This window comes from Sphingomonas sp. GC_Shp_5 (genome assembly GCF_026540855.1).
Lineage (GTDB): Bacteria > Pseudomonadota > Alphaproteobacteria > Sphingomonadales > Sphingomonadaceae > Sphingomonas.
Genome location: NZ_JALNUP010000003.1, coordinates 115,343 through 173,013 on the forward strand (window position 1 = coordinate 115,343; position 57,671 = coordinate 173,013).

A 57,671-nucleotide genomic window follows, 5' to 3' on the forward strand; every position below is an offset into this window, starting at 1 on the left:
TGATCGAACCGGCGGCATGATCTTCATGCCGCCGGCAAAGATGATCTAGATTAGTCGGCGAACGGATCGCGAACCAAGATGGTGTCGGCCCGTTCGGGACTGGTCGATACCAGGGTCACCGGGCAGCGGATCAATTCCTCGACACGGCGGATATACTTGATCGCCTGGGCCGGCAATTCGGCCCAGCTGCGCGCGCCGGCGGTGGAATCCTGCCAGCCTTCCATCGTTTCGTAGATCGGCTCCACCGCGGCCTGGTCGGCGGCGTGCGAGGGAAAATAGTCCAGCGTCTCGCCGCGCAGGCGATAGCCGGTGCAGATCGAGATCGTCTCGAAGCCGTCGAGCACGTCGAGCTTGGTCAGCGCGATGCCGGTGATCCCGGACACGGCGGCAGACTGGCGCACCAGCACCGCATCGAACCAGCCGCAGCGGCGCTTGCGCCCGGTGACGGTGCCGAACTCATGGCCGCGGGTGCCGAGGCGCTCGCCGATCTCGTCCTCGAGTTCGGTCGGGAACGGCCCCGAGCCGACGCGGGTGGTATAGGCCTTGGCGATGCCGAGCACGAAGCCGACCGCCCCCGGCCCCAGGCCCGAGCCACCCGCGGCGCTGCCGGCGATGGTGTTGGACGAGGTGACGAACGGATAGGTGCCGTGATCGACGTCGAGCAGCACGCCCTGCGCGCCTTCGAACAGGATGCGCTTGCCCGCCGCACGCGCCTCGTTGAGGTCGCGCCACACCGGCTTGGCGAAGGACAGCACGAAATCGGCGATATCGCGCAGTTCGGCGATCAGCGCCGCGCGGTCGATCGGCGGCTGGCCGAAGCCGGCGCGCAGCGCGTCGTGATGCGCGGTGAGCCGATCGAGCTGGGTATCGAGCTGGTCGAGATGGGCCAAGTCGCAGACGCGGATCGCGCGACGGCCGACCTTGTCCTCATAGGCCGGGCCGATGCCGCGACGCGTGGTGCCGATCTTGCCGGCGCCGCTCGCATCCTCGCGCAGACCATCGAGATCGCGGTGGAACGGCAGGATCAGCGCGCAATTGTCGGCGATGCGCAGCGTCTCCGGGGTCGCGACCACGCCCTGTGCTGCGAGCCGCTCGATCTCGGCCTTGAGCGCCCAGGGGTCGAGCACCACGCCATTGCCGATCACCGACGGCGTGCCGCGGACGATGCCCGACGGCAGCAGCGACAATTTGTAGACGTTCTCGCCCACCACCAGCGTGTGGCCGGCGTTGTGCCCGCCCTGGAAGCGGACCACCATGTCGGCGCGTTCGGCGAGCCAGTCGACGATCTTGCCCTTGCCCTCGTCGCCCCACTGGGCGCCGATCACGGCTACATTGGCCATGGATACAATTCTCCGCCTGCCTGGCGAATCCGCGCGCCCTTCGACAGGGCTCGGCGCGCGGACGGTTCCGATTGTTCGGTGGCGCGCCTAGCCTCGGGGGCCGGACGCGTCAACCAAACCCTGCTACCCGTTCGCCCTGAGCCTGTCGAAGGGCAAGGGACTCACCGTGCTTCGACAAGCTCAGCACGAACGGGATCGTGGTTCTAATCCCGCAGCAGCCGCGCCTCGCCCATCGCCCAGAAATGCGTGCACAATTGCGCCTCTGGCGTGTCGCCGGCCTCCAGCGCCGCCACCGTCACCCAGCCGGCGGCGCGCATCGCCGCGCCATCCGCCGGCGCGGTGCCCATCGGCAGGAACAGCCGCCGCCGCTCGGCCGGCGCGGCGGTGGCGACGATCGCATCGGCGAAGATCGAGAACCCGGTCGCCGCTTCCTCGGCGCCGCCATCGTGCATCACCGTGTAGGTGCCGCCGCGGCCGACCTCGCGCGTCGCACCGGCGACGAATAGCGAGAAGCCGAGCCACGATTGATATTCGAAGCCATGGCGCTCGGTGGGATCGAGCGTCAGCCCGACGCGACCACCCACGGCGTGCGCCAGCGCCGCCAGCCCATCCAGGCGGCTGGTCAGCGCGCCGCTGGCATCGAAGCCGCGCAGCCGCGCCAGCGCCGCCTCGAACGGCCCGGCCGCCTCGATCAGCGGCAGATAGGCCGGCGCCAGCTCCGCCACCGCGCCGGCATCCTTGGCGTCGAGCCGGTCGCGCAGCGCCTCGACCCGCTCGGGCGGCACCGGCAACGGCCCCGCCGCCAGCGTATCGACCAGATCGGGCAGGGTGAAATCGATCGAGACGCCGCTGGCGCCAGCCGCGGCAAGCGCTTCCACCGCGACGCCGACCACTTCCTGAGCCGCCGCGACCGAATCGAGCCCGATCAGCTCGCAGCCGATCTGGCGCCACTCGCGCGCCGGGGCGAGTTGCTCGGCGCGCAGCTTGAGCACCGGGCCGGCATAGGACAGCCGCACCGGGCGCGGGTGATGCCCCATCCGCGTCGCGGCGATGCGGGCGATCTGCGCGGTGAGATCGGGGCGGATCGCGAGCGTGCGCTGCGACACCGGATCGACGAAGCGCACCGCATCGATCAGCGCGCCGTCCTTGAGCCGCGAGCCGAGGCTGTCGGCATATTCGACGAGCGGCGGATCGGCGCGTTCATAGCCATGCAGCCGCGCTGCCTCGAGCACCCGCGCCTCGATCGCGGCGGCGGTATCGGCATGGGGCGGCAGACGGTCGCGGAAACCTTCGGGAAGCAATGGGGTCATGCCGGCTCCATAGAGCGCCCCTGCCGCAATGGGGAGAGGGGTAGCGCAGGATGACGAGGGAGCCCGTTCGCGCTGAGCCTGTCGAAGCGCGGCGTGTCCCCTGCCCTTCGACAAGCTCAGGGCGAACGGAAGGGAATGTCTTCGCGCTCGGTCAAGCATCGGGGCGTTCGTGCTGAGCCTGTCGAAGCACAGTGGGTCTCATGCCCTTCGGCAGGCTCAGGGCGATCGGCAGGCCATGGCCATCGCACACGGCCGCGGCCGCATCCCGTCCCCGGACGAGGCCGGGGACGGGAAGGTTCAGCCAGGCCTCAGAACGACAGGCCCATCGCGGTCTTGACGCCCGGCAGCGCCTTGACCTTGGCGAGCAGCTCCGCGGTCACCGGCTCGTCGACCGAGAGCAGCAGCACCGCCTCGCCGCCGGCCGAACGGCGGCCGAGATGGAAGGTGCCGATGTTGACCCCTGCCTCGCCGAGCGCGGTACCGAGCCGGCCGATGAAGCCGGGAGCGTCCTCGTTGACGACGTAGAGCATCGGGCCGACCAGATCGGCCTCCACCTTGATGCCGAACAGCTCGACGAGGCGCGGCGCCTGGTCGCCGAACAAGGTACCCGCCACCGACCGCTCGCCATCGGCGGTCTTCACCGCGACGCGCAGCAGCGTGTGATAGTCGCCCTCGCGCTCGGTGCGGATCTCGCGCACCTCCATGCCACGCTCGCGTGCCAGCAGCGGCGCGTTGACCATGTTGACCGTCGCGGTCTGGGTCTGGAGGAAGCCGGCCAGCACGGCGCTGGTGATCGGCTTCTGGTTGAGCTCCGCCGCGGCGCCCTCGGCATGAACCGAGATGCGCGTGATCGCGCCGGTCGCGAGCTGGCCGACCAGGCTGCCGAGCTTCTCGGCGAGCGCCATGTACGGCTTGAGCTTGGGCGCTTCCTCGGCCGAGAGCGAGGGCATGTTGAGCGCGTTGGTGACGCCGCCCGAGACCAGGAAGTCCGCCATCTGCTCGGCGACCTGGATCGCGACATTGACCTGCGCTTCGGTGGTCGAGGCGCCGAGATGCGGAGTCGAGATGAAGTTCGGGGTGCCGAACAGCGGCGATTCCTTGGCCGGCTCGGTCACGAACACGTCGAGCGCGGCGCCGCCGATATGGCCGGAATCGAGCCCTGCCTTGAGCGCCGCCTCGTCGATCAGCCCGCCGCGCGCGCAATTGACGATCCGCACGCCCGGCTTGGTCTTGGCGAGGTTCTCCGCCGACAGGATGTTGCGGGTCTGGTCGGTCAGCGGCGTGTGCAGGGTGATGAAGTCGGCGCGGGCGAGCAGCTCGTCCAGCGTCACCTTCTCGACACCCATCTCCACCGCACGCTCGGGGGTGAGGAAGGGATCATAGGCGACCACCTTCATCTTGAGGCCGCGGGCGCGATCGGCGACGATCGAGCCGATGTTGCCGGCGCCGATCAGGCCGAGCGTCTTGGCCGTCATCTCGACGCCCATGAAGCGGTTCTTCTCCCACTTGCCGGCCTGGGTGGACTTGTCCGCCTCCGGCAGGTCGCGGGCGAGCGCGAACATCAGCGCGATGGCATGTTCGGCGGTGGTGATCGAATTGCCGAACGGGGTGTTCATCACCACCACGCCCCTGGCCGACGCGGCGGGGATATCGACGTTGTCGACGCCGATGCCGGCGCGGCCGACCACCTTGAGGTTGGTCGCGTGCTCGAGGATCTCCTTGGTAACCTTGGTCGAGGAGCGGATCGCGAGCCCGTCATAGTCGCCGATGATCGCCATCAGCTCTGCCGGGGTCTTGCCGGTGATCTCGTCCACCTCGACCCCGCGCTCGCGGAAGATCTTGGCGGCCTGGGGATCCATCTTGTCGGAAATAAGGACTTTGGGCATGACGACGTGTCTTTCTGCAATGCGTCATCCTGACGAAAGTCAGGATCTCGTGCGGCAGGCCTACGCCCGCGGGACGAGATCCCAGCTTTCGCTGGGACGACGATGATTAGTTGGAAGCCTTGGCGGTGGCATAGGCCCAGTCGAGCCACGGCCCGAGCGCCTCGATGTCCGCGGTGTCGACGGTGGCACCGCACCAGATCCTGAGACCCGCCGGCGCGTCGCGATAGCCGGCGACGTCATAGGCCGCGCCCTCCGCCTCGAGCAGCGACGCCATCTTCTTGATCAACGCCTCGTCCGCGCCCTCGACGGTGAGGCACACGCTCGTCGTCGAGCGGTTCGCCTCGTCGGCGGCGAGATTGCCGAGCCACGCCCGCTCGGCGACGATGGTCTGCAGCGCCGCGGCGTTGGCATCCGAGCGCGCGATCAGGCCATCGAGGCCGCCGAGCGACTTGCCCCATTCGAGCGCAAAGATCGCGTCTTCCACCGCGAGCATCGACGGCGTGTTGATCGTCTCGCCCTTGAACACGCCCTCGGCGAGCTTGCCCTTGGACACCAGGCGGAACACCTTGGGCAGCGGCCAGGCGGGGGTGTAGCTCTCCAGCCGCTCGACCGCGCGGGGCCCAAGGATGATCACGCCATGCGCGCCCTCGCCGCCCAGCACCTTCTGCCACGAGAAGGTGGCGACATCGATCTTGTCCCACGGCAGGTCGTAGGCGAACACGCCCGACGTCGCGTCGGCGAACGACAGGCCCTCGCGACCCTCGGGGATCCAGTCGCCGTTGGGGACGCGGACGCCCGAGGTGGTGCCGTTCCAGGTGAACAGCACGTCGTTCGACCAGTCGACCGCGCCCAGATCAGGCAGCTGGCCATAATCGGCGCGGATCACGGTGGGATCGATCTTGAGCTGCTTGACCGCGTCGGTGACCCAGCCCTCGCCGAAGCTTTCCCAGGCGAGCGTGGTGACAGGCTTGGCGCCGAGCATGGTCCACATCGCCATCTCGAACGCGCCGGTGTCGGATCCGGGGACGATGCCGATGCGGTGGGTATCAGGCAGGCGCAGGCAGTCGCGCATCAGGTCGATGGCATATTGCAGGCGCTGCTTGCCGATCTTGGAGCGGTGCGAGCGGCCGAGGCTGGCGGTGGCGAGCTTGGCGGCGTCCCAGCCCGGCGGCTTGGCGCAGGGGCCGGAAGAAAAATAGGGCCGTGCCGGTTTGGTGGCAGGCTTCTCGAGCGCACCCGTGGCGGGTGCTAGAACAGTATCCGTCAATGTAGTCTCTCCTCACAGAGAGCGCGCGCGGCGTTGGGACCGCGTGGCCCGTCGACGGCGTTAGGGACGTCGGCGCAGGCTGGCAACCGCAAATCGGCCGCGGGCGGATCGGCCACGATTCGTCGCAACCGCGATGCGGATCCATTGCCGGACGACCGCAACCCTCTCTACGAGCCGCGTAAAGGGGAAGTATGTTGCGTCAGCATCGGGGGCACGGACGGGTCGCGGCGACGGCGCTGGCGCTGCTGCTCGCCGGCTGCGGCAGCCGCGAGCGCCCTGCCCAGCAGCGACCGGCGCCGTCGCGCGACACGATTTCGCGGCCGTCGGTGCGCGACACCGCGCAATGCCTCGGCGACCTCCACCGCGAGGCGGTCTCGTTCCGCGTCCTGCCCGACAAGGACCTCGGCAATGGCTGCGGCCTTGCCGGCACCGTGCAGCTGGTCGACATCGGCGTGCCGGTGACCAACCTTGGCGCGGTCCGCTGCGGCGAGGCGCGCGCCTTCACCAGCTGGGTCCGCAACGGCGTCGCGCCGGCGGCCTATCAGATCCTCGGCAGCGAGCTGGCGCGGGTGGAGAGCATGGGCAGCTATGCCTGCCGCAACGTCGTCGGCTCGGCACGCAGCGCGTCGCGGCGCTCGGGCCATGCGATCGCCAATGCGGTCGACATCGGCGGGGTGACGCTCAAGGACGGGCGGCGGATCAGCATCCTCGCCGACTGGAACTCGCCCGACCCGGCGGTGCGTCGCTTCCTCCAGACCATCCACGGCTCGGCGTGCAAGCGGTTCGGCACGGTGTTGTCGCCCGACTATAATGCCGCGCACCACAACCATCTCCACCTCGAGGACGATAACGCGCATCTCTGCCGCTGACGGCCCCTTTCCGCCGCTGGCGGTTTGCTTTACCGGGCTCGGATGACCGATACACACGTTCCGAACCGCGTTTTCCCGCATGCCAAGCAGGACGCGGAAAGCGCCAAGGGCGCGATCTCCACGCCGCAGACCGAGAACCCCGCCTACCGGCTCGCCTTCCAGGACATGGATTTCCTGCTGCGCGAAGACCTGCGACCGGTGCGTTTCCAGCTCGAATTGCTCAAACCCGAACTGCTGCTCGACGAGGCACAGATCGCCTCCACCTTCGTCATGTACGGCTCGGCCCGCATCCCCGAGCCCGCCAAGGCGCAGGCGATGCTCGAGATGGCGAGCGACGACACCGCGCGGGGCATCGCGGAGCGGCTGGTGGCGAAGAGCCGCTATTATGACGTCGCCCGCGAGCTCGCTCAGATCGCCAGCCGGGTGCCGCGCGACCAGGCCGGCAAGCGCCAGTTCGTGGTCTGCTCGGGCGGCGGCCCATCGATCATGGAGGCGGCCAATCGCGGCGCGGCGGACGTCGGCGCCGAATCGGTTGGGCTCAACATCGTGCTCCCGCACGAGCAGGCGCCCAACCCCTATGTGACGCCGTCGCTAAGCTTCCAGTTCCACTATTTCGCGCTGCGCAAGATGCACTTCCTGCTCCGCGCCCGCGCGCTCGCCGCCTTCCCCGGCGGGTTCGGCACCTTCGACGAGCTGTTCGAGCTGCTCACCCTGATCCAGACCGGCAAGATCGCGCCGATCCCGGTGCTGCTGTTCGGCCGCGAATTCTGGGACAAGGTGATCAACTTCCAGGCGCTGGTTGACGAGGGCGTGGTCAGCCAGCGCGATCTTGGCATCTTCACCTTCGTCGAGACCGCCGAAGAGGCGTGGGACGTCGTCCGCCTGTTCTACGAGGAGCGCGCGAAGAAGGACGCAGGCCTCTGATCGCGTCGACCCTGATCCCGTCAGCGTCGCGCGGCTACCACCGGCCGTGCGCGCCGACATGGTCGACGAACGCGCGGAGCGGCGCCGGCAGGTAGCGCCGCCCGGGATAATAGAGGTACGGTCCCGAGAACGGTTGCCACCACGGTTCAAGCACCGGCTCGAGCGCGCCGCTGTCGAGATGCGGGCGCAGCCAGTCCTCGAACAGGAAGACGATGCCGCTGCCGCCGATCGCCGCGGCGATCGCGAGGTCCATCGCGCCCCCTGATTGGACGATCAGCGGCCCCGGGGGATCGAGCTTGACGATCTCGCCGTCGCGCTCGAACTCCCACGGGCCCATCATCCCGCTCGAGAAGCGGCCACGCAGGCAGGCATGGTCGAGCAGGTCGCGCGGATGACCGGGCCGGCCGCGCCGCGCCAGATAGCCCGGCGCCGCCGCGGCCGCGAAGCGCTGCGTGCGCGGACCGATCGGCACCGCGATCATGTCCTGCTCCAGCCGCTCATCATAGCGGATACCGGCATCGCAACCCGCCGCGAGCACGTCGACGAAGCCGTCCTCGGCGATGATCTCCAACCGGATGTCGGGATAGGCGGCCAGGAATCCCGGGATGATCCGCGGCAGCACCAGCCGCGCGGCGCTGACCGGCACGTTGATGCGCAGCGTGCCAGCCGGCGAATCGCGGAAGCCGTTGACCACGTCGAGCGCCGCTTCCACTTCGCCGAGCGCCGGCACCAGCCGGTCGAGCAGCCGCGCGCCCGCCTCGGTCGGCATCACGCTGCGGGTGGTGCGGTTGAGCAGGCGCACGCCGAGCCGCGTCTCCAGCCGCCGCACCGCTTCCGATAGGCCCGAGGCGCTGCTGCCCGCGACCCGCGCCGCGTCGCGAAAGCCCCCGGCCCGCGCCACCGCGACAAAAGCTGCAAGGTCGCCGAGATTCGCTGCCATTGTGCGCCTGTCCGTACAGCCTGTGCCGATCTGCGGTTGTTATCGTTCAGGGCGGCCGTGTCTACATGCAGATCACCAGAGGAGACCCGTCATGACCAGTATCGCCACCGCCGGCACGTTTTCGCTCGGCACCCGCACCGTCAACCGCCTCGGCTATGGCGCCATGCAGCTCGCCGGCCCCGGCGTGTTCGGCCCGCCCAAGGATCATGCCGCGGCGCTGGCGGTGCTGCGCGCCGCCGTCGAAGCCGGGGTCAACCACATCGACACCAGCGACTTCTACGGCCCGCACGTCACCAACAAGCTGATCCGCGAAGCGCTCCACCCCTATCGCGACGATCTCACCATCGTCACCAAGATCGGCGCGCGCCGCGGCGACGATGCCTCATGGATCCCCGCGACGTCGCCGGCCGAGCTCACCGCCGCGGTTCACGACAATCTCCGCAACCTCGGCCTCGACGTGCTCGACGTCGTCAACTTGCGCCTGATGGGTGGCGAGGATCATGGCCCTTCGGAGGGATCGATCGCCGACCGGCTGGAGGTAGTCGCCGAGCTGCAGCAACAGGGCCTTATCCGCCACATCGGCCTCAGCAACGCCACCGCGGCCCAGATCGCCGAAGCCAATGGCATTGCCGAGATCGTCTGCGTGCAGAATCTGTACAATGTCGCGCACCGCGCCGACGATGCGCTGATCGACCAGCTCGCCGCCGACGGCATCGCCTATGTGCCGTTCTTCCCGCTCGGCGGCTTCACCCCGCTGCAATCCACCGCCTTGTCTGATGTCGCCACATCGCTTGGCGCCACGCCGATGCAGGTGGCGCTCGCCTGGCTGCTGCAGCGCGCGCCGAACCTGCTGCTGATCCCGGGGACCTCGTCGGTCGCGCATCTCCACGAAAACCTCGCGGCGGGGTCGCTGGTGCTGTCCGCCGAAGCCGTCGCCACGCTTGACGCGATCGGCACCGCCGCCTGAGCCACGGAACCGATGGGTGATCATCTGGGGGCGATTCCTCAGATGCTCGCCCGTCGGTCGTCGGTGCGGCGCTGTCGGAAGCCAGTGCCGCAGCTTGCCGCAAGCGCGGGGAACCTTCGCCGCCTCGGCGTATTTTCCGGTTAGCGTGCCAGCAACCAATGCGGCGCGCACCCCGAACCGAAGACTGAATGACCCGCATGACATTGAGCCTGTTCGCCGCCTCGCGCGCGACGGGCAAGACCGGCCGGCACGCCGCCGATCTCCCGGACGCTAGCCACGTCGCCGCAGCCGACCATATCGAACGGCGCATGGGCCTCACGCCCGTCGAACTGGCCGCGCTTGACGAATCGTCCACCCCGCGCGCGATGTCGTCGCCGGCCTGACAGCACCGCGCCGACAGATTCTCTGGGCTAGGGTCGGCATCGCTCTGCCGTTTCAAGCATTGATCGGCCGATGACGACCACCTCCCCAGCCCCCACCCTCCTCTGGTTTCGCCAGGATCTCCGGCTTGCCGATCAGGCGGCGGTAACCGCCGCTGCTGCCGAGGGACCGGTGCTCGCGGTCTATGTGCTCGACGATGATGCGCCCGGCGACTGGCGGATCGGCGGCGCGCAACGCTGGTGGCTGCACCATGCGCTGACCAGCCTTGCTGCATCGCTCGACGCGCTGGGTGTGCCGCTGGTGCTGCGCCGTGGCGACACGGTCGCGATCCTCGCCGAGCTCGCCGACGCGGTCGGTGCCGCGCGGGTCCACTGCCTGGCGCATTACGAACCGTGGTGGCGCGATACCGAGGCGCGGCTTGGCGAGCGGCTCGAGCTGGTCCGGCACGACGGCTATCTGCTCGCGGATCCAGACACGGTGCGCACCGGCGCAGGCACCGGCTTCCGCGTGTTTGCGCCCTTCTGGAAAGCCTTGCAGATGCGGATGCCGCCCGCGGCCCCCGTCGAGGCGCCGCAGCAGATCACCGGCGTCGCCCACCCGCCGGCCGGCGACGAACTGGCCGCCTGGGGCCTGCTGCCGACGGCGCCCGACTGGTCGGGCGGGTTCGACGAATGGCAACCCGGCGAGGAAGGCGCGCACGCGGCGCTCGAGGCGTTCGTCGACCATGTCGGCGGCTATGCGCAGGATCGCAATCTGCCCTCGATCGACGGCAGCTCGCGATTGTCACCGCACCTCCACATGGGTGAGATTTCGCCCGCGACGGTATGGCATGCGGTGGCGACCAGCCGCGGCGCCGAACCGTTCCTGCGCGAACTCGCCTGGCGTGATTTCACCTCCAACCTGATCGTGCAACTGCCGCGCTATGCCGACGACAACGGCCGCGCGCGGATGGACGACCTCCGCTGGCGCAGCGGGCCCGAGGCCGATGCGGACTTCGTCGCCTGGACGAAGGGCGAGACCGGCTATCCGATCGTCGACGCCGGGATGCGCCAGCTGTGGCAGCTCGGCTGGATGCACAATCGGGTGCGGATGCTCACCGCGAGCTTCCTGATCAAGCATCTGCTGCTCGACTGGCGGCGTGGCGAGCGCTGGTTCTGGGACTGCCTGATCGATGCCGATTACGGCAACAACAGCGTCAACTGGCAGTGGGTGGCGGGCACCGGGGTCGATTCCGCGCCGTTCAACCGGATCATGGCGCCGCTTGGCCAGTCCGAGAAGTTCGATGCCGCCGGCTATATTCGCCACTGGGTGCCCGAGCTTGCAGCCCTCAGCGACGCGGTCATCCACGATCCGCACGGCGCGGGCGTGGCGCCGGCGGCTTATGCGCCGCCGCTGATCGGCCATCGCGAGGCCCGCGAGCGCGCGCTCGCCGCGCTGCGCCGCGCGGGGCCCCAGGCGGAATCTGCGTGACGATCATCATCCCCGTCCTCGGCGACCAGCTCAGCGCCTCGCTCGCATCGTTGCGCGACGTCGACCGCGCCGCGGCGATCGTGCTGATGGTCGAGGTTCGCGAGGAGACCGGCTACGTCCGCCACCACAAAAAGAAGATTGCGCTGATCTTCTCGGCGATGCGCCATTTCGCCGCCGAGCTGCGCGCCGACGGCTGGCGCGTCGATTACGTGACGCTTGACGATCCCGACAACCGCCAGGGCTTCACCGGTGAGGTGCAGCGCGCGGTGGCGCGGCACGGGGCCACCGCCGTCCGCGTCGTCGAGGGTGCCGAATATCGCGTCCGCCAGATGCAGGACGGCTGGGCGGCGGCGAGCGGCGTGCCGGTCGAGATTCTCGCCGATGACCGCTTCATCTGCTCGGTGCCCGAGTTCCTCGGCTGGGCGAAGGGGCGGCGCGAACTCCGGATGGAATATTTCTACCGCGACATGCGCCGCCGGACCGGGCTGCTGATGACCGCCGACGGCGAGCCCGAGGGCGGCCGCTGGAACTTCGACGCCGACAATCGCGAGACCCCGCCGCGCGGGCTCAACTATCCGGTGCCCGAGCGGTTCGCCCCCGATGCGATCACGACGGAGGTGCTGGCGCTGGTCGGTCGCGAGTTCGCTGGCCACTTCGGCGATCTCGAGCCGTTCGCCCTGCCCGTCACCCGCAGCCAGGCGCTCGCCGCGCTTGCCCATTTCGTCGCGGCCGCGCTGCCTGATTTCGGCCGCTACGAAGACGCGATGGTGGCCGGGCAGGAGTATCTCTACCACAGCGTGCTCTCCTTGTGCATCAACCTCGGGCTGCTGACCCCGCTCGAGGTCGCCCATGCCGCCGCCGAGGCCTATGCGCGCGGGCTGGTGCCGCTCAACTCCGCCGAGGGCTTCGTCCGCCAGATCATCGGCTGGCGCGAATATATGCGCGGCATGTACTGGCGCGACATGCCGGGCTTTGCGACGCGCAACGCGCTTGCCGCGCACCGGCCGCTGCCTGAATTCTACTGGACCGGCGACACCGAGATGCGCTGCCTGCGCGAAAGCGTCGGCCAGACCCGGCGCGAGGCCTATGCGCATCACATCCAACGGCTGATGGTGCTGGGCAATTTTGCGCTGATCGCCGGCGTCGATCCCAAGGCGATCTCCGACTGGTTCCTGGTGGTCTATTTCGATGCTTATGAGTGGGTGGAGATGCCCAATGTCATCGGCATGAGCCAGTTCGCCGACGGCGGCGCCATCGCCAGCAAGCCCTATGCCTCGACGGGCGCGTACATCGACCGGATGAGCGATTATTGCGGGCGCTGCCGCTACAAGGTGAAGCAGCGCACCGGCCCCGACGCCTGCCCGTTCAACGCGCTCTATTGGGACTTTATCGGCCGCCACGAGGATCGGCTGCGCGGCAACAGCCGGATGCGCAACATGTACGCAACCTGGAACCGCTTCTCCGACGACGCCAAGGCCGAGATCCGCGCCAGCGCCGCGGCGTTCCTCGACGGGCTGGAGCCGGCGGCGAACGGCTGGGCACGGTAACGGCCGGCCCGCGTGGCGCGGGCCGGCTCGTTCAAGGTCAGAAGCGGAAGCGGGCGCCCGCCTGAATGGTGCGCGCCTGGACACGAACGCCGACCGGAAGCGCATTGTACGCGCCGAAGTAGGAATCGGCGCTATTGTGCAGCAGGTTGGTGGCATCGACGCTGAAGGTCAGGAACTTGACCGGGGTGAAGTTGACCGAAGCATCGAGCCGCGATGTATCCTGCGTGTAGATCGAATAGCCGGGGTTCACATAATCGATATACGTCTTGTAGCTCGACCGGATGTTATAGGCGATGCGCGCGCCGAATTGGGGCGTGTCGTAGAAAAACTGGACGTTGCCTGAGTAGGTCGAGGTGTAGGGCGCGTCGAACAGCCCCTTGGTGTCGAGATCGGCATCGTTATACGCCAGATGCAGCGTCGCCACCGGGATATAGGTGAAATTGACGTTCAGCCCGAAGTTCTTCCACAGCCCCGGCAGGAACTCGAAGAAGGTGTTCATCTGCCCTTCCACGCCGAAGATCTTGCCGGGACCGGCGTTGCGCGATTTGCCGACAAGGTAGGTGCCATCCGCCACCAGCGGATTGAGAGGCTGACCCGGAACGAGTTCGCGCTGCTCGGTATAATAGATGAAGCCGGTCTGGTTCTTCAGGAACGTACCAAGCGACAACACCCCGCCGCGACCATAATAATATTCCAGTGACGCGTCGTAACTATTTTCCTGTGCCGCCTTCAGATCCGGGTTGCCCGAATAGATCTTGCCAATGGTAGTTTCATCGAGAAGATTGAGCGACGATCGCATCGAGTAGAAGTCGGGGCGTGACACGTTGTGCGTATAGGAAAGGCGCAGCTGCATCTTGGGCGTGAAGTGGATCGTGCCGGTCGCGCTGGGCAGGAAATCGATGTAGTTCGATGTGCTGCTCGTCGGCGTGTAGATCACTGGCAGGCTATAATCGGGCTTGCCCGTGCTCAGCAGATGGAAGGTGTATTGCGAGCTGGTGGCGGTGCCCCAGGTGTTGACGAACCGCAGCCCGAGCGTGCCATCGATCGGGAAATGGGCATCGAACCCGTAATTGATCTGGCCGTAAGCGGCAAAGGTCCGCTCATGCTCCTTGAAGCTCTCCCCGGGATCGGTGGTCGCGGGCTCGGCGAGCGTCCAGTCCCGTCCCTGAAGATCGGCGCCGTTGTTGATGAGGTAATTGCGCACCGCGCCGAAATTGTCGAACAGGCTCTGCCCGTCGAAGTGATAATAGGTCGGCACCTGGCTCGCGCCCGAGATGTCGGGGGTGGTGGTCGCCAAGCCGACGCCGGTGGCGGCGCCCACAGCGGTAAGGCTCGGCGCCGTCGCCGTGTTGAAGTAGAAGGCGTCGCGATAGCCATAATCGCGCGCCATCGTGTGCTTGGTGAAGCGCGCGCCCAGCTGCACCGATCGTACCAGCCCCGTGCGGCTGGTCTGCACGGTCATGTCGAGGTTCGAGGCGAACAACGTATCGTCGTTGGTCCCGCGCTCGTCATGAATCTGATACAGCTTATAGTTTGCCGGATCGCTGATATCGACACCGGGAAAGCTGATATAAGGCCCGCCGCCCGGAACGTTGGGCGAGTTGAAGTCGACGTCCGCCGAGGTTGCGCCGCTGAAACGGAACTGATCCTGGACGAAATAGGTCTTGTTGTTGCTCCAATTATATTGATTGCTGAAGTTTATCTGGACGTCGTCGGTGTGATAGTGGGTCTCGAAACTGGTCGTGTAGGTGTCGCTCCTGGTGTGATGGTAGGTGCTGATCGGGCCGCCACCGACGCCATTGGGGTTGTTGAGCGTCACCGTGCTGACGGTACCATCCGGATTGGCGACAAGATTGCTGTATGTGCCGTTCCCGTCGTTGGTGACCATCCGCAGATTGTCTGTCTTGTCGGTCGACCGGACCCCGACATACGATCCCTCCACCACGAAATCGAGGTGATCGCTCGCCTTCCACTGCCATGAGGCATTGAGCGAGGGGCGCTTGATGCTGCCCGATTCGACTCCGTAGTTCACGGCATAAGGGATGATCGTGTTCTGCAACGCCGCCGGCAGCGCCAGATAGGCCGGCGTTCCGCTCGGGATCTGCTGCGGCGATTCGCTGACGACGTAATTCTCGAAATAATTGTTCCGCGTGTACGATCCGTTGACCAGAAAGCCCATCTCGCCGATCGGCGTGTCGAAGCGATCGGCCACCAACAGGCTGGCATAGGGGCTCTTGGTATTGCCGAGATCGGAGAAGGACTCGCGGAAGCTGCCCGCCAGCGTCATGCCCTGCTTGAGATCCAGCGGCCGGCGCAGTTCGACATTGACCGTGCCAGCGATCCCGCCCTCGGGCTGATCCGCGCCGCGCGTCTTGTACACCTGGACCGACTTGAGCAACTCAGCGGGAATATCGGCGAGATTGAGCGACCGCAAACCCGCACCTGCCGCTTCATAGCCGTTGATGGTAGTTTGAACATCGCCCAAGCCGCGGATCGTGACATTGGTGCCCTCGCCGTGAGAGCGGTCGATCTGCACGCCCGTGATCCGCGCGAGCGTCTCGGGCACGTTGTTGTCGGGCAGCTTGCCGGCATCCTCGGCATCGACTGAATCGACGATCTGCTTGGAGGAGCGCTTGCGGTTCCGCGCGTTCTGCAAGCTCCCGCGCAGGCCGGTGACGATGATGTCATTGCCCTCGGCGCCCTTGTATGTCGCCGTCGTCGTACCCGCACGCGTGGCCTGGCGGATGGCCTTGGCGCGGCGCTTGGCTTCGGCGCGCTCGGCCTTGGTCAGAGGGCGGGCAGGATCGGTGTCGGCCTGGACCATCGCGGCGCCAGCAGGTGCTGGCGCGGCCGCATGGGCTGTACCTGCCGCGAGCATCAGCGCGACCGATCCGCAGGTAAGTTTCAATTTTCCCCGTGAGGTCATCATGCCCCGCCCCTTTTCGTCGCTATACCGTTACAGAATTACTCATACGAAATACTGTATACGTTTGAGCGTGGGCAGTGTGATCTGTCAAGCGTTCGTCACATCCGGTTTGTAGATGAGAAACAATCGGCGGCCAGCGCATCGTCGGCACCGGATAAGGGCGCCACGTGCCGTGTGGGCGCGCGTAGCGTTGCACGTGCCAGCGTGCCCCCCCCGCGCACGAAAACGCCTTGGCGTTAACGCCATGGCGCTCCCACCGCCGTCAGGCGCCGCGCACCCGCAGCAGCACCGCGCCATGCGCCCGAACGGTGACGCTGGTCTGGCCGGGCGGCAGGTCGGCCCCCCGCCACACATCGTGGCGTGGGCCGATGCGGGCGAGCCCCGCGTCCGCGGGCTGCAGCGCAACCCGCGCGGCCTGTTCGCCGCGATTGAACACGGCGAGCGCAACGCTGCCGTCGGCGAGCGGCTTGGCCCAGATCACGGCATCGCCCTCGCTGCGCACCGCATGGCCCTGAATGCCACGTGCATCCTGGTCGATCGCGATCACGCCGCGGTTCTGGAGCAACGCGCGCGTTGCCGCATCGGTCTGGCGCAGGTCGTGGCCCATCATCAGCGGCGCCGCCGACATCGCCCACAGCGTCATGTGGGTGGTATATTCGTCGATGCTCATGCCGCCGTTGCCGAGCTCGAGCATGTCGGGGTCGTTCCAGCCACCGGGCCCGGCGTGGCCGAACCGGGGGTTTCGATCGAAGCCGATCTCGGCCATCGTCTTGTAGGTGTCGGTGATGTCGCCGGTGGTGCGCCACAGATGGCCGCCGACCGAACGCCCCCAGGCAGCGACGTCGAACCGGCCATATTCGCACAAGGAATAGATGATCGGCCGCCCGGTGGCGCGCAGCGCCGCACCCATCTCATGGTAGCTGCGCTGCACCGTATCGGCATCGGCATAGAACCATTCGCCCGAACACAGGTCGTATTTGAGATAGTCGACGCCCCAGGCGGCAAACGTCCGGGCGTCCTGCGCGACATGGCCATAGCTGCCTTGATAGCCCGCGCAGGTGCGCGGCCCGGGCGAGCTGTAGATCCCGAGCTTGAGCCCACGCGCGTGGACGTAATCCGCAAGCGCCTTCATGTCGGGGAATTTGCCGTTGGGGTGGAGCACGCCGGCGGCATCGCGGTTGCCCTGCCAGCCGTCGTCGATGTTGACGTAGCGATAGCCGGCGTCCCGCAAGCCGGTGGCGACCATGGCATCGGCCATCGCGCGCACGGTGGCGTCGTCGATGCGATTGGCGAACTTGTTCCAGCTGCTCCAGCCCATCGGCGGCGTCATCGCCTGCCCGTCGGGCGCGAGCGTACCGAGCGGCGGCAGCACGGCGAAGCGGAAGGCGCGCGCGCGTCGGTCGGCGGCGGTGCCGCGCCGGCCATGCTCGGCGACCATCGATTCCCAGATCTGCCCGCGCAGCGCCACGCCCTTGGCGCCGAGCGTCGCGCTCCATTCGCGGGTGGGATGCTCGCGATCGTTGATGTTGCGCGCGGTGAAGCGCAGCCTGTTGCCCTCGACATGGGCGCCGACCATCTCGACCGGGCCATACCAGAGCGTGGTGACCCGCCCAGTGATCGCGTCGCCGTGGCTTTCCACCTCCATCATGGTCACTCCCGGGTTGGGCGCTGACGAGTCGAACACCCATATGCCGTCGAAGGCGGTGCGGGCGGCGGCCGGGGTGGCGACAACGGTCGCCCACAGGCAGGCGATGATCGCGGTCAACAGGCGCATGACGAACTCCTGGATGGAAGGCTGGCTATCGGCACGCCGGGGCGGGCGCAGCGCTGGCCGGGCGGACCGTCACCGGCCGGGGCCGCGGGCCGAGCGCCTCCCACTCCTGCACCGCGACCCCGGCATGATCGGTGCCGACGCCCGAAGCGTCGAACACCGCGCGCAGGCAGCGGGTCGTCACCGGTGCGAAGCTCGCCGCCTGGAAGCTGCCGACCGCGGTGCCAAAGCCCCGGGAGCGGGGGACAGGTTTCCACCCGCCGTCCCAATAGTCGAGGCGCCAGCGCGCCGGCGGCGCCACGCCGATCGCCGACCCCGCCGGCTGGTCCGCCCAGAACCAGATCCGCGCGCCATCAAGCGTCACCGGCCGGTCCCAACGATATTCAATCCACTGCTGCGGCGGATTGTGCGGCGTCCAGCTGCCCCACATGTCCGGCGGCAGCGGCGCCGCCTTGACGATGCCGTCGTTGAGCGACGTCGCCCAATATTGCACCGGCACCGGATCGTTGGACACCGCGACGCTTGCCGCGCGGGCGAGGTTGCGTGACGGCGGCGGCACCGGCTGCGGGCGCCGGGTGGGGATCACCGGGCGGATCGCGGCGGGGCTGACGCTGTCGTCGAAGGTCATCCTGTCGAGCGCAACGCTGCGCCGGAAGTGGCCGCCGCCCACCGCATCGGCGGTGTGGTAGGCGAGATACCATTGCCCCTTGAACGCGACCGCGCCGGAATGGGAGGTGGTCGACGACACCGGCTTCAGCACCACGCCGCGATAGGTCCACGGCCCCATTGGCGAGGGCGCGGTGCCGTAGGCGATGCAGGCATGGTAGACGGCCGGCGTGCAATCCGACTGCGGGCCGGCGCGGTTGCCCGCGTAGAGCATGTAATAGCTGCCCTTGCGCTTCATGATCCACGGCGCCTCGAAGAAGCCGGTCAGCCCCTCGATCGCCACTTCCGGCCCCTTGGGCGTGATCATGTCGCGGGCAAGCTCCATCCCGCGCAGCTGCCCGAACGTGCCCCAATAGATGTACACCCGGCCATCGTCGTCGATCATCACCGTCGGATCGATGTTCTGGATGGCATTGGCGACCGGCACCCGCTGCGAGATAATGGGGCCGGCGGGGTGTGCGTCTCGCCACGGCCCGGTCGGGCTGTCCGCCACCGCGACGCCGATCGCGAAGCCGTCCTTGGCGTCGGTGTCCTTCTCCAGCACCGGCGCGTACATATAGAGCCGGCCGTCGGGGCCGGGCACGATCTGGCCGGCATAGGCGCGCCCCGGCGCCGCCCAGGCGAACACCGCCTCGGGCCGCGCGATCGCGGGATAATGCAGCCAGTCGCCGGAGGCAGGATCGCGGGTGGCGAGCAGCTGCCACTCGTTCATGATGAAGTCGTTGACGTCGGGGCCTGCTTCGTCGCGCCCGGCGAGGATCCACAGCGTGTCGCCGATGACGACCGGGGCGGGATCGGTCGAGTAATAGCGACCATCGGCGAGAATCGGATTGCCCGGCGCATGGAGGCGCTCGGCTGCCGGTTGCAGCTGGGCAAGCGCGTGGCCCGGCAGCATCGACATGGCCGCGGCCAACAGCCTGAAGCGCTTCGTGACCATCCCGCTACTCCCCATTGGCGATGGCCGGAACGTATAGATCAGTCATGACCAAATAATATACCGTATAATTTTGAGTTGACGCCATCTTCGACGCTGGGCAGGTTCTTCGCGGCCTTGGGGGAACATGATGAGCGGGCGACTTTCATTGCGGTTCCGTCGGGCATCCGTGCTGGCATTGGTCGCGGCATTGCCGCTGCCGACGCTTGCCCACGCCGATCCTGCGCCCGCACCGAGCATCACCGAACGCTATGCCCTGGCGGACCGCTACCTGCGCGACGACATGGACAAGCTCATCGCCGACCGCGATCCGGGCGCAACCTTCGTCGCCGGCGGCCGCGGCGTCTTGTTCATCCGCAAGACGCCCGCCGAACGGACCATCTTCTTTCTCGATCCCGCGACCGGCAGCCGCCGACCGATCGCCACCTACACGATGATCGCGCGACTGCTCGCTGCGGCAACGGCCAAGCTGGTCGATCCCCAACACGTCGGGCTTGATCGTCCGGATTATGATCCCGCAACGGCCGTGTTCAGCTTCGCCGCACTCGGCAAGCGCTGGACGCTCGACGCCGGCGGCGCGCTTGCCGAAGCCAAGACCGGCGAGGAGGATGGTACCGGTTCGCTGTCCCCCGATGGTCGTCTCAGCATTCTCGCTCGCGCCTTCAATCTGGTCGCCGTGGAGGTGAAGACCGGCCGCGAAGTGGCGCTGACCACCGATGGCACGCGCGAGCAGCCCTATGGCCGCGGCATCGCGCCACTGCCCGAGATCCTCAAGCAGGGCACCGAGGTGCCGGTGATGCCGGTGTCGGTGCGCTGGTCGCCCGACAGCCGGCGGATCATCACCTGGCGGCTCAACACCCGCGGCGTGCATCCGCTGACGGTCACGCAGGAGAATCCGCCGGGCGATTTCTACCCGCGCAGCTTCTCCTACATCTACCCGCTCGCCGGCGCCGCCACCCTCCCCCAGGCGACGCGGCTGGCGATCGACGTCGAGCAGGCGCTGCGCCGGCGCAAGGCGACGCTGGTGCCGTTGCAGGTGCCGAGCGAGTCCCTGCTCTATCCGGCCGATCCCGACATGGAATGGGTCGCCGGCAAGCCGCGGATGAGCTGGACCGAGCGCGGCTACAAGCAGGTCGTGGTCTATGCCGCCGATCCCGACACCGGCGCCGCGCACGTCGTCGCGCGCGAGGCGGTGAAGCCGGTGGTCACCGTCACGGCGAGCGCGCTGATCCCGGCACCACAGCTCGGCGGCGAGCTGTCGATCTCCGAGCGCAGCGGCTGGGCGCAGCTCTATCTGGTCCGCCCCGACGATCCCGATGGCGGCATCCCGCTGACCCGCGGCAACTGGGAAGTGCTCTCCGTCGACCATGTCTCCGAGGATGGCCGGACGCTGCTGATCACCGGCGTCGGCCGCGAGCGTGATCGCAATCCTTATTATAGCGCGCTCTACCGGGTGACGCTGGACGGGTCGCAGCCGGTGCTGCTGACGCCTGAGCCGCTCGAGCACGAGACCCAGGTGTCCGACGACGGCCGCTGGATCATCGACCGGATGTCGAGCCCGACGGTGCCGACCCGGACCGTGATCCGCGCCGCGAGCGATGGCCATGTCGTCACCGAGCTCGCGCATGCCGATCCGTCGGCGCTGATGGCGACGGGTTTTACCCCGCCCGAACCGTTCCAGGGCGTCGCCGCCGACGGCAAGACCACGCTCTACGGCATGATCCTGCGCCCGGCGCACTTCGATCCGAGTCGGCGCTACCCCGTGATCGACAACGTCTACACCGGCCCCACCACCACCGACGTACCCACCAGCTGGGACGGCGCGGTGATGGCGGGCGGCAACAGCGTCGCGCAGATCGGCGCGATCGTGGTGATGATCGATGGCCGCGGCACCTCGCGCCGGGGGCAGGCGTTCCGCCTGCCGGCGTACCAGAACCTCGGCGAAGTCGGGCTCGACGATCACATCGCGATGATCCGCCAGATGGCGGCGCGCTACCCCTATATGGACGCGACCCGCGTCGGCGTGTTCGGCGGCTCGGCCGGCGGCTATGACGCCGCGCGCTTCATCCTGCGCCGGCCCGGCTTCTTCAAGGTCGCGGTGGCATCGTCGGGCAACCACGACCTGCGGCTCGACAAGGCGTGGTGGCCCGAGGTGTCGATGGGCTTTGCCGACCAGGCGACCTGGGCGCGCAATTCGAACATGGCGGTCGCCGCCAATCTCCAGGGCAAGTTGCTGCTGATCCACGGCGACATGGACGACAATGTCCCCGTCACCGAAAGCTTCCGGCTCGCCCAGGCGTTGATCCAGGCCAAGCGCGACGTCGACATCGTGGTGCTGCCCAACACCACCCACGCGGTCTACCAGCCGTTCTTCTGGCGCAAGCTGCGTGATTATTTCACCCGCAACCTGCTCGACGAGGCACCGCCGGCCCTGCTGCCGCTCTCGCCCTCCCCCACCGCGCCCGCCGAACCGCCGCGCGACGCGCCGCCCGCTACCACGGCCACCGCCGCGGTAACCGCCACTCCCGCCAAGTGAGCCCGACCATGACCCGTTTCCTTGCCCCCGCGGCGCTGCTGCTTGCCGGCACCATGCTGACCATGCCCGTGCGCGCGCAGGAGCAGCCGCCCGCCAAGAAGGTCTATCCTCCGATCCAGCAGACGCCGCTGCGCACCAAGACGTTCGACCTCGCGCTGCGTAGCGACACCCAGACGCTGTCGCGACTGTCGCCGCTCGGCGATGCCGGCTTCGACTTCACGCCGGGCGCACGCGAGCCCGAGCGGGCGGGCGACGGCTATGTCCACATCGGCGACATCAACCTGCGGCTGCGCACCGCCGGCGGCGCCTGGACCGACTTCGCCACGGCGCACCAGCGCGCGCCGATCCGCCGGCTACCCGCGGCCGGCGCGGTGCTCGCGGCGGCGGACATCACCGCCTCGCTCGGCGCGGGCAGCCCGATCAGGGTCGAGCGGCGCTGGGTGAACGACCATGGCGTGCTCGCCTTGCGCTTCACGCTGACCAACACGACCGGCCAGCCGGTCGAGATCGGCGGCCTCGGCCTGCCGATGGTGTTCGACAACATCATTGCCGATCGCGATCTCGAACAGGCGCACGCCCAGGCGAGCTTCGTCGATCCGTACATCGGCCGCGACGCCGGCTACCTCCAGGTCGCGCGGCTCAACGGCAAGGGACCGGCACTGCTGGTGCTGCCCGAGCGGAACACGCCGCTCGAGGCCTATCGCCCGATCATGGAGGCGCGCGCCGGGCGGCGCGGCGGCGCGCCCGACGGCGACATCTTCACCGACAAGTCGCCGCGCGGCCAGACCTCCGAGGGATTCTACGACTGGACCGTCGCCAGCGCAGGCTTCGCCGACAAGGAATGGGCCAAGGCCGGCGAGCAATGGAACACCCCGACCAGCTTCACCCTGGCGCCAGGCGCAAGCCGCACCGTCGGCGTGCGCTTCGTGACGTCGCCGTCGATCGCGCAGATCGAGGACACGCTGGTCGCCAACAAGCGCCCCGTCGCGGTCGGCATCCCCGGCTATGTGGTGCCGACCGACCAGAACGCGTCGCTGTTCCTCAAGACGCCGAGCGCGATCGCCAAGGTGGAAAGCCTTCCCGCCGGCGCGCTGACCGCGACCAAGGTTGCGGGCGCCAGCGGCTGGTCGCGCTATGCGGTGCGCGCTAGCGGCTGGGGCCGCGCCAGCCTCGCGATCACCTATGCCGACGGCAGCGTCCAGACGGTGAGCTATTTCATCACCAAGCCGCTCGACCAGACGATGGCCGATCTCGGCCGGTTCGCGACCACGCAGCAATGGTATGAGGACAAGAAGGACCCGTTCGGGCGCAACCCGGCGATCCTCACCTATGATCGCGAGGCGAACAAGATCGTCACCCAGGATCCCCGCGTGTGGATTTCGGGGATGAGCGACGAGGGCGGCGGCGGCAGCTGGGTGGCGGCGATGGTCAAGCAGCTCGACAATCCCGATGCGGCCGAGCTCGCCAAGCTGCAGCGGCTGGTCGACGAGACGGTGGAGGGCCGTCTCCAGGTGCCCGACGGCGAGCATGCCGGCGCGGTGCGCAAGAGCATCTTCTATTACGATCCCGCCGCGCACCCCGATTATTACGACCCCAGCGTCAACTGGAAGAGCTGGACCTCCTGGTCGAAGAAGGACGCCGGCGACCTCGGCCGCGCCTACAACTACCCCCATGTCGCGATCGGCCATTGGGTGCTGTACCGCGTCGCCCGCAACCACCCGGGGATGGTCACCGCGCACCCGTGGCGCTGGTATCTCGACCATGCCTATCAGACCACCGTGGCGATGATGCGCGATGCGCCTTATTACACGCAGTTCGGGCTGATGGAGGGCGACGTGTTCGTCGACATCCTCAAGGATCTGAAGCGCGAGGGGCTCACCGCGCAGGCGACCAAAATGGAACGGCTGATGAAGGGCCGCGCCGATCACTGGCGCACCCTCACCTATCCGTTCGGCAGCGAGATGGCGTGGGATTCAACCGGCCAGCCCGAGGTCTACGCGTGGATGCGCTATTTCGGCTATCAGCCGCAGGCCGACGAGACGAAGCAGGTGATCCTCGCCTACGATCCCGCGATCCCGAGCTGGGGCTATAACGGCAATGCGCGCCGCTATTGGGACTTCTTGTACGGCGGCAAATATCCGCGCATCGAGCGCCAGATCCACCATTACGGCTCGACGCTCAACGCGGTGCCGCTGTTCGACGCCTATCGCGCCAACCCCGCCGAGCTGCGCACGCTGCGCATCGCTTATGGCGGGATGATGGGCGGCGTCACCAACATCGACCAGCAGGGCTTCTCGTCCGCCGCCTTCCATTCGGCGCCGGACATGATGAGATGGGATCCGTACAGCGGCGACTATGGCATGGGCTTCTATGGTCATGCCGTCGCCAGCGCGACCTATCTCGTCAACGACGCGACCTTCGGCTGGCTCGGCTTCGGCGGCAATGTCGCGCAAGCAGGCGGCACGATCAGCATCGCCCCCAGGGACGGCGCCCGCAGCCGGCTGTTCATCGCTCCCGCAGGCCTGTGGATCACGCTGGAGGCCGGCAAGATCGCCACCGCCAGCTACGCCCCCGCCACCGGCGCGGTGACGCTGACGCTCGATCCCGCCACCGCGACCACGCCGGCCGCGCGCCTGTTCGTGGAGGCAACGACCGGCGGCCGGCCCTATGCGCCGTCGACCGCCACCCTGGAGCGCGGCGGCTATACCGTGCCGCTCGCGACCGCCGCGACGCAGGTGACGCTTACCGCGCGCTGAGCGCGCGCTGAAGCCCGGCCGTCCCTGCACGGGGACGGCCGGCGCCACATCAATGCGCGGCGAAATAGCTGGTAAGATCGTAGATATAGTCGCGGCCGCGATACAAAGCGTCGGCCGAGATGCGCTCGTTCAGCCCGTGGGTGCCTGCGGTCGCCGGGTCGTTCCACAGCCCGGGGATGCCATAGGTCGGGATGCCGATCTTGCTGAGATAGGTGGCGTCGGTCGCGCCGGCGGATTGGGTGGGGATGACCGGCACGCCCGGGAAATGCTTGGCGCCGATCGTCGCGATCGGCTTCATGATCGCCGGATCGAGCGTCGGCACCGCGGTGACCGGCCGTTCCTGGATGTTGCTGCGGAGGATCTTGACCTCGGGATCGGCGATCACCTGCTCGAGCGCCGCCCTGGTCTGGTCCGCGGTCTCGCCGGGCGCGATACGGCAGTTGATCGAGGCGGTGGCGCGCTGCGGCAGCGCATTGGCGGCGTGCCCGCCGGACAGCAGGGTGGCGACGCAGGTGGTGCGCAGCAGCGGGTTGAGGCCGAGATCGGCGCCCACCAGCTTGGCCGCCTCGGCATCGCCGGGTTGCCTGCCGAGCCGGACCATCGCAGCGCCGACCGGGTCATGGCGCATCGCGCCGGCCTGGACGAGATAGGCCTGCGACACCGGGTTGAGGTGCACCGGGAATTGTAGCGTGCTCACCTTGGTGAGCGCCGCGGCCAGCCGGTAAATGGCGTTGTCCGGCTGCGGCGCCGAGCTGTGGCCACCGCGGTTGGTGACTTCGAGCACGAAGTTGCGCGGGCTTTTCTGGGAGATCTGGACGCCGAGCGTCTCGGGGCCGCCGCCCGGCGCGGTACGGCCGCCGCCGCCCTCGTTGAAGGCAAAGCCCGCCTTCATCAGCTCGGGGCGGTTGTCGACCAGCCAGCCCGCGCCGTTCAGCACCCGCTCGTTGGTCCCCTCCTCGCCGCAGGTCAGCGCCAGCTTGACGGTGCGCCTCGGCTTGAAGCCGCTCTGCTTCCAGCGGATCAGCGTGTCGGCAAAGATCGCCGCCTGCGCCTTGTCGTCGCTGGCGCCGCGGCCGTAGAAATAACCGCTCTCCTCAACCAGCGTGAACGGATCGCGTACCCAATCCTCGCGGTTTGCCTCGACCACATCGATGTGGGCGAGCAGCAGCATGGCGGGCTCGCTCGGGCTCGATCCCGCCCAGTTCACCACCAGGCCACCGTCGCGCGGGCGCTCGGGCGGGGTGTAGAGCGTCAGCTCGCGATCGCTGAACCCGGCCTGGCGCAGGCGATTGCCGATCTGCGTCGCCGCCTTGGTGCAATCGCCGACCGACGAGGTCGTGTTGGTCTCGACCAGTTCCTTGTAGAGATCGTGGAAGGCGACGCGGTCCGGCCGGGTTGGCGGTTGCTGCGCGGCGGCCGCGAGCGGCTGGGCGAGGACGGCGGTGGTCGCCATCAGGGTGAGCATGGTGCGCGTCATGGCTGTGTGTTCCTGTTGCAAGCGATCGGGACAAGCGGGATGATCGTCAAAAGCCCTTGTGCACGTTGATGCCGACAGTGCGCGGGCGCGAGCTGACATAATAGTCCGGCGCGCCGGTGGCGGAGGCGACGCGATTGAGGCCATATTCGTTGAACACGTTGTTCACGAACAGCGAGATGGCCAGATCGCCTGGCGCCTGCACCCCGACGCGGGCGTTGAAGATGCTGAAATTGCCGATCTCACGATAGAAGGCGTTGGTCGGGCGCAGCTCGGTGTTCATCGGGCCGGTATAGGTCCAGTCGAACCGCGCCAGCCCGGTCAGCGTAGCGGTGACGGGGGGGCTATATTCGATCCCCGCAGACGCCGTGGTCCGCGGCACGTAGGGAAGGATGTCGCCGGACAGGCCGGGCGCGGTGACGAAGCCTGTGGAATCGATCTGGTCGGAGGTCAGCCGCGCCTTGTTGTAGTTGAAGCTTGCGTTGAGGCTGAGGTAGCGCGCCGGCCGCGCGCTGCCCTCCAGCTCGACGCCTTCGACGCGGACGCCGGCAAGATTGTAGATGAAGCTGAAATTGCCGCCGCCCTGCTGCAGCGTCGATACCGAGGTCTGCACCTGGCTCCAGTCGGTACGGTAGATGGCGAGGTTCAGCGTCGCCTTGCGATCGAACCACGAGGTCTTGGTGCCGAGCTCGTAGTTCCACAGCGAATCCGGCCGATAGACCAGATATTGTGCGGGAAGGTTCGGGATGTTGTTGGCGCCGCCGGGGCGGAAGCCCTGTGCGGCGTTGGCATAGACCAGGATGTTGCGCGTCGCGCGAAGGTCGGCGTTGAACTTCTTCACCCAGCCTTTGGCGTTGGCGCTGGTCTCCTGATAGGCGCGCGGCTCCTGTCCGTTGGTGAAGTTATAGCCGAAATATTCGCCACCGACCGTCTTGGTATAGTCGTAGTGACGCAGCCCGACGGTGAGGGTGAGCGGCGAGAGCAGCCGGTAACCGACCTCGCCGAAGAAGGCGGTCTGCTTGACGCTGGTCAGCACGTCGCGCCCGCCGAGATTGTCGACCGGATCGCGCTGGCCGCCGGTTGCCGGATCACCGGCGAAGGGCAGCGTGTCGACGCGGTCGAACCGGTTCTCATGGAACACGCCGACCGTGTAGCGCAGCGCACCGTCGCCGTTCGAGCCGAGCCGCGCTTCCTGGATGAAGTTGCGCGCATAGCGTGGTTGATAGGCACCGAACGGCGCCTTGGAGCGCGCGTAGGTCTGGTACACCGCGCGCTGGGCGGCGGTGCAGGTGGTGGTGGGCACGCCGAGCGCGACGCTGGTGTACAAGGGGCACCATTTGGCGCCGGAGACGACGCTGGCGAAGGCGGCGTTATTGTCGTTGGTGCTCTCGACGTCCCAGCGATACCAGGAGGCGCTGGTGGTCAGCGTCGCGAAGCCGAGATTGAAGCGGCCGACGCCGTTGTAAAGCTGCAGCTTGTCATGCCACGGCTGGAAGATCTGGAAGTCCGCCAGGAAGGGCCCCAGCACCGAGCTATATTGCGAGGTGCCGTCGATATCCTGCTTCTGGTAGATCGCGGTGGCGGTGATCGACACCGCATCGCTCGGGGTGAAGCCTAGCATCGCGCGGCCGCCCTGCTGGGTGGCGCGGTTGGCGTTCTTCCGGTCGAGCACGGTATAATCGATATAGCCGCCCTGCCGCTCGCTGTAGCCAACCACGCGCAGCGCGAGCTTGTCGGCGATGATCGGCACGTTGAGCGCGCCCTTGGCGAAGAAGCCGACGGCGCCGTTCTGGGTGTCGCTCGCCTGGAATTCCACCGCGCCTTCATATTTGCTGGGGTCGGGCTGGTTGAACAACACCCGCAGCGTGCCGCCCATCGACCCCGAACCGTAGAGCGTGCCTTGCGGTCCGCGCAGCACCTCGACGCGTTGGACATCGAACAGGTTGAGGTTGGGCGTGTTGCCGGCGGGATCGGAGGTGGTGCCTGAAGGGCCGATCAGCGGCGTCTCGCCATAATAGAGGCCCACCGTGTTCTCGCCGGCGCCCTGAATGCCGCGGATCGACACGCGGGTGCGGCCGGAATCGCTTTCGGTGAGCTGCAGGCCCGGCACCTGGCGGATGATGTCCGCGATCGTGGTCGCACCGAGCTTCTGCAACTGCTCCGCGCCGATCGCCGAGATTGCGATCGGCGTGGTCTGCACCGTCGACGACCGCCGCAGCGCGGTCACGACGATGTCGTCGGGTGACGAGGCCGGCGCCGGATTGTCGACGGTCGGCTGGGCATCGTCCAGGGCGGTCTGCGCCAGCAATGGAGACGGCATCAAGGCAAAGGCCACTGTTGCCAGCAGCCTGGATCGCACGTCAAATCGCATTGGTCCCCCGTCACCCGTTTCACCGACGCTGCCTTGCGGAAGCGGCGCGCCAAAGAAGCGGTATATATCCTACCATCTCAATAGGAGTTTACGTTTAGTACGACGAAGCCCAGCCATGTTGCCGGATGTTACCAAACGGGCATCCGGACCGCGGTCTGCCGCCGCTGCGAACCTCTTGCGTTCACCTGCTGCTACGAACCCTTGCGCGATCGTCGCCAGCGGTTGACCAGCGATACGCCACGCCCGGCCGCAGAACGCTGCCGCCGCGATCGATGCCGGTGAGGCCATCGACGCGATGATGCGTTCCTCCCCTGCACAAACCGCCAGTTCGGCAGTATGATCAGCATGCCCACAGCAAGACGGAGATTGCGATGTCGCTCATGATCAATGGGACAGCGGTATCGGTGCCGCCCGATCCGCGGGTGTCGCTGCTCGATCTGCTGCGCGAAACGCTGCATCTGTCGGGCACCAAGAAGGGATGCAACCAGGGTGCCTGCGGCGCCTGCACCGTCCTCGTCGATGGCGAGCGCATCCTCTCCTGCCTCGCGCTCGCGGTGCAATATGACGGCCGCGCGATCACCACGGTGGAGGGCCTCGCCGGCGCCGATGGGCTCCACCCGCTGCAGGCGGCGTTCATCGAGCATGACGGATTCCAGTGTGGTTATTGCACGCCGGGGCAGATCTGCTCGGCGATCGGCATGGCTGCGGAGGCGAAGCGCGGCGTGCCGAGCCATGTCAGCGCCGATCTCACCGCCGATGTCGCGCTCACCCGCGAGGAGGTGCAGGAGCGGATGAGCGGCAATCTGTGCCGCTGCGGCGCACACAACGGGATCATCGATGCGATCAACGCGACGGTGGCGGCGGAGATGGCGGCATGACCCCGTTCGATTACGCGCGTGCCGGCGATGCCGCGGAGGCGCTTCGGCTCGGCGCGGTCGGCGCTGCCGGCGCAACCGCCTATCTCGGTGGCGGCACCAACCTCGTCGATCTGATGCGCGAGACGGTGGCGCGGCCCGAGCGGCTGGTCGACGTCACCGGCCTGTCGGACACCATCGCCGATACCGCCGACGGCGGTCTGCTGATCGGCGCGGCGGTGCGCAACACTGCGCTTGCCGAGCATCGCGCGGTGCGCAGCCGCTATCCCCTGCTGTCGCGCGCCATTTTGGCCGGCGCTTCGGCGCAAATCCGTAACATGGCGACGGTTGGCGGCAACCTTCTCCAGCGCACCCGCTGCACCTACTTCTACGACACCGACGGCTCCCGCTGCAACAAGCGGGCGCCGGGCTCGGGCTGCGATGCGCGCGACGGGTTCAACCGCATTCACGCGGTGCTCGGCGCGTCGCCGGCCTGCGTCGCGACCCACCCGTCCGACATGTGCGTCGCGCTGACCGCGCTTGATGCGGTGGTGCACGTCGAGGGACACAATGGCGCCCGGACGCTGCCGTTTGGCGCGCTGCACCGCCTGCCCGGCGACCAGCCGGAGCTGGACACGGTGCTGGCGCCCGGCGAGCTGATCACCGCGATCGAGCTGCCGCCGCTGCCGTTCGCGACCAATTCGGCCTATCGCAAGGTGCGTGATCGCGCGAGCTACGCCTTTGCGCTGATCTCGGTCGCCGCGGCGGTGGCGATGGACGGCGACCGCATCAAGGAGGTGCGCATCGCGCTCGGTGGCGTCGCTCACAAGCCGTGGCGCGCCGCCAAGGCCGAGGCGGCGCTGCGGGGCGGCCCTGCCACCGAACAGGCGTTTCTCGACGCGGCAGCGGCCGAGTTCGCCGAGGCCGCACCGCTGCGCGACAATGCGTTCAAGCCCAGGCTGGCGGCGCGCACGCTTGCGGCGGTGCTCGGTGAATTGACCAAGGGAGAGGCGGCATGAGCATCGTCGACACGGCCAAGCAGGCGGCGCAAGGATTGGTCCAGGGCGCCATGGCCAAATTGGTGCCGCTCGCGCCCGACAGCTGGATCCCCGGCGGCGTGCCCGATCCGCTGATCACCCACAAGCACGGGCTGATCGGCACGCCGGTGTCGCGGCTCGACGGACCGCTCAAGGTGAAGGGCGCGGCGCGCTTTTCGGCCGAGTTCCGGTTCGACGACATGGCCTATGCCGCGCTCGCTTATGCGACGATCCCGCGCGGGCGGATCACGGCGATCGACAGCGCAGCGGCAGAGGCGGCGCCGGGCGTCGTGCTGGTGATGACGCACCTCAACGCACCACGGATGAACAAGCCGGGCGTGTTCGGCTCGTCGCCGACCGCGGTCGGCCCGTCCGACCTGCCTATCCTGCAGGATGACCGGATCCACTGGAACGGCCAGCCGATCGCGGCAGTGCTCGCCGAGACGCAGGAGCAAGCCGATCATGCCGCCTCGCTGCTCCATTTCACCTATGACGCGGAGCCCTCGACCACCACGCTCGCCGGCGCCAAGGCGAATGGCATCGAGCAGGGGCTGTTCATGGGCCAACCGCTGCTCAACGAGATCGGCGACGCCGAGGAAGCGCTCGCCGCTGCGCCGCACAAGGTAGATCATCTCTACCGAACGCCGCGCCACAACCACAATCCGATCGAGCCGCACGCCGCCACCATCGCCTGGGTGGATGGCGAATTAGTGATCCACGACGCCAGCCAGATGGTCACGGCGCAGGCGCAAACGATAGGCGAGGTGTTCGATCTCAAGCCCGGCCAAGTGCATCTGACCTCGCCCTATGTCGGCGGCGGGTTCGGCAGCAAGGGACTGTGGGACCACCAGATCATCGGCGCCGCCGCCGCGAAGCTCGCCGGCCGGCCGGTGCGCATCACCCTGTCTCGCGAGGGCGTCTATCGCATCGTCGGCGGTCGTACGCTTACCGAACAGCGGGTCGCGATCGGGGCCGCGGCGGACGGTCGCTTCGAGGCGCTGATCCACACCGGCCTGTCGGTAATGTCGCCGCACAACAACATGCCCGAACCCTTCATCATGGGCACCCGCGCCGCTTATACCTCCCCGGCAATCCGGTTGCAGGTGCAGGTGGCGAAAATGAACATGCTCGCCAACACCTTCATGCGCGCGCCGGGCGAGGCGGTCGGCACCTTTGCGCTCGAATCAGCGATCGACGAGCTGGCGGCGGAGCTGGGCATCGACCCGATGGAGCTGCGCCTCCTCAACGAGCCCGACAAGGACCCGACCTCCGGCCTGCCGTTCTCGTCGCGCCACATCGACGAGGCATGGCGCAGCGGCGCGGCGCGGTTCGGCTGGGCCGAGCGTAGTGCCACGCCGGGCAGCCGCCAAGAAGGCGAATGGCGGATCGGGCTCGGCTGCGCGACGGGCACCTATCCTTATTACCGCATGCCAGGTGCCCAGGCGCGGATCACCCTCGCCCATGATAATCCCGGGGTGCGCGCGACGGTCGAGGTCGCCGCCGCCGAGATGGGCATGGGCACCTCGACCACCACCGCGATCGTCGCGGCGGAACGGCTCGGGCTGTCGCTCGACCAGGTCGAGATCGGCTATGGCGACTCATTGATCCCGGGGGCGATCATGGCTGGCGGCTCGCAGCAGACCGCCGCGATCGGCGCCGCGGTGATCGCCGCGCACAATGCGCTGGTCGCCGAGCTGCTCAAGCTCGCCGGCAATGATTCACCGCTCGCCGGCCTGTCGCCAGCCGAGGTCGGCAGCGAGGATGGCGGCCTCGCCAAGCTCGACGAGCCGGCGCGGCGCGAAAGCTATGCCTCGATCCTCAGCCGCGCCCAGCGCGGCAGCGTCACCGTCACTGAGGCGGCCTCGCCGCCGCTCGAGCTGATGCACTGGTCGATGCACTCGCACAGCGCCTTGTTCTGCGAGGTGCGCGTCAATGCGGTGACCGGCGAGACGCGGGTCAGCCGCTTCCTCGGCTCGTTCGATTGCGGCCGCATCCTCAACCCGACGACAGCGCGCAGCCAGTTCCGCGGCGGCATCATCATGGGGCTGGGCATGGCGCTGATGGAGGAGACGCAGTTCGACGAGCGCAACGGGCGGATCATGAACCCGAGCCTTGCCGAATATCACGTTCCCGTGCACCTCGACGTCCCCGACATCGATGTGATGTGGACGGACATCGCCGATCCGCACACGCCGATGGGCGCGCACGGCATCGGCGAGATCGGCATCACCGGCGTCGCCGCGGCGGTGGCCAATGCGATCTACAACGCGACCGGCACGCGGGTGCGGGATCTGCCGATCACACTCGACAAGCTGATCTGAGCCCCCGCTCCCGCCCGGTTGTCGAGTTATCCCGGTTCAGCCCTGCCTGCCATCGAGGCTGACGATTTGCTCCGCGATCACGGCGGCATCGGAATCGATGGCATGGAGGTACGCCGTCCGCTCGGGGCTGTGCCGCTTGAGCTTGTGCAGCCCCCTAGCCTGATCGCTGGTGAGTTGGATCGGCACATAGCCTCGCTCGACCAGGCATTTATCGATGACGGCCTGCAGTTGATCCCTGACGTCCAACGAAATCACCGCCACATATTTGGCGCCAAAGGTGTTCGTTCGCCGCGCGATGTCGTCGGCCGAGCGCAGCTTGGTGATCGCGTCGACGATGTTCATCGAGTTGCTGCTACCGATCTGCATAACCGTATCGAGCAATTGCGCGGCGCTGAGCGCATCGAGTTGCTTAAGCCTCTCGGGCGCGATGTACGTCGTCACGTAGCGCGAGGTTTCGCTGCATTCGGCGGCGTCCCGTGCGTAATCGGACATCGTCACGCCCGCCTTGCCCCAAGAGAGATTGTCGGGCCGCTTCGCTGCCACTGGCAGGCACCAAAGCATCGAGCCGACAAGTGCACCGCTGGTTATCCACCGCATGTTGCCACCTCTACGAATCAGGAGAGATAATGGTCGCTTCAACTGCTGAGATCATATCTGCTGCCGTGCCCGCAGCAAACAAGGATCAGTCGCATCGGCGAACGCCGTCGGGCCCAGCCGCAGCGACCCGTTGCAGCGTCGCCTGTCGAGGCATTTCTCGTGCGCGGGCTTGTTCTGTACGCCCCCGCCTCGGCATTGTCTGTAATCGCGGCGGCAGGAGCCGAGGTCTGAAGACAAAGTGCAGCGAAGAAAATCAATTGCCCGGCGCTGCTGGTGTGAGCAACTTGGCTAGCGCGCGCTCCATTGCACGAAGTTAGGGAAGTCGCCGCTGGCTATGTCATTATTGGAGAAGGATAAACGAGATCGACGTGACGGGACGGACGTCGTTTGTCCCCAATGATTACATAAGGCCGTCAACGGCGGTTGCGGTAATTGTACCATGATCTTAAAGCGTTCGGCCCGCCGGATTGCGCAGCGCGCCTGGCCGGCTATGATCGTGCGCTCGTTGCCATAGGGGAATCATGCGCCGCTGGATCGTTGCTCGTCGCGTCATGACGCGTGCAGCCGGAATTTGCCCCGCTATAGCCTTGGCATTGCTGATGGCGCCCTCGGCACGGGCTGCGGACAAGGCGATCCCGGCGGCAGCCGATCCGCTCACGGCGACCATCCACATGGAGGACGCAGAGCGGTTCGCGCGTCTCTATGCCGCCACCGGGGGTAAGCCGACTGCCGCCCAACTCCAGCAGGCATATATCGACCCTGGCAGCTATGCGGTGTCGGTGTTCACGCCCGACCGAATCCTGGATGCTGCTCATCTAGCCGCAGTGGTCGCCCGCAATCCGGCAAGCTACGATCATGCCATCAAGCAATGCCTGCCGCAGGTACGTCGCTACGACGCCGATCTGAGGGCGATCTATCTCGCGTTGCACGGCCTGCTGCCCGACCAGAAACTGCCGCAGATCTACGTGCTGTTCGGCGCCAACACCTCCGGCGGCACGGCAGGCCCGATGGCGCAGGTGCTGGGGATGGAAGTGCTCTGCGACACGACCGCTGAGACGCCAAAGGCGTTTCGCTCCACCCTTCGCCGGTTCTTCGCGCATGAGACCTTTCACACCTTCCAGCATGATCCGAGTGGGCGCGGCAAGGCGCCACTGCTGGCCGATGTGCTCACCGAGGGCGCTGCCGACTTCATCGCCCTGCTCGCCACCGGCGAAGTGCCCGAACCCGACCGGGCGACCTGGGCGGCTCAGCGCCAAGCCGCGCTCTGGACGCAATTCGGCAAGGACATGGTGACGACAGGGCCGGCGGCCAACCGGCTGGACCCCAACCTCGCGGGACAAGCCCGGCGGCGTTGGGTATCGAATTACCAGACCGCCCCCGAGGGCTGGCCCTATGAAGTGGGCTATTGGATCGGCATGCAGATCTGGCAATGCTATTACGACCGGGCCGTCGACAAGCATCAGGCCATCCGCGACATCATCGACTGGAACGATCCCGAGTTGATCCTGCGCCGCAGCGGCTATGACGGGAAGTCGTGCCCGGCCTGACGTACCTTGACGCCTGCCAGCCAGATGATGCGCCTAGCGCAACGGCTGGCAGGGGCTAAGACGACACCATGCTTTACCTGGCCATCAAGAGCCTGATCTCGGGTGTGCTGATCGCCATCGCCTCGACGCTGGCGCGGCGCTATCCCGGCGTCGGCGCGCTGGTTGCATCCCTTCCGCTGGTATCGGTGCTCGGCATGCTGTGGCTGTGGCACGACAGGCCGGATGCCGAGAACATGGCCGCCCATGCCGGCGCCACCTTCTGGTACGTGCTGCCATCGCTGCCGATGTTCCCGGTCATGGCGGCACTGTTGCGGCATGGCGCGGGCTTCTGGGTATCACTGGCCATCGGCTGCTGCCTGACGGTCGCGCTATATGGGGCGCTGACGTGGATCGGGCCCCGTTTCGGCCTCAATCTCTAGCTCGATGCTATCCGCGTGACGCACGCTGCCATGCGGCGATGCCTTGTCCGTCGGCAAGCCGCGGAAGAAGCCAGGCTCCTTCCGCGGCCGATGCATCAGAAACGCACCCGCGCCCCGATCGAGTAGGTGCTGTCGTCGAACCGGATGTCGTGCGGGTTCAACGTGCTACCGTAATAGCTCTCATATTTCGCGCGAGTGACGTTGGTGCCGTCCACCGTCAGCGTCAGATGCGGAGTCACGTCATAGTTGACGCTGAAATCGAGACGTCCGCTCGCCCGCACGCCGTTGAGGAAAACGCTGGTGTCCGTCGGGCGCAGGTTGACCGACGAGGTCAGATCGCCGTCATAGTAATGCGAGCGGTACGAATAGGCCGCACGCGCGGACAGGCCGTATTTCTCGTAGATCAGGCCGACATTGTAGTTGTACTTGGACACACCGATCAGCGGCTGTCCGTACAGCGAATCCTCCTTGGCAGTCACCTTGCTGTCAGCGATCGTGTAGTTGGCGAAGGTGCCGATCCCCGACAGCGCGCCGGGCAGGAAGTCGAAGAAGAACTGGCCGCTCGCCTCGAGCCCCTTGAGCTCGGCCGAGCCCAAGTTGCGAGGGCGCGAGATCTGGTAGCTGATCCCATTGATCAATTCTGCATCAGCTTCGGTGATGACACGCCCGGTAATGTTCTTCTTGTAGATGCCGACCGACAGATAGTTGCTGCGGCCGAAATAATATTCGAGCGTGGCATCATATTCGTCTGCTTTTTCCGGCGCCAGATCCGGATTGCCGGCCGAGCCGCCTGCCTGGATGTTGGCGTTGGTCGACAGGGCATAGTTGAGCCCAGGGTTGAGCGACCCGAAGTCGGGCCGCGACAGGACCTTGGCGTAGCTGGCGCGCGCCTGCAGGCCGCCACCGAAGCTCAGACGCGCGCTCGCATTGGGCAGCCAGTCGGTGTCGCTCGTCGATCGCGTCAGCGGGTTGAGCACCGACGTGGTGTGGCCCGGATCGTCGGCGGTGGGTGTCGCGACGATGATCGTGCCGGTGCCACTGATCGTGCGATCGCTTTTGGTGAAGCGCACGCCGACGAGGCCATCGAGCTTGATCGGGCCCGAGATCGGAACCTCGTATTTGCCCTGGACATAACCCGCATAGGTCTTCTCATGCGCGCTGAAGCTGCGGGTCGGATCGTAGGGCTGGTCGCCAGTGGGAATGCCGAACAGCGTGCGGAGCTGATCCTCGACCGCGGGATCGAGCAAGGCGTCCGTGCTCGGGATCAGGAACGGCGCACCGCCATAGATGCGGGGCACACCGGGCACCGCCTGGAAGAAGTTGTCAGGCAAGCCCTGGCCCGCAACTGGCGTCGCATAGGCGCCGCCCGGCGCGGCCGGGTTGACGATGACTTCCTGGTATTCGCCTTTGCGGTCGGCGATACGGCCGCCGACCTGGATGCTCTTCAGCAGGCCGCCGACGTCGTAGCTGCCGTCGATCTGGGTCGCGAACAGGCTGCCTTCCGATTTCAGGCGATCGTCATCGAGGCCGTTGGTGAACATGAAACCCGCCGACTGGCCAAGCGGGTTGCCGGGTACGTTGAAGTTGACGCCGCCGGCATCGTTGGTCGTGATGTCGAGCTCGGGCAGGCGCTTGCCGACGTCGATGATGAAGGTCTTCGAGTAATAGGTCGACTGCTGGTAGGAGACGTCGGTCTTCAGGTGGAAGCGGTCGTGATCGTATTTGAACCCGCCGCCGGCAATATAGTCGTTGGTGCGCTGGTCATGCGCCTGGTTGCTGGTGAACCCCACGGCATTGGTCGACGTGTACGACGACGCGTTGCACAGGTGCTCGATCGCGCCCGTCGCACTGGTGAAGCCGTCACCGCCGACCTTATAGTCGTTGCAGCTGCTGCCGAGCACGACGTTGGAGATCGAGGAGCCCGAGAAGGCGTCGTTGATGATGAACGCGGTCGACGAACGGTTGCGGTAGCCATCATAGATGCCATCGGCATAGAACTGCAGATCGGGCGAGGCCTGCCATTGCAGCGCGATGTTGACTTCGGGCCGCTTGTACTTGCCGAACTGGTTGAGCCCGCCGACGCCGGTCGGGAGAAGCGCTCCGGCCGCACCGCCCGTGGCGCCGCCCGGGCCATGGTTGCCCGAACGCAGCAGATCGTCGAACGCGACCGGACGGTCGAACTTGGTCGATGAATAGGACGCATTCACCAGAATGCCGATCTCGCCGATACCGGTGTCGAACCGATCGGAGACGAGCAGGTTGGCGGTGGGATTCGCCTGCTGGAGGTTAGTCGAGAAGCTGTTGCGAACGGCGCCGGCGATCGTCAGCCCCTTGAAGTCGAACGGACGGTGCAGCTTCAGGTCGATCACGCCGGCGACGCCACCCTCCAGCAGATTGGCGCTGTTCGACTTGTACACGTCGGCCCCCGCCAGCGCCTCGGCCGGCAGATCCTGGAAGGAGAAGCCGCGGCCCGCGCCGGTAAACACTTCGCGGCCGTTCAGCGTGGTCAGGATGTCGCCGAGCCCACGGATGAGCGGATTGGTGATCTCGTTATTGTCGCCGACCACCACCTGAACGCCGGGCACGCGCTGGAGCGCGGCGGCAACGGTCGGATCGGGGAACTTGCCGATATCCTGCGCGACGATCGAATCGACGACCTGATCGGCGTTGCGCTTGATCTGCGCCGCCTCGGCGAGGCTCTGGCGGATACCGGTGACGACAATGTCGTCGCCTGCCGCGGCGCCCGCGGTCTGGTTGTCCTGCGCCTGCGGCGTGTTGTCCGAGGGGATGGCGTTGCTGCTGTTGCCCGACTGCCCGCTCTGGCTGCCCTGCGCCTGAGCGGCAGCGTCCGCTGCCTGGGCGTAAGCCGGAACGGTGGTCAGGAGCGCGATCACGCTCGCGGTGGAACCGAGTAGAGGCCGCTTGTTCATGTCATCCTCCCCTGCGCCGCCTCAGGAGAGCGGCTTCATAAGGTCGCCCCGAAGAGCTTGATGCTATTTATCTGACGATTGCGCGAAATCTACCGATTTGTTGCTGATGTACAATTTTTCATGTCCGACTCGGCCATGATGCGAGCTCACCCAAGGTGATCGCTGCAGACCGTCACACGACCCGCCACGCGCTGCGGTTAAGTAATATAAATCTTGACAAGAATGCCCACATATCGTCGCTAAGGCCAACGATAACGGTTGGAGAGGCCGAACAATGAGGCTGGCATCAGCGGCCGCCGCAGCGCTGCGGATGGTGACGATCGTCGTTGCCACTATCGGTGCCGCCGGCTCCGCGCAGCAACCGCGCACGATCCAGGCAGTACCGCCCGGCGCGCCGGAAACGCCCTATGTCGATTCCACCAAAGCCTATCTGTTCGCGCACATGACCAAGGCACATTATGGCGTGCTTTACTATTCCGTCAGCCTTGACGGGTTGCATTGGCAGCGGATCAACGGCGGCAACCCGGTATCCGCCGATTACCACGGCCATGCCTCGATCGCGCGCAGTGCCGACGCCCGCTATTTTCTGGTCGGCAACAAGAGCGACGACGATCCGCTGATCCGCTTCTGGACATCGACCGACCTGATCCGCTGGACGCCCTATGGCACCTACCGGCCGGATCTCGCCGCGGTGCCGGGTTATCCGCACGCATTGCCGCGGATCGGCGCGCCCAAGCTGTTCTTCGACACGCGATCGGGCCAGTTCATGCTCAGCTGGCACACGCCGAGCGTGCCCGGCTCGGCCTCCGATCCGGAAGCCTATTGGACCAGCCAGCGCACCCTCTACGTGCTGTCGAAGGACCTGAAGACCTTCGCCGCGCCGCCGAAGCGCCTGTTTAGCTGGGACATGGCGACGATCGATACCGTGGTCCGCCCGAACGACACCGGCACCGGCTATTGCGCGATCATCAAGGACGAGCGCTACCCGTCCGCGCAATGGATCACCGGCAAGACGATCCGGATCAGCTGCGCGCCGACCCTGCTCGGCCCCTATCCACTGCCCGGCCCGCCGCTCAGCCCCAATTTCCGAGAGGCGCCGACACTGATCCGCGCGCCCGATGACCGGAACTGGCTGCTCTATTATGAGCAATATGCCGGCACGAGCTACGGCCTGTCCAAGGCGCCGCGGCTGAGCGGCCCGTGGTATCAGGTGTCCGGCAACACCGGCGTGCCCGAATGGGATCGCTATACGATGCCGCCAGACCTGCGCCATGGGTCGATGATCGAGATCAGCCGCCGGCAATATGATGCGTTGCTGGCTGCCTTCCCTGATGGCCACGCCACCGACGCCGCAGAGGTGCCGCATGCGCGCTAGCCGAGGGGTGGCGCTGCTGCTGGGCGCCGTGATCCTGTCGTGCTCCGCCGCCATATCGGCCGGGCCCGGGCAACCGGCGGCGAGCTTCCGCAATCCGTTGCTGCCCTCGGGCGCGGACCCGTGGATCGTCCGCGACGGTGCCGACTATTACCATATGCACACCACCGGCGACGGACTCGAGATTTGGAAGACGCGCGACGTCACCGATCTCGCCCATGCCGAGCATCATGTGATCTGGCGGCCCCATTCTCCGGCGCCGAACGGCCTGTCGATCTGGGCGCCCGAGCTTCACCGCATCGAGGGCCGCTGGTACATCTATTACACCGCCGCCGAGACCGGCCATGACGACGACGCGCATCGCGGCATCTTCGTGCTCGAAAATGCCGCGGCGGATCCTACCACCGGCACGTGGATCGATCGCGGCCGACTGGCGACGGCGCACCACGGCATCGATGGCACGACCTTCGCGTATCGGGGGCAACGCTACTTCGTCTACTCGCCTTATGTCGGTGACGAGAGCGATCTGGCAATCGTCGCGATGAGCGATCCCGTGACGCTGACCGGCCCGGAGACGATCATCGCCCGACCCGACCGGGACTGGGAAAAACAGGGCGGCCGGCAGATCCTGGAAGGCCCCGAATTCCTGCTCGGACCCAAGGGCGACCTGTTCCTGTCCTATTCGGCGAGCGCCTGCTGGTCGGACGGCTATGCCCTCGGCCTGCTCCATGCCGCGCCGGGTAGCGACCCGCGCGCCGCCGCCGCGTGGGTGAAAAGCGCCACGCCGGTGCTCGCGACATCCGAGGCGACACAGGTGTTCGCGCCCGGCCACAATGCCTTCTTTACTGCGCCGTCGGGCAAGACCTGGATCGTCTACCATGCCAACGCGCGATCAGGCATGAAATGCTCGTCGCAGCGATCGCCGCGCATCCAGCCGGTCGGGTGGAGTCGCGACGGCATGCCGGTGATCGGGCCGCCGGTGGCGGCCGGTGTTGCTTTGCCCAAGCCGCACTAGCGGCAACGGCAGGCCGGCATTGCCCGCGCCAACAACGATAACAGTTCAAGGATAGGAAAGAACAATGTCGCCCACGTTCATCGCCGCGCTGCTCGGCGCGGCCAGCATGGCCCTTACCGCGGCCAGCCCCGCGCTCGCCGCCACCGCTCAGCGCTCGAGCTTCGGCACCCTGCCCGATGGTCGCGCCGTTCCGGCGGTCACCTTGAGCAACGGCCATGGCGTGTCGGCGACGGTGATCGCCTACGGGGCGTCACTCCAGTCGCTGATGCTGCCCGACCGCACCGGCAAGGCCGCCGACATCGTCGTCGGCTACGATCACCTCGCCGACTTCCTCGCCAAGCCGCAATATTTCGGCGCCACCGTCGGCCGCGTCGCCAATCGCATCGCCAGGGGGCGCTTCACCCTCGACGGCAAGGCCTATCAGACCCCGGTCAACGATGGCGCCAACGCGCTGCACGGCGGCAACAAAGGCTTCGACAAGGTGCTGTGGGAGATCACCGAGGTGAAGAACGGCGCCGCCGCTTCGGTGACGCTGCGCTACGTCAGCCCCGACGGCGACATGGGCTATCCGGGCACGCTCACCACCTATGCTACCTACAGCCTCGACGAGCAGGGCCATCTCACCATCGATTATCGCGCCACCACCGATCGCGCGACCGTCGTCAACATCTCCAACCATACCTATTGGAACCTCGCCGGCACCGGCAGCGCCAATGGCGCGATGGGCCATGTCGTCACCATCCCCGCCGACCGCTACACGCCGACCGACGCCGGCTCGATCCCAACCGGCACGCTCGCGCCGGTCGCGGGCACGGTGTTCGACTTCCGCCAGCCGCATGTCATCGCCGAGCGGGTGCGCGACGCGCACGACCAGCAGATCGCCTTTGCGCGCGGCTATGATCATAATTGGGTGATCGGCGCCAAGGTGACGGCGGACACGCATTTGATGGCCAAGGTCTCCGATCCCGGCTCGGGCCGCAGCTTCGAGCTCTGGTCGAACCAGCCGGGGCTGCAATTCTACTCGGGCAACTTCTTTGACGCCACCAGTCGCGGCAAGAATGCCCAGGTGCTGCGGATGGGCGATGCCATCGTCATGGAGCCGCAGCTGTTCCCCGATGCGCCCAACCAGCCGAGTTTCCCCTCGGCACGGCTCGAGCCCGGCCAGACCTATCACAACGTCATCGTCTATAAATTCACCGCCAACTGATCACCGAAAGAGGCCATCATGACATCCGCCCTTGCGAGACTGCTCGCCACTGCCGCCCTTGTCGGCGGGCTCGCCACCGCCCCCGCCGAAGCCCGCACCCGCTGGAGCGCGGCGGAGGCCAATGCCTGGTATGCCCGCCAGCCCTGGCTGGTCGGCGCCAACTTCACTCCCGCTTCCGCGATCAACCAGATGGAGATGTGGCAGGCGGCGACCTGGGATCCCAAGCGGATCGATTATGAGCTCGGCCTCGCTCAGGGTATCGGCATGAATACGATGCGCGTGTTCCTCCACGACCAGCTCTGGCAGCAGGATCCCGAAGGCTTCAAGCACCGCATCGACGAGTTCCTGCGCATCGCCCATGCGCACGGCATCCGCCCGCTGTTCGTGCTGTTCGACAGCTGCTGGGATCCCGATCCCAAGCTTGGGCCGCAGCATCCGCCGATCCCCGGCGTCCACAATTCGGGCTGGGTGCAGGGTCCCGGCCTTCCCGGCCTGCGCGACCGCAGCCGCTATCCGGCGTATAAGGCCTATGTCCAGGGCGTGGTCGGCGCGTTCAAGGACGACCAACGCATCCTCGGCTGGGACGTGTGGAACGAGCCGGACAACCCGGCCGACCAATATCAGGGCCAGGAAGGCAAGGAGCCGCTGGTGCGTGCGATGCTCGCCCAGGCGTTCGATTGGGCGCGCGACGCTGATCCCTCGCAGCCCTTGACCAGCGGCGTCTGGTGGCACGACGACTGGGCGACCGCGTCCAAGCTCAGCCCGATGGAGAAGCTCCAGCTCGGCCAGTCCGACATCATCTCGTTCCACGATTACAGCTGGCCCGAGACGTTCGCGCGGCGCGCGCAGCAGCTCACCGTCTATGGCCGGCCAATCATCTGCACCGAATATATGGCCCGCGGCAACGGCTCGACCTTCGACACCATCCTGCCGATCGGCAAGCGGCTCAACATCGCGATGATCAATTGGGGCTTCGTCGACGGCAAGACGCAGACGCGGCTGCCGTGGGACAGCTGGAAGAAGCCGTATACGATGGACGAGCCGACGGTGTGGTTCCACGAGATCTTCCACGCCGACGGCACGCCCTATCGCACCGCCGAGACGGACCTCATCCGTCGCCTCGCCGCCGCGCCCAAGGGCGTGGTGCCGAGCGAGGTGACGACGCTTCCGGCGGCGCGGGCTCGCGCGCGGCGGTAGCCATTATGGGAGGCGCCGGCCAATGCTGGCGCCAACCGCCGGTGCTTTGGCCCGAAGTGTCGAAAGCGCGCCGAATGCAGCATTGATGAGTAGCCATAACGGTACGATCGATCGTACTTGTCGCGGCGGCAGGATGCTGCAACATTCGGTTACGCTCGAGGCCGTTTACAGCCAGGGTCAATGAGGATGCTTCGAATGGCGAGCAATGGCGGGATGGAGGGCTCGATGGTGCGCCATGAACTCGGCCGCAACTTGACCTATGGGCTGCAGGAAGTGCTGGGCCGCGCGATCATCGTCGGCGACTATCGCGAGAAGCCCTTCCCCACCGAGGCAGAGATCGTCAAGCAGCACGGTGTCAGCCGCTCGGTGACGCGCGAGGCGGTGAAGATGCTCGGGGCCAAGGGGCTGCTCGGCGCGCGGCCCAAGCAGGGCACCTTCGTCCGCCCCGAAGAAGCCTGGAATCTGTTCGACACCGACGTGCTGCGCTGGCTGCTCGAGCGCCAATCGTCGATCATCCTGCTGCGCCGCTTCAACGAATTGCGCATCGGCGTGGAACCGCAGGCCGCCGCGCTTGCCGCGGCGCGCGCCACCCCCGAGCAGCGCGAGGCGATCGCCGCCGGGCTGCACCGGATGCGCGAGGCCGAACGTGGATTCGACGAGCCGCTCGATGCAGACATCGCCTTCCACGTCGCCGTGCTCCGCGCCTCGAACAACCCCTTCTTCATCCAATTCCGCGACATGGTGTCCACTGCTCTTCGCACCTCGATCCGCTTCACCAACCGCATCGCCGGCCGCACCGCCAGCGTCGGCGATCATGCCCTGGTCCACGACGCCATCGTCGCCGGCGACGCCGATGGCGCAAGCCGCGCGATGCGGGCGCTGATCGACGACGTGCTGGTCCTTATCGAACAGGTCGTCGCCGCCGAGACCCCGTAGCAACCGAGACGGGCGACATACCTTCTATTCGTGGCGCAGCGCGCGGGCTGGCTCGGCGCGGGCGACCCGCCAAGCCTGGCCGAACACCGTTGCGGCGGCGATCAGCATCGCGACCAACGTGGCGCCGACGAAGAACAGCGGCGACAGCGCGATTCGGTCGTCGAAGCCGGCGAGCCAGCGCCGCATCGCGACATAAGCGAGCGGCCAGGCGACGAGGTTGGCGAGCAGCACCGGGCGCATGAATTGCCCGATCAGCAGCCGCAGCACCTCCGCGGTGGAGGCGCCGATCGTCTTGCGGATGCCGATCTCCTTCACACGCCGTGCGGTGTCGAACGCCGCAAGGCCATAAAGGCCGATGCAGCCGATGATCATCGCCAGCCCGGCGGCGGTGGTGAACAGCCGCGCCCGCCGCATGTCGGTAATGTAGAAGGCGTCGTCGAGTTGCGCCGCGGCGGTTTGGGCGTCGAACGGCACAGCAGGGGCCACCTGCCGCCAGGCGGATTCCGCAGCAGCGAGGAGCACGCGCGGATCGGCGTCGGCATAGCGGAGCGCGGCAATCTGAGTTGCCGGGCCATGCGGATAGTAGAGATAGACACTCCCCGGCATCGGCTCGCGCGGGGAGCCGAAGCGAATGTCGCCAATAACTCCGATGATGCGGAGTGCGGTATCGAAACCGATCTGGACGCGCTGGCCGATCGCCTGATCAGGCGTCGCGAAACCCAGCCGCGTCGCGGCGAGGCTGGTGACCACCACGCCATGCTCAGCCGCGGTAAGCGTGCGAAAGTCGGTATCGTCGATTGCATCTGTAGCATGGCGATCGTCGAACAACCGCCCGGCGAGCAGCTTGGCACGGTAGACCGCAAAGAAATCGGGAGCGACCGAGACGATGTGAACCGTGGGCAGCTTGCCAACGGCCCCCGGCTGCACGATCGCGCCCGGCCGGCCGATCACCGAAATGTTGAGCGCGCGCTGTTCGGCGGGTGCTTCACTGGAGCGTGTGATCCCCTTCACCCCCGGCAGCGCGCCGAGTACCGCGCGCAACCGGTCTCGCTGCGTAGGGTCGAGCCCGGGGTCGGCAAAGCTCGGGATCAGCATCAGCCCGTCGCGGACGAAGCCGAGATCCGACCGACGCAGATGCTCCGCCTGGCCGACGAGCACTGCGGTGCTGATCGCGAGCGCGATGGTGATAGTGAATTGGCCAACAACGAGCACCTGCCGCGCCCGCCGCCCCGCCCGGCCGCCGCCAGGCGCCCGAACGGACGCGAGCACCGCCGCGGGTTGGAACCGCGACAGCAGCAACGCCGGTGCCCACCCTGCAAGCAGACCGACCGCGGCGGCGAGCAGGATCGCCCCCGGCATCACGCTGCCCACACCGACATAGACGAGGCGGATCGTGGCGCCGCTCGCCGCATTGATCCAGGGGAGCGCCATCTCGGCCAACGCGAGCCCCACCAGCAAGGCAACCATCGCCATCGCCATCGCCTCGGCCAGGAATTGGCTCACCAGCATCGGCTGGGTGGCGCCCACTATCTTGCGCAGCGCCACCTCCCGCGCCCGCAACCCTGCCTGGGCGGTGGACAGATTAACGTAATTGACGATGGCGATCACGAGGGTGAGCAGCCCGGCGATCTCCAATGTGGCAATCAACTGCCGGTCGCTGGGCAGGGCGAGATGCAGATCGGTCAGCGGCAGCAGCGTCAGCGTCAGCTTCGCCGCGGCATCGTCGCCCATGTCGCGGCGGGCGCGGCGCGCGACGAATCCGGGCAGGCGTCGCTGGAGCAGCTGGGCTGCCGTGGTATCCGGCAGCTGGAGAACGGTGAAGACCTGCCCGCTGCCCCAGTGATCATAGGCCCATGTCCTGAACCTCGTTGCCACCAGCGGCGCCATCATCGTCATCGCGATGCTGGTGTTGACCGGCGCATCGGCAACGACTCCGGTGACGCGGTAGCTGTAGGTCTTGCCGTCGATCACCAGCGTCATGGTGGATCCGAGCGCCCGGCCCGGCGCGAAATAGCGCTCGGCAGCCGCCCGGCCGAGCACGATGCCGTCGGGATCGGCGAGCGCCGACCGAGGGTCTCCGGCAAGGAAGCGATAGCGGAACAGGGCAAAGAAGCTGGGATCGACCAGTGCGAGTTTCTCGGCGGTAGCGCCCGCGCCATGCCTGACATTGGCCCCCATCGACCAGATGCGGGTGCCGCGAAGGCCGGGTTCTTCCTCGCGCAACTGCTCGAGCAGCGCCGCCATCGTCGCGACCACCGGCGTTTCGGGAACGTTGGCGAAGTGAAAGGTCTGCTCGACGAGGTACAATCGCTCGACCCCCGGCAGCCAACGATCATAGCTGCGTTCGAAGCGGACGAAGAGCAACAACACCAGGAACACCGCGATCCCGAGCGCGAGCCCGCCGATGTTGAGGATCGCGTACAGCCGGTGGCGGGTCAGCGAGCGATACAGGGTCAGCCAGGCCGAGGACATCGCAGCGCCCCTATTCGTGGCGCAGCGCGCGGGCGGGCTCGGCGCGGGCGACCCGCCAGGCCTGGGCGAACACCGTTACAGCGGCGATCAGCATCGCGACCAAGGTCGCGCCGACGAAGAACAGCGGCGACAGCGCGATCCGGTCGTCGAAGCCGGCGAGCCAGCGCCGCATCGCGACATAGGCGAGCGGCCAGGCGAGCAGGTTGGCGAGCAGCACCGGGCGCATGAATTGCCCGATCAGCAGCCGCAGCACCTCCCCAGTGGAGGCGCCGATCGTCTTGCGGATGCCGATCTCCTTCACACGCCGTGCGGTGTCGAACGCGGCGAGGCCATAGAGGCCGATGCAGCCGATCACCACCGCCAGCACCGCGCCGATCGTGAACAAGCGGGATCGCTGCGCATCCGCCTTGTAATAGCGTTCGAACAGATTGTCCTCGACCGAGCGCGCCTCGAAGGGAACGCCGGGGACGACCCGCTTCCAGGCAGCCTCCATCGCGGTCACCATCGCCTTAGGATCGTGCCCGGCATAGCGCACCGCCGCATAAGGCGAGATGATGTCGATCGTGTTGTAGGTATAGGCCACCGGATCGACCGGATCGCGCGGGCTGCGGAAGCGAACGTCGTCGACCACGCCGATGATCGTCGACGGCAGCAGGCCATCGCTGATCGTCTGCCCCAGCGCCGCTGCCGGCGAGGCGAAGCCGAGCGCGGTCACCGCGGTGCGGTTGATGACGATGTTGGGGCCGGTGCGCTCGCGCTGCTCGAGCGTCAGCAGCCCACGATCGTCGGCATGCGCGGCGTCGAACAGCCGCCCGGCGATCAGTCGCGCGCCATAGACGCGGAAATAATCGCGCCCGGTGCCGACCTCCATCACCGATGTCTTTTGGTCAGGGGTGCCGGGGCGACTGTACCCTGAGAAATTGGTGGTGCTCTGGTCACCCGGCGCATTGTTGGCGATCGTGACCCCGGTGACATCCGGCAGCGCCGCCATCGCGCGCAGGATCGACGCCCGTTGCGGCGCGTCGATCCCGCCCGCCATCATCGAGCGGACGATCATCAGCCCCTCGCGACGAAAGCCCAGATCGGCGGCGCGCAGATGCGCGGTCTGGCTGAGCATCGTCGCGGTGCCGATCGCAAAGGCGATCGCGATCGCGAACTGGGTGATCACCAGCAGGCTGCGCAGCCGCGCGCCGGCGCGGCCGCCGCCCGGCGCGCGTGTCGAGGCGAGCACCGCCGCCGGGCGGAAGCCCGACAGCACGAAGGCGGGATAGAGGCCGGCGACCAGCGCGATCCCCACGACCAAGCCGACCAGCGGCAGGACGATGCCGTCGGCGCCGAGGTAATGGATCGCCAGCGTGGTGCCGCCGAGCGTGTTGATGAAAGGCAGCGCGATCTCCGCCAGCGCCAGCCCGATCAGCGCCGCCACCGCCACCGTCGCCAGCGCCTCGCCGAGGAACTGGCGGATCAGCGCCCGCCGTGTGCCGCCGAGCACCTTGCGCATGGCAACTTCGCGCGCGCGCAGGCCGGCACGCGCGGTCGCCAGGTTCACATAGTTGACGATCGCGATCAGCAGCGTCAGCAGCCCGACGAGCCCCAGCGTGGTGACGATCGCGCGATCGCCCGGGCTGTAGAGATGCATCGCGGTCAGCGCCCGCAGCGATTGGAAATACTCGCCCTTCTTGATGTTGTCGCCGGCATAGGCGTGGCGATCGAGGAAGCTTGGCAGTTGCGCCTCGAACGCGCTCGCCGCGGCGGCGTCCGGGAAGCGCAACAACGTCGTCAGCGACGTGCTGCCCCAATGATCCCACCATTCGTTGCCGAACCGCGCCTGGCTGGTCTGCGCGAACAGCTCGTCCTTGAAGGTGACATTGTCCGGCATGTCGCGCAGCACCGCGCCGACCCGATAGGGATAGACCTTGCCGTCGATCGACAGCTGCAGCGTCTGCCCGATCGCCGACTGGCTGCCGAAATATTTGCGCGCCGCGGCCTGGGTGACGACCAGGCCGTTGGGGTCGGCGAGGGTCGCACGCGGATCGCCCTCGATCGCCGGAAAGCGCATCAGGTCGAAGAAGTTCTTGTCGACCGTGCCGAGTTCCTCGGCGGTCGCCTGCGCGCCCTGCCGGACGATCGCGTTCGCGGCCATGTAGCGCGCGCCGACCAGTTGCGGGTAATCGGCGCGCAGCAGGCTCAGCTCGTCGCCCATCGTGTAGGGGTTGGTCGAGGCCGGATAGCCCGGCATCACATAGCGTTCCTGCACCACCCACAAGCGGTCCTGCCCGGGCAGGACGCGGTCGAAGCCGGTCTCGAACTGCACGAACAGGAACAGGACGAGAAAGGTCGCGATTCCCAGCGCGAGCCCGCCAATGTTGAGCGCGGCGAACAGGCGGTGGTGCGACAACGATCGATAGAGCGACGTCAGCATGTCACGCGGCCCGCAATGCGGATGACAGGATGCGCCCGTCGAGCATGTGCACCGTGCGCTTGGCGATGTCGGCATGCGAGGGCGAGTGCGTGACCATCACGATCGTCGCGCCCTCGGCATTGAGCTGGCCGAGGATGTCCATCACTTGCGCCCCATTTTCGGTATCGAGGTTGCCGGTCGGCTCGTCGGCGAGGATCAGCCGCGGTTCGCCGACGATCGCGCGCGCGATCGCCGCGCGCTGCTGCTGCCCGCCCGACAGCTGGTGGGGATGATGACGCTGGCGGTGCGCGATGCCGACGCGGTCCATTGCCGCGGCGACCCGCTCCTTCTTCTCGCGCGCCGGCATCGCGCAATAGGCGAGCCCCAGCGCGACATTCTCGGCGATCGTCAGCTCGTCGATCAGGTTGAAGCTCTGGAACACGAAGCCGAGCCGGTCGCGGCGCAGCCTGGCGAGATCGGACTCCGGTGCCCGCGCGATATCGGCGCCTTCGAACATGTAGCGCCCGCCGCTCGGCCGATCGATGGTGCCGATGATGTTGAGCAAGGTCGATTTGCCGCAGCCCGACGGCCCCATGATCGCGACGAACTCGCCTGCCTCGACGGCGAGCTCGATACCGCCGAGCGCCGTGGTCTCGATCTCGTCGGAAGCATAGGTGCGGCTGACGTCCTGGAGCTGGATCATGGGCTTGTCCTATCGGAGGAGGAGGGTCTGGAAGGGCGCGTAGGTGGTGAGCGCGGTGGTCACGATCCGCTCGCCGGGGGCGAGGCCGGAAACGATCTCGACCTGATCGGGATTGCGCCGCGCGGTGACGATCGCGCGGCGCACCGCCTTGGCATCGCCGTCGAGCACGAACGCGGTGGTGCCGCCGGCGTCGAGCCAGCCGCCGGACGGCGCGACGATCGCCGGTCGGTCCGCGCCGAGCACGAGCCGGACGTCGAGCGTCTGGCCCCGGTTGAGCCCCGCCGGCGGGTTGCCGCGAAAGCCGAGCTCGACGCGGAAGCGGCCCTCGGTCACCTGCGGCAGCACCTTCAGCACCGTCATCGGATAGCTGCGCCCGTCGAGGTCGGCGATCGCGGCAAGGCCGGTGCGGACCCGGCCGAGGTAGAATTGATCGACGTCGGCGGTCAGCTTCCACTGACCCTCGGAATCGATCTGGCCGACCGGATCGCCGCTCTTGAGCATCTGGCCGGGCTGCAACGTAAAGGCGGTAAGCCGGCCGCCGACCGGCGCGCGCAGCACCAGCGCCGACAGGCTGGCACGGACCATCGCCAGGCTTTCGCGCAGCTGTTGCGCCGTGGCGGCGATGCCGGAGGATTGGTCGGCGAGCGTCACGCCCGCCTCGCTGGTACCGCGCACCAGCGCCGCGACACGGTCGCGCTGATACACCACATCGCCGCGTACCGGATCGATCGCGGCACGCGTGATGATGCCCTTGTCGAACAGCACCTGCTTCTGCGCCAACAGCGTCTGCGCCTTTGACAGCGCGTTGCGGGCATCGGCGAGATCGCGCGCACCGTCCTGCCGGGTGTTCTGGACGGACAACCGCTGGCCGCTGATCGCGCTCAGCTGGCCGGCGATATCGGCAGAGCGACTGGCAACCTCGAGCTCGAGCGAGGGGTTGGACAGGCGCGCGATCGGCGCGCCGGCGGCGACCATCGCGCCGTCGGTGGCGGTCAGTGCGGCGACCTGGCCGCCGGAGATCGCGGTGACGAACACGGTGCGCAACGGCGCCACCTCTGCTCGCAGCGGCACGAAGTCGCGGAACGGCGCGCGAGTCACCACCCCGGTGCGAACCGCCGCGGCCTCCACCGTCAGCGCGTTAGCCCCCGGCATCAGCCACCAGCCGAGCAGCGCGACGAGGACGATGGCGGCGCCGATCGCCACACGCACGATCAGCCGCCGCCGCTTGGCGTGCGGCCGCTCGATGCGCCGGTCCATCGCGGCGCCGGTACCGGCATGGGTCGTCTGCGTCATGCGGACACTGTACCCCACCAAGCCGCACCGGCCTAAGTCACTGAAGCAACGAAGCTTTGTCTCCAGCTAGCGGGATTCATCCGGCCCGACTGTACGGACTGTCCGTTTCCGAACACTATCCTCGCCCATGTCAACCGAATCACCCCGCATCCTCGTTATCGATGACGATGCGGACATCGCCAAGGCGGCGCGACTGCTGCTCGAACGCCACGCGATGACGGTGGCCACCGCCGCCGACCCGGCGGCGGCCTGGATCGCGCTGGCGGTGACGCCCGCCGACGTCATCCTGCTCGACCTCAACTTCGCGCGTGGGCGGACCAGCGGCGAGGAAGGTTTCGCGATGCTCGACCGGCTGATCGCCGCGGACCGCCATGCGGTGGTGATCGTCGTCACCGGGCACAGCGGCATCGCCGTCGCGGTGCAGGCGATGCGCAGCGGCGCGACCGATTTCGTGATCAAGCCCTGGCACAACGAGCGCCTGCTCGCCACGGTCGAGCGCGGCATCGCCTTGCGCCGCGCCAAGCTTGATGCCGCCACTGCCCCGCCGGTCGCCGACGCGGTATTGCTCGGGGACAGCGTTGCAATGGCACGCGTCCGCGACCTGGTCGCGCGGATCGCGCCGTCCGAGGCACCGGTGCTCGTCGCCGGGCCGAGCGGCACCGGCAAGAGCCTGGTCGCGCGGCTGATCCATGAGGGATCGGGGCATGCTGACGGCCCGTTGGTGACGCTCGACGCCGGACCGGCCGATGCGGCGACGATCGCCGCGCGGATCGCCGCGGCCGTGGGCGGGTCGCTGGTCATCGACCATGTCGATCGCCTGCCCCGCGCGCTGCACGGCGAGCTGGCGCAACGGATCGAGGGGCTCCGCGTCATCGCCACCACCCGGCTCGACCGGGCGGGCTTGCGGGCCAGCGTCGGCGAGGATCTGCTCTACCGCCTCAACACGATCGAGATCGACCTGCCGCCACTCGCCGCGCGCGACGGCGACGCCTTGCTGCTGGCGCGGCACTTCCTCGCGGTGTTTGCGCACCGCCACGGCAGGCCGCCCCAGCCGCTTGCGGAGGACGCTTTAGCGGCGATGGCGCGGGGCGACTGGGCCGACAATATCCGCGGGCTGCGCCAGGCCGCCGAACGCGCGGTGCTGCTCGGCGGCGAGATCGCCGCAGTCGCACCTGGCGCCGCACCGCCAGCGCCGCCCGAGCTGTCGCTCGCGCGCAACGAGGAGGCGCTGGTTACCGGGGCGCTGCAGCGCCATGCGTTCAACGTCAGCCGCGCCGCGGCCGAGCTCGGCCTGACCCGCGCGGCGCTGTACCGGCGGATGGCGCGCTATGGGCTCTAGCCGCGCCCGCCCGATCGCCCATGCACTCCTCCTCGCCCTGGCCGGCGGAGTCGTCGCCCTGGCGGCGGCGCACGGGTTGTTCGCGACCGCGCTGCTCGCGGCGCTGGTTGCGATCTGGACCGCCGCGATCGATCTAGTCGATCGTGGCCCGCCGGTGCCGGTGCCGGCGCCACCGCCTGCGCCGCCACCGGTCGTCCCCGATGACGAGGAACGCCGGCGCCTGACCGCCTATCTCGATCTCTCGCCGGCGCCGCTGGTCGCGCTGGACGACGGGCGGCTGCGCGTCGTCAACCGCGCCGCGCGTCGGTTGCTCGGCGCGAGCGATCTGGTGCCCGCGCCACCGGCGGCACTGCTCGCCGCGCTCGCGGATACCCGCCCCGGCCGCACCACCACGATCGACCTTGAGGATGCCGGCGATCCGCGCAGCTTCGCGCTCGCCACCGGCGATCTCGCGCTGGCGGGGCGGATGATGCGGATCGGCGCGCTGATCGACATCGATGCCGAGTTGAAGGCGGCGGAGGCGAGCGCGCTCCGCGATCTCGTCCAGGTGCTGAGCCACGAGATCGTCAACGCGCTCACCCCGATCGCCTCGCTGGCTGACACCGCGGTGGCGATGCTCGACGATCCACAGCCGGCGCTGCCACGGATCCGCGAGGCGATCGAGACGGTCGCGCGGCGCGCGGCGAGCCTCCACCGCTTCGGCGACAGCTACCGATCACTCGCCCGGCTGCCGCCCCCCACCTTGCAGCGGCTCGCAGTCGCGCAGCTCACCGGCGACCTCGCGATGCTGTTCGCGACCCGCTGGCCTGCCATCGAGATGAGCATCGATACCGAGCAGGCGCCGACGCATCTGCTGGCCGATCCGGATCAGCTGACCGCGGCCTGCTGGGCGGTGCTGCAGAATGCGGCGGAGGTCTTGAGCGACACCGGTGATCCCCGCATTGCGCTGTCGGTTACCGCGCAGGTCGGTCGCACGCTGATCACCCTGGGTGACAACGGCCCCGGCATCGCCACGACCGACGAACACGACATTTTCCGCCCGTTCTTCACCACCAAGGCCGAGGGCACCGGCGTCGGCTTGTCGCTTGCCCGCCAGATCCTGCGCGCGCATGGCGGCAATCTGGTGCTGGCGACATCGCGCCCCGGGCTCACCGCGTTCGAGGCGACCCTGCCGACGGCCTGATCGCCGGCGCGACAGGCGGCGACCGCGTCGGAGGACGCGCGGAGAGCCTAAGCGTCGCCGCGCGCCGGCATCGGCAGCCTAGAAACGAACGCCGACGCCGGCGACCACCTGGTGGCGGTCGGCGTCCAGCTTGGCGTCGGTGGCTTCAAAGCCGTTGTAGTTGGTGTAGACATATTCGAGCTTGCCATAAACGTTCTGCGACAGGCCCATCTCCACACCGGCACCAAGATGGAAACCATCCCGCGTCAGCTTTTCGCGGAGATCATTTTCCGGCGCATCCAAGTCACGGTCCGTCAGCGTCGTGCTGCCGTTTGAATAGCCGGCCTTGGCATAGAGCAGAGCGGTGGCGCTGATCATGTGGCCGACGCGGACGCCTGCCGTGATGTTGCGGCCGGCCTTGATGCAGAAGCGCTCGGCCGTCGTGTAGCTGACGCAATCCCTGACCGACGAGCCGTCGATGCCCGCGTAGGCGCCGATGGTGCCGAACCCGCCGACCATCACGTCATAGCCGACTTCGCCGCCGTAGCTCACGCCGCTCTTGCCCGCGCTATCCTTGTAGGTGACGGTGTCGTCGAACAGTTCGAGGGTGGTGACCGGGCGATCCCAGCCGACACGAACTTCGACGCGCGCGCCGACCGGCGCCGCAGCCGGCGCTTCTTGAGCAAGGGCGGGCGTCGCGGCAAGCAACGCGACGAGCGACACAGCGATGATCTTCATTCTATCCCCGAAAAAAACTGACCCCAGGCTTGGGGTTGCTGGCGGATAGGGCAGCATTTCTTACGAGCAGGTTTACGTTGCTGATTGATACTGACCTCGGCAGCGGAACTGACCGCCGGCCTTACCGCTGCTCAGCGCGGCCAAGGCTGCTGTCGCACGCGAAGACGCAGGCAATGCGCGCATTCACGGCATGGGTAGCCGGGGAAGTAGCCGGCGTAACGCTGCTCGGCTGACGCCCGCCGTCACGCCAGGCTGAATTCGCCCGAGACGCCTTCCGCCTCTGCCGAAGGGGCGATCCACACCCGGAACCGCCCCGGCTCCACGGTCCGTTTGAGATCGCGCCCGACGAACACCAGATCCTCGCGGCGCAGCGTGAACGAGACCTGCCGGCGCTCGCCCGGCTTGAGGCTGATCGTGCGGAACGCCTTCAGCTCGCGTACCGGCCGGGTCACGCTCGCCGCGACGTCGTGGACGTAGAGCTGCACCACCTCCTGCGCCACCCGGCGGCCGCTGTTGCTCACCGTCGCGCCGAGGGTGATCGTACCGCCGGCGGCGAGTTGCCCGCCGCCGAGGTCGAGATCGGCATAACCGATCACGCCATAGGTCAGCCCATGGCCGAACGGGAACAGCGCCTCGTTGGCTAACTCGCGATAGTGCGCCTTATAGGGCTGCAGCGGCCCCGGCGGGTTGGGGCGTCCACTGCTCTTGTGGTCGTAATGATAGGGTTCCTGCCCCGTCGCCCGGGGAAAGGACACCGGCAACCGCGCCGATGGCGCCACGCGCCCGAACAGGATGTCGGCAATCGCCGGGCCATCCTGCGAGCCGAGGAACCAGGTGACGAGGATCGCCGGCGCCGCGAGCACCGCCCCCGCCAGCGCCAGCGCGCGGCCGTTGCGGAGCAGCACCACCAGCGGCTTGCCGGTCGCCGCGACCGCCTCGGCGAGCGCCACCTGCGCCGGCGGCACGACGATGTCGGCGCGCGACTGCGCCTCGCCGGACATGCTCTCGCTCTCGCCGATCGCGAGCACCACCACATCGGCGCCGCGCGCCGCCGCCACCGCCGCCTCGATCCCGCCGGCGAGCGGCATGTCCACGCCCGATCCTGCGGTAACGCTGAGCAGCGTCGGGTCGGCCATTGCCGCGCGAACGCCGGTGGCGAGGTCGACCGCCTCCGCATCGGTGCCATAGACGTTCCACGGCCCGATCAGATCGTGCTGCCCCGCCGCGAATGGCCCGATCAGTGCGATGCGCTTGCCCGCACGCGGCAACGGCAGCAGGTCGCCGTCATTCTTGAGCATCACGATCGATTTGGCGCCAGCCTCGCGGGCGAGCGCCAGCGTATCGCGGGTCCGCACCCGGGTCTTCTCGCGGCGCGGGTCGATGCGGCGGAACGGATCGTCGAACAACCCGAGCTTCGCCTTGAGCGCCAGGACGCGGCGCACCGCCTGGTCGAGCCGCGCCATCGGCACCTCGCCCGCGGCGACCAGCCCGGGAAGATGCGCCATGTAGAAGCCGCTCTGCATGCTCATGTCGACGCCGGCCATGAAGGCGAGCTTGGTCGCCTCGCGGGCATCGGCGGCAAAGCCGTGGGCGATCAGTTCCTCGTCGCCGGTGTAATCGGAGACGACCAGCCCGCCGAACCCCCATTCGCGCCGCAGCACCTCGGTCAGCAACCAGTCGTTGGCGGTGGCGGGCACGCCGGCGATCTCGTTGAACGACGCCATCACGGTGGGCGCGCCGGCGCCGAACGCCGCCTCGAACGGCGGGAAATACACCTCGCGGAGCGTCCGCTCGGAGACGTCGACGCTGTTGTAATCGAGCCCCGCCTCGGCGGCGCCATAAGCGGCGAAATGCTTGACGCAGGCGGCGACCGCATCCGGCGCGGCAAGGCCGCGCTCGCCCTGGAAGCCGCGCACCCGCGCGTCCGCCATCATCCTGCCGAGCAGCACGTCCTCGCCCGCCCCCTCGACGCCGCGGCCCCAACGCGCATCGCGGGCGATGTCGACCATCGGCGCAAACGTCCAGTCGATTCCCGACGCGGCGGCCTCGGCGCCGGCAGCGCGCGCGGTGCGACGGGCGAGATCGGGATCGAAGCTCGCCGCCTCGGCGAGCGGCACGGGAAAGACGGTGCGATAGCCGTGGATGATGTCGGCGGCGAACAGCAGCGGCAGCTTGAGCCTCGATTCGCGTACCGCGACGGTCTGCATCCGCTTGGCCATCGCCGCGCCATTGCCGTTGAACACGCCCGTCAGCCGCCCGGCGCGAACCTCGGCCAGCTGGCTGTCAAAGCTCGCAGCGGCGCCGGCCGGGTTGAGCGCGGTCGCGGCGCCGCCAGCCCAGGCGGCGGCCATCAGCGTCAGCTGCCCGGCCTTTTCCTCGACCGTCATCCGCCCGACCAGCGCGTCCACGGCCGCCGGCAGGGCAGGCGCTCCGTCATCCTGGCGCATCAGCGCGCGCGCCGGGCTTGCGGCCCAGGCGACCATCGCGCCGGCGCCCAACAGCGCCGCGCGCCGGGAAATCATGACCACTGTCATCCCTCTCTCCTGCCCGCTCCGGCCGCCGTGCTCAACCACGAGTTCAGCTCAGATCGCGGGTGTCTTGTAACAGACTATTGGATCATGTAACCGATTACATCAATAACAAGGTGCCGGCTGCTGTCGCGCACCACCGGGGAGATGGTTGCACACCGATGGCTCACGCCACGATCCGTGATGTCGCGCGCGAGGCGGCCGTATCGGTCGCCTCGGTGTCGCGAGCGCTGAACGGCCACAGCAACATCCGCCCGCAATTGCGCGCGCGCATCGAGGGCGTCGCGACCCGGCTTGGCTATGTGCCGCACGCCGGTGCGCGCAACCTCAGCCTGGCCAGGTCTGGCGCGATCGGCGTGGTGCTGCCCGATCTTCATGGCGAATTCTTTTCCGAGCTGCTGCGCGGCATGGACCGCGAAGCCTCGGCACGCGGACTGCACCTGATGCTGATGGTGATGCACGGGGAGGCGCAGCGCGGGATCGCCGCACTGAACACGATGCGCGGCCGGGTCGACGGGCTGCTGGTAATGGCGCCGCACGTATCGGCCGACGACTTGCTCGCTCACATGCCGGTCGGGATGCCGACCGTCCTGGTCAATTGCGCGCCGCACGCCGCGCCACGGGCCGAGCTGAGGATCGACAATGCCGCAGGTATGGCGGCGCTCGTCGATCATCTCGCCGCGCAGGGGCGCCGCCGGCTGGTCCACATCGCCGGCCCGGCGAGCAATCGCGACGCGCAGGAGCGCCGGCGCGGGGTCGAGGCGGCGTGCACGCGCGTCGGTCTTGCCTTGCGCATCCTGCCTGGCGACTTCAACGAGGCGTCCGGCGCGGCCGCCGTCGCCACGCTGCTGGCGGACCACGCCGACATGGACGCGATCCTCGCCGCCAACGACATGATGGCGATCGGCGCGATGATGGCGCTGAAGCGCGCCGGGATCGCGGTGCCGGAGCAGGTCGCGGTCGCGGGGTTCGACGACATCCCGCTCGCCCGCCTGATTTCGCCGTCGCTGACCACCGCCAGCATCGACATCGCCCAGTTCGGCGCCGACGCGGTGTCGCGCCTGGCTGCGGTGATCGCCGGCGACGACGACCAGCTCGTCGAGCAACGCCTGCCGGTCGTGGTCGCGCGTGAGTCGACAGCCAAGCGGGCGGCCAACGCGCCCGACGCTCATCACCCAATCAACAACAAGCACCCGAATGATCGGGAAACCGGGGAACGACCATGACCAAAACGATGCTGCGCGCTGCGCTGGTGACGATGACCGCCT

General features: G+C 67.7%; 41 protein-coding genes (2 of these 41 running past the window's edge). 22 read left to right on the forward strand and 19 right to left on the reverse strand.

Annotated features, from left to right (window positions below; translation table 11 throughout):
• The 5 genes from OXR60_RS03915 to OXR60_RS03935 all read right to left on the reverse strand — a co-directional run.
• Positions 1-27: the 5' end (the start) of a hypothetical protein gene (locus tag OXR60_RS03915; RefSeq protein WP_267394260.1), read on the reverse strand. Its footprint begins 384 nt before the window's first position; 27 of the gene's 411 nt are visible here — the first part of the coding sequence; its start codon is at positions 25-27; its stop codon lies beyond the left edge, outside the window.
• 23 nt (positions 28-50) lie between these two features.
• A complete protein-coding gene (locus tag OXR60_RS03920; protein ID WP_267394262.1) occupies positions 51-1,340 on the reverse strand; it encodes an adenylosuccinate synthase in 1,290 nt (429 codons plus the stop codon).
• Between the two features lie 203 nt (positions 1,341-1,543).
• Positions 1,544-2,650 (reverse strand): ATP phosphoribosyltransferase regulatory subunit, encoded by a 1,107-nt coding sequence (locus OXR60_RS03925; RefSeq protein WP_267394267.1) that lies wholly within the window; start codon positions 2,648-2,650, stop codon positions 1,544-1,546.
• A gap of 308 nt (positions 2,651-2,958) precedes the next feature.
• On the reverse strand, positions 2,959-4,536 hold the full coding sequence (serA, locus tag OXR60_RS03930) for a phosphoglycerate dehydrogenase (protein ID WP_267394269.1): 1,578 nt from the start codon (positions 4,534-4,536) through the stop codon (positions 2,959-2,961).
• Positions 4,537-4,642: 106 nt separating this feature from the next.
• A complete protein-coding gene (locus OXR60_RS03935) occupies positions 4,643-5,803 on the reverse strand; it encodes a phosphoserine transaminase (RefSeq protein WP_267394271.1) in 1,161 nt (386 codons plus the stop codon).
• Positions 5,804-5,994: 191 nt separating this feature from the next.
• Between OXR60_RS03935 and OXR60_RS03940 the strand changes: the two genes are divergently transcribed.
• Both OXR60_RS03940 and OXR60_RS03945 read left to right on the forward strand, forming a co-directional pair.
• Positions 5,995-6,672 carry an extensin family protein gene (locus OXR60_RS03940; protein ID WP_267394273.1) on the forward strand — a complete coding sequence of 226 codons (678 nt, stop codon included), beginning with the start codon at positions 5,995-5,997 and terminating at the stop codon, positions 6,670-6,672.
• 42 nt (positions 6,673-6,714) lie between these two features.
• Positions 6,715-7,596, forward strand: coding sequence for a TIGR00730 family Rossman fold protein (locus OXR60_RS03945; protein WP_267394275.1), 882 nt, complete (start codon positions 6,715-6,717; stop codon positions 7,594-7,596).
• A 34-nt stretch (positions 7,597-7,630) separates the two neighbouring features.
• Here OXR60_RS03945 and OXR60_RS03950 read toward each other — a convergent pair whose 3' ends face one another.
• Positions 7,631-8,536 (reverse strand): LysR family transcriptional regulator, encoded by a 906-nt coding sequence (locus tag OXR60_RS03950; RefSeq protein ID WP_267394277.1) that lies wholly within the window; start codon positions 8,534-8,536, stop codon positions 7,631-7,633.
• A 91-nt stretch (positions 8,537-8,627) separates the two neighbouring features.
• On the opposite strand from OXR60_RS03950, the gene OXR60_RS03955 reads away from it, so the two are divergent.
• From OXR60_RS03955 to OXR60_RS03970, 4 genes are all read left to right on the forward strand, one after another.
• Positions 8,628-9,503 carry an aldo/keto reductase family oxidoreductase gene (locus OXR60_RS03955; protein WP_267394279.1) on the forward strand — a complete coding sequence of 292 codons (876 nt, stop codon included), beginning with the start codon at positions 8,628-8,630 and terminating at the stop codon, positions 9,501-9,503.
• Between the two features lie 188 nt (positions 9,504-9,691).
• Positions 9,692-9,886 (forward strand): hypothetical protein, encoded by a 195-nt coding sequence (locus OXR60_RS03960; RefSeq protein WP_267394280.1) that lies wholly within the window; start codon positions 9,692-9,694, stop codon positions 9,884-9,886.
• 70 nt (positions 9,887-9,956) lie between these two features.
• The gene (locus OXR60_RS03965; RefSeq protein WP_267394281.1) at positions 9,957-11,354 is read left to right on the forward strand and encodes a deoxyribodipyrimidine photo-lyase; all 1,398 of its coding nucleotides are present in this window, start codon (positions 9,957-9,959) and stop codon (positions 11,352-11,354) included.
• Entirely contained in the window at positions 11,351-12,901 is a 1,551-nt protein-coding gene (locus tag OXR60_RS03970; RefSeq protein ID WP_267394282.1) for a cryptochrome/photolyase family protein, read from the forward strand. The genes OXR60_RS03965 and OXR60_RS03970 overlap by 4 nt, the downstream gene beginning before the upstream one ends.
• A 37-nt stretch (positions 12,902-12,938) precedes the next feature.
• Here the strand turns inward: OXR60_RS03970 and OXR60_RS03975 are convergent, their stop codons facing one another.
• The 3 genes from OXR60_RS03975 to OXR60_RS03985 all read right to left on the reverse strand — a co-directional run bounded on the left by OXR60_RS03975 (position 12,939) and on the right by OXR60_RS03985 (position 19,201).
• Positions 12,939-15,830 (reverse strand): TonB-dependent receptor, encoded by a 2,892-nt coding sequence (locus OXR60_RS03975; RefSeq protein ID WP_267394284.1) that lies wholly within the window; start codon positions 15,828-15,830, stop codon positions 12,939-12,941.
• Between the two features lie 259 nt (positions 15,831-16,089).
• Positions 16,090-17,601 (reverse strand): glycoside hydrolase family 27 protein, encoded by a 1,512-nt coding sequence (locus OXR60_RS03980; RefSeq protein WP_267394285.1) that lies wholly within the window; start codon positions 17,599-17,601, stop codon positions 16,090-16,092.
• 25 nt (positions 17,602-17,626) lie between these two features.
• On the reverse strand, positions 17,627-19,201 hold the full coding sequence (locus tag OXR60_RS03985; protein ID WP_267394287.1) for a family 43 glycosylhydrolase: 1,575 nt from the start codon (positions 19,199-19,201) through the stop codon (positions 17,627-17,629).
• Positions 19,202-19,367: 166 nt separating this feature from the next.
• Here OXR60_RS03985 and OXR60_RS03990 point away from each other — a divergent pair, with 166 nt between their 5' ends.
• Positions 19,368-21,734: a prolyl oligopeptidase family serine peptidase gene (locus tag OXR60_RS03990; protein WP_267394289.1), complete on the forward strand. Its 2,367-nt coding sequence runs from the start codon at positions 19,368-19,370 to the stop codon at positions 21,732-21,734.
• A gap of 8 nt (positions 21,735-21,742) precedes the next feature.
• Entirely contained in the window at positions 21,743-24,490 is a 2,748-nt protein-coding gene (locus tag OXR60_RS03995) for a DUF5695 domain-containing protein (RefSeq protein ID WP_267394291.1), read from the forward strand.
• 49 nt (positions 24,491-24,539) lie between these two features.
• Here OXR60_RS03995 and OXR60_RS04000 read toward each other — a convergent pair whose 3' ends face one another.
• Both OXR60_RS04000 and OXR60_RS04005 read right to left on the reverse strand, forming a co-directional pair.
• A complete protein-coding gene (locus tag OXR60_RS04000; protein ID WP_267394292.1) occupies positions 24,540-25,967 on the reverse strand; it encodes a M20/M25/M40 family metallo-hydrolase in 1,428 nt (475 codons plus the stop codon).
• 46 nt (positions 25,968-26,013) lie between these two features.
• A complete protein-coding gene (locus OXR60_RS04005) occupies positions 26,014-28,284 on the reverse strand; it encodes a TonB-dependent receptor (protein ID WP_267394293.1) in 2,271 nt (756 codons plus the stop codon).
• 422 nt (positions 28,285-28,706) lie between these two features.
• Here OXR60_RS04005 and OXR60_RS04010 point away from each other — a divergent pair, with 422 nt between their 5' ends.
• From OXR60_RS04010 to OXR60_RS04020, 3 genes are read left to right on the forward strand one after another with little or no spacing between them, the layout of a single operon-like run.
• Entirely contained in the window at positions 28,707-29,213 is a 507-nt protein-coding gene (locus OXR60_RS04010; protein ID WP_267394295.1) for a 2Fe-2S iron-sulfur cluster-binding protein, read from the forward strand.
• Positions 29,210-30,208, forward strand: a complete 999-nt coding sequence (locus tag OXR60_RS04015) for a xanthine dehydrogenase family protein subunit M (protein ID WP_267394296.1) — start codon at positions 29,210-29,212, stop codon at positions 30,206-30,208. Before OXR60_RS04010 ends, OXR60_RS04015 begins: the two co-directional genes overlap by 4 nt.
• A complete protein-coding gene (locus OXR60_RS04020; RefSeq protein WP_267394298.1) occupies positions 30,205-32,547 on the forward strand; it encodes a xanthine dehydrogenase family protein molybdopterin-binding subunit in 2,343 nt (780 codons plus the stop codon). Before OXR60_RS04015 ends, OXR60_RS04020 begins: the two co-directional genes overlap by 4 nt.
• Before the next feature lie 36 nt (positions 32,548-32,583).
• On the opposite strand, the gene OXR60_RS04025 is transcribed toward OXR60_RS04020, so the two are convergent.
• Complete coding sequence (locus tag OXR60_RS04025) at positions 32,584-33,186, reverse strand: hypothetical protein (protein ID WP_267394300.1); 603 nt, start codon at positions 33,184-33,186, stop codon at positions 32,584-32,586.
• Positions 33,187-33,743: 557 nt separating this feature from the next.
• On the opposite strand from OXR60_RS04025, the gene OXR60_RS04030 reads away from it, so the two are divergent.
• On the forward strand, positions 33,744-34,691 hold the full coding sequence (locus tag OXR60_RS04030; protein WP_267394386.1) for a hypothetical protein: 948 nt from the start codon (positions 33,744-33,746) through the stop codon (positions 34,689-34,691).
• Between the two features lie 68 nt (positions 34,692-34,759).
• The gene (locus tag OXR60_RS04035) at positions 34,760-35,110 is read left to right on the forward strand and encodes a DUF3147 family protein (protein ID WP_267394302.1); all 351 of its coding nucleotides are present in this window, start codon (positions 34,760-34,762) and stop codon (positions 35,108-35,110) included.
• 95 nt (positions 35,111-35,205) lie between these two features.
• Here OXR60_RS04035 and OXR60_RS04040 read toward each other — a convergent pair whose 3' ends face one another.
• Entirely contained in the window at positions 35,206-38,040 is a 2,835-nt protein-coding gene (locus OXR60_RS04040; protein WP_267394304.1) for a TonB-dependent receptor, read from the reverse strand.
• Positions 38,041-38,314: 274 nt separating this feature from the next.
• Between OXR60_RS04040 and OXR60_RS04045 the strand changes: the two genes are divergently transcribed.
• The 5 genes from OXR60_RS04045 (at position 38,315) to OXR60_RS04065 (ending at position 43,767) form a co-directional block, all read left to right on the forward strand.
• Positions 38,315-39,415, forward strand: coding sequence for a glycosyl hydrolase family 43 (locus OXR60_RS04045; protein WP_267394307.1), 1,101 nt, complete (start codon positions 38,315-38,317; stop codon positions 39,413-39,415).
• Positions 39,405-40,427 carry a glycoside hydrolase family 43 protein gene (locus OXR60_RS04050; RefSeq protein WP_267394309.1) on the forward strand — a complete coding sequence of 341 codons (1,023 nt, stop codon included), beginning with the start codon at positions 39,405-39,407 and terminating at the stop codon, positions 40,425-40,427. Before OXR60_RS04045 ends, OXR60_RS04050 begins: the two co-directional genes overlap by 11 nt.
• A 64-nt stretch (positions 40,428-40,491) precedes the next feature.
• Positions 40,492-41,634 carry an aldose epimerase family protein gene (locus OXR60_RS04055; protein ID WP_267394310.1) on the forward strand — a complete coding sequence of 381 codons (1,143 nt, stop codon included), beginning with the start codon at positions 40,492-40,494 and terminating at the stop codon, positions 41,632-41,634.
• Between the two features lie 18 nt (positions 41,635-41,652).
• Positions 41,653-42,831, forward strand: coding sequence for a cellulase family glycosylhydrolase (locus tag OXR60_RS04060; RefSeq protein ID WP_267394312.1), 1,179 nt, complete (start codon positions 41,653-41,655; stop codon positions 42,829-42,831).
• 195 nt (positions 42,832-43,026) lie between these two features.
• Complete coding sequence (locus tag OXR60_RS04065) at positions 43,027-43,767, forward strand: FadR/GntR family transcriptional regulator (RefSeq protein WP_267394314.1); 741 nt, start codon at positions 43,027-43,029, stop codon at positions 43,765-43,767.
• A gap of 24 nt (positions 43,768-43,791) precedes the next feature.
• On the opposite strand, the gene OXR60_RS04070 is transcribed toward OXR60_RS04065, so the two are convergent.
• From OXR60_RS04070 to OXR60_RS04085, 4 genes are read right to left on the reverse strand one after another with little or no spacing between them, the layout of a single operon-like run.
• Positions 43,792-46,239: an ABC transporter permease gene (locus tag OXR60_RS04070; protein ID WP_267394316.1), complete on the reverse strand. Its 2,448-nt coding sequence runs from the start codon at positions 46,237-46,239 to the stop codon at positions 43,792-43,794.
• Between the two features lie 10 nt (positions 46,240-46,249).
• On the reverse strand, positions 46,250-48,661 hold the full coding sequence (locus OXR60_RS04075; RefSeq protein ID WP_267394319.1) for an ABC transporter permease: 2,412 nt from the start codon (positions 48,659-48,661) through the stop codon (positions 46,250-46,252).
• 1 nt (position 48,662) lies between these two features.
• The gene (locus tag OXR60_RS04080) at positions 48,663-49,343 is read right to left on the reverse strand and encodes an ABC transporter ATP-binding protein (protein ID WP_267394321.1); all 681 of its coding nucleotides are present in this window, start codon (positions 49,341-49,343) and stop codon (positions 48,663-48,665) included.
• Between the two features lie 9 nt (positions 49,344-49,352).
• Complete coding sequence (locus tag OXR60_RS04085; protein WP_267394323.1) at positions 49,353-50,636, reverse strand: HlyD family efflux transporter periplasmic adaptor subunit; 1,284 nt, start codon at positions 50,634-50,636, stop codon at positions 49,353-49,355.
• A 127-nt stretch (positions 50,637-50,763) separates the two neighbouring features.
• On the opposite strand from OXR60_RS04085, the gene OXR60_RS04090 reads away from it, so the two are divergent.
• Both OXR60_RS04090 and OXR60_RS04095 read left to right on the forward strand, forming a co-directional pair.
• Positions 50,764-51,975, forward strand: coding sequence for a response regulator (locus OXR60_RS04090; RefSeq protein ID WP_267394325.1), 1,212 nt, complete (start codon positions 50,764-50,766; stop codon positions 51,973-51,975).
• Positions 51,965-53,158, forward strand: coding sequence for an ATP-binding protein (locus OXR60_RS04095; RefSeq protein WP_267394327.1), 1,194 nt, complete (start codon positions 51,965-51,967; stop codon positions 53,156-53,158). Before OXR60_RS04090 ends, OXR60_RS04095 begins: the two co-directional genes overlap by 11 nt.
• A gap of 78 nt (positions 53,159-53,236) precedes the next feature.
• Here the strand turns inward: OXR60_RS04095 and OXR60_RS04100 are convergent, their stop codons facing one another.
• Together OXR60_RS04100 and bglX are read right to left on the reverse strand one after the other, a co-directional pair.
• A complete protein-coding gene (locus tag OXR60_RS04100; protein WP_267394329.1) occupies positions 53,237-53,932 on the reverse strand; it encodes a porin family protein in 696 nt (231 codons plus the stop codon).
• Between the two features lie 185 nt (positions 53,933-54,117).
• A complete protein-coding gene (bglX, locus tag OXR60_RS04105; protein ID WP_267394331.1) occupies positions 54,118-56,409 on the reverse strand; it encodes a beta-glucosidase BglX in 2,292 nt (763 codons plus the stop codon).
• A gap of 155 nt (positions 56,410-56,564) precedes the next feature.
• Between bglX and OXR60_RS04110 the strand changes: the two genes are divergently transcribed.
• Both OXR60_RS04110 and OXR60_RS04115 read left to right on the forward strand, forming a co-directional pair.
• Positions 56,565-57,629 (forward strand): LacI family DNA-binding transcriptional regulator, encoded by a 1,065-nt coding sequence (locus OXR60_RS04110; RefSeq protein ID WP_267394333.1) that lies wholly within the window; start codon positions 56,565-56,567, stop codon positions 57,627-57,629.
• Positions 57,626-57,671 carry the beginning of a TonB-dependent receptor gene (locus tag OXR60_RS04115; RefSeq protein WP_267394335.1) on the forward strand. The gene runs 3,032 nt beyond the window's last position, so the window shows 46 of its 3,078 coding nt (coding positions 1-46); its start codon is at positions 57,626-57,628; the stop codon falls past the right edge of the window. The genes OXR60_RS04110 and OXR60_RS04115 overlap by 4 nt, the downstream gene beginning before the upstream one ends.

Bases quoted from the DNA above. Each gene is read 5' to 3' on its own strand.
- OXR60_RS03920 (WP_267394262.1), bottom strand. From the start codon at position 1,340: ATGGCCAATGTAGCCGTGATCGGCGCCCAGTGGGGCGACGAGGGCAAG.
- OXR60_RS03925 (WP_267394267.1), bottom strand. From the start codon at position 2,650: ATGACCCCATTGCTTCCCGAAGGTTTCCGCGACCGTCTGCCGCCCCAT.
- serA (WP_267394269.1), bottom strand. From the start codon at position 4,536: ATGCCCAAAGTCCTTATTTCCGACAAGATGGATCCCCAGGCCGCCAAG.
- OXR60_RS03940 (WP_267394273.1), top strand. From the start codon at position 5,995: ATGTTGCGTCAGCATCGGGGGCACGGACGGGTCGCGGCGACGGCGCTG.
- OXR60_RS03945 (WP_267394275.1), top strand. From the start codon at position 6,715: ATGACCGATACACACGTTCCGAACCGCGTTTTCCCGCATGCCAAGCAG.
- OXR60_RS03950 (WP_267394277.1), bottom strand. From the start codon at position 8,536: ATGGCAGCGAATCTCGGCGACCTTGCAGCTTTTGTCGCGGTGGCGCGG.
- OXR60_RS03955 (WP_267394279.1), top strand. From the start codon at position 8,628: ATGACCAGTATCGCCACCGCCGGCACGTTTTCGCTCGGCACCCGCACC.
- OXR60_RS03960 (WP_267394280.1), top strand. From the start codon at position 9,692: ATGACCCGCATGACATTGAGCCTGTTCGCCGCCTCGCGCGCGACGGGC.
- OXR60_RS03965 (WP_267394281.1), top strand. From the start codon at position 9,957: ATGACGACCACCTCCCCAGCCCCCACCCTCCTCTGGTTTCGCCAGGAT.
- OXR60_RS03975 (WP_267394284.1), bottom strand. From the start codon at position 15,830: ATGATGACCTCACGGGGAAAATTGAAACTTACCTGCGGATCGGTCGCG.
- OXR60_RS03980 (WP_267394285.1), bottom strand. From the start codon at position 17,601: ATGCGCCTGTTGACCGCGATCATCGCCTGCCTGTGGGCGACCGTTGTC.
- OXR60_RS03985 (WP_267394287.1), bottom strand. From the start codon at position 19,201: ATGGTCACGAAGCGCTTCAGGCTGTTGGCCGCGGCCATGTCGATGCTG.
- OXR60_RS03995 (WP_267394291.1), top strand. From the start codon at position 21,743: ATGACCCGTTTCCTTGCCCCCGCGGCGCTGCTGCTTGCCGGCACCATG.
- OXR60_RS04000 (WP_267394292.1), bottom strand. From the start codon at position 25,967: ATGACGCGCACCATGCTCACCCTGATGGCGACCACCGCCGTCCTCGCC.
- OXR60_RS04005 (WP_267394293.1), bottom strand. From the start codon at position 28,284: ATGCCGTCTCCATTGCTGGCGCAGACCGCCCTGGACGATGCCCAGCCG.
- OXR60_RS04010 (WP_267394295.1), top strand. From the start codon at position 28,707: ATGTCGCTCATGATCAATGGGACAGCGGTATCGGTGCCGCCCGATCCG.
- OXR60_RS04015 (WP_267394296.1), top strand. From the start codon at position 29,210: ATGACCCCGTTCGATTACGCGCGTGCCGGCGATGCCGCGGAGGCGCTT.
- OXR60_RS04020 (WP_267394298.1), top strand. From the start codon at position 30,205: ATGAGCATCGTCGACACGGCCAAGCAGGCGGCGCAAGGATTGGTCCAG.
- OXR60_RS04030 (WP_267394386.1), top strand. From the start codon at position 33,744: ATGGCGCCCTCGGCACGGGCTGCGGACAAGGCGATCCCGGCGGCAGCC.
- OXR60_RS04035 (WP_267394302.1), top strand. From the start codon at position 34,760: ATGCTTTACCTGGCCATCAAGAGCCTGATCTCGGGTGTGCTGATCGCC.
- OXR60_RS04040 (WP_267394304.1), bottom strand. From the start codon at position 38,040: ATGAACAAGCGGCCTCTACTCGGTTCCACCGCGAGCGTGATCGCGCTC.
- OXR60_RS04045 (WP_267394307.1), top strand. From the start codon at position 38,315: ATGAGGCTGGCATCAGCGGCCGCCGCAGCGCTGCGGATGGTGACGATC.
- OXR60_RS04050 (WP_267394309.1), top strand. From the start codon at position 39,405: ATGCGCGCTAGCCGAGGGGTGGCGCTGCTGCTGGGCGCCGTGATCCTG.
- OXR60_RS04055 (WP_267394310.1), top strand. From the start codon at position 40,492: ATGTCGCCCACGTTCATCGCCGCGCTGCTCGGCGCGGCCAGCATGGCC.
- OXR60_RS04060 (WP_267394312.1), top strand. From the start codon at position 41,653: ATGACATCCGCCCTTGCGAGACTGCTCGCCACTGCCGCCCTTGTCGGC.
- OXR60_RS04065 (WP_267394314.1), top strand. From the start codon at position 43,027: ATGGCGAGCAATGGCGGGATGGAGGGCTCGATGGTGCGCCATGAACTC.
- OXR60_RS04070 (WP_267394316.1), bottom strand. From the start codon at position 46,239: ATGTCCTCGGCCTGGCTGACCCTGTATCGCTCGCTGACCCGCCACCGG.
- OXR60_RS04075 (WP_267394319.1), bottom strand. From the start codon at position 48,661: ATGCTGACGTCGCTCTATCGATCGTTGTCGCACCACCGCCTGTTCGCC.
- OXR60_RS04080 (WP_267394321.1), bottom strand. From the start codon at position 49,343: ATGATCCAGCTCCAGGACGTCAGCCGCACCTATGCTTCCGACGAGATC.
- OXR60_RS04085 (WP_267394323.1), bottom strand. From the start codon at position 50,636: ATGACGCAGACGACCCATGCCGGTACCGGCGCCGCGATGGACCGGCGC.
- OXR60_RS04090 (WP_267394325.1), top strand. From the start codon at position 50,764: ATGTCAACCGAATCACCCCGCATCCTCGTTATCGATGACGATGCGGAC.
- OXR60_RS04095 (WP_267394327.1), top strand. From the start codon at position 51,965: ATGGGCTCTAGCCGCGCCCGCCCGATCGCCCATGCACTCCTCCTCGCC.
- OXR60_RS04100 (WP_267394329.1), bottom strand. From the start codon at position 53,932: ATGCTGCCCTATCCGCCAGCAACCCCAAGCCTGGGGTCAGTTTTTTTC.
- bglX (WP_267394331.1), bottom strand. From the start codon at position 56,409: ATGACAGTGGTCATGATTTCCCGGCGCGCGGCGCTGTTGGGCGCCGGC.
- OXR60_RS04110 (WP_267394333.1), top strand. From the start codon at position 56,565: ATGGCTCACGCCACGATCCGTGATGTCGCGCGCGAGGCGGCCGTATCG.